Raw genomic sequence first — 53848 nt, 5'->3', positions numbered from 1 at the left:
CGCGGCCGATATTGCCGTGCTGCCTTCCATCTATGATCCTTTCGGCACAGTGGTGATCGAGGCCATGGCCAGCGGCTTGCCCGCTGTGGTAAGCACCGGCTGCGGAGCGCGCGAGCTTGTCGAGCGGTTCGAGCCGACGCTTGTTTGCGACGCGGCCAGCGAAAGCGACCTCGCTGCAGGGCTCGCGCACGCGCTGCAGTTGTCGTCACGATTTGAGACCGCGACCCGGGTGAGAGCGGCGGCCGAGCATTATGATTTCAACCTCATGATAAAGCGAATGATGGCGCTGTATGAAAGCCTTGATCTGAAATGATTTTCGACTTTGTTGGATAGGTTAGTACCCTCAGTGCGCTAACAGGCCGGGAGCCGATGCTGCAGATACATTCGAATGACAGCGGCAGCTTTGATGCCGGAACCTTCTGACCGTGCCGGTGCTCTCGGTCGTTATCATCACCCGCAATGAGGAGGCGTCCATCGCGCGCTGCCTTCGTTCGGTGGATTTTGCCGACGAAATCGTCGTTCTAGACAATGACAGCAGCGACAGAACCAGGGACATTGCCGGTGATCTCGGAGCCAAGGTTTTGATGACCCTTGATTGGCCCGGTTTCGGCGCGCAAAAAAACCGTGCGCTTGCCGCGGCAACGGGGGATTGGATCCTTTCGCTGGATGCCGATGAGTGGGTGGAGGCGCCGCTCGGTGCGGAAATCAGAGCCGCAATCGCCGACCCAAAAGGCTATGACGGCTTCGAAATACCGAGAAGATCGCGCTTTTGCGGGCATATTGTCCGCCATGGCGGCTGGTCACCCGATCTGGTGCTCAGGCTATTTCGTCACCGCTCCGGGCGCTTCAGCGACGATACCGTGCACGAGAAAGTAGTGGTGAACGGGAAGGTCGGGCGATTGTCCCAGCCGATCGAGCACGACTCCATCGCCGACCTGGCGGATGCCCACGACAAGATTGGCCGGTACGCCGAAGCGTCCGCCGCGCGGCTGCTTGCCGAGGGCAAAAAAAGCTCGATAGGCAAGGCGGTTTTGCGCTCTGTCTGGGCTTATATGCGCAGCTATGTTTTCCGGCTGGGATTTCTGGACGGTTCCACTGGGGCGATGGTTGCCGCTTATTCCGCCAGCTACACCTATCAGAAATGGGCGCGTGTGGCATTGGGGAGCGAGGCCAATTCCACCCGAACCAGCAAGACCGAGGCCAGGACAAATCTGTGAGAAACCGGCTTGGGCGACCGCCATTGTTGCCGAGCCATCGCCAACTAGTTAGTGTACGACCGTTAAAATCGAAAGCCAGGGTAGTGAATATGACTGATGCGTTTAGGGTATTTATCGGATGGGACAGCCGTGAGCCGATCGCGTACGACGTCGCGCGCCACTCACTGCTCAAACATGCGTCGGCGCCTGTCTCCGTCATTCCGATCAAGCAGGACGAGATGCGTAGCCGCGGGCTGTACTGGCGGGAAAAAGACCCGCTCGCCTCAACGGAGTTCACCTACACGCGCTTTCTGACGCCCTTTCTCGCCGGCTACACGGGTTGGGCCCTGTTTTGCGATTGCGATTTCCTGTGGCTCGGTGACGTCGCAGGCCTGCTGAAATATACGGACTCGGACAAGGCGGTCTATTGCGTCCAGCATGACTATACGCCGAAGGCCACGACCAAGATGGATGGCGTGGTCCAGACATCCTATCCTCGGAAAAACTGGTCGTCGTTGATGCTGTTCAATTGCGCGCATCCCTCGGTCAAATCGCTCACGCCAGAGGTCGTGAACCAGGAAAGTGGCGCCTATCTTCACCGAATGCAGTGGGTTGCCGACGAAGATCTGGGCTCATTGCCGGTAGAGTGGAATTGGCTCGAAGGCTGGAACGAAAAGCCTGCTGTCGGCACACCTAAGGCGGTCCACTATACGAGCGGCGGCCCGTGGTTTGCCGAGTGGCAGAATGTCGACTATGCCGATTTGTGGATAGCAGAACGCGACGAATTCCTGGCTTCAGATCAAGCACAATCTTCTCAGAGCGCAGTTCGATAAGCGCCATCGTGTTTGGCAGGTGAGCGCTTCCGAAGTGGAATCGATTTCGTGTCGCGAAGAGCGCAGCAACCAGCCGTCAGACGCTGGGCGTCGACAACAATGCGTGGTGCCGCCTTGGGGCGGGACCGGGGGCGGATTGTGCCTAAATCTGGCGGTTCCGGCCGGATAAGATGCCGCACCAGGTAAGGATCAGCTCGCGGCAATATGATCGGTCTGGGGTCCGTCAGCTCTTTCATCGGCCTAGCCGGCACGCGAAAGTCGACCATGCCGTCATTGCGAAGACGCCTCGATCGTTTTTTGGAAAACCGCGGGCCTAAAATACCGCGGCTGCAGCTGAACCATGTCGAGCGCCTGGCGCTGGTCCGTCGCCATGGTGATTTTTCCCTTGCCTATTCGGCCGCCGTGCAGAAGGGGCTTCATTACTTCGGCGATGCCCAGGGCTACATCGCTTACGGCAGCAAAACGCGACATCATTTCGCGCTCGGTGATCCAATGGCTGCCCCGGCCGATCGGCGCGACTATATCAAACGTTTCGTCGAGGTTGCAGGCAGCCCGTGGTTCGTGCAGATCGGCGAACAGACGGCGCGCGTGCTTGCCGGGCTTGGCTATCAGGTCAACCGCCTTGGCGTCGACACCAGGCTTGTCCTGCCCGGCCACGACTTTTCCGGAAGGCGCAATGAGACAGTGCGCTATTCCGAACGTTGGCTCTTGAGGAAGGGGTTTTCCTTTGCGGAGGACAACGGGACCGTCTTCCTCGACGAGATTGCCAGGCTCTCCCAGAACTGGCGGGCAGACCGCATCGTCAAGCGCTGGGAGATGAGGTTTCTCAACAGGCCCTTTGCCGATCACCTTGGCATCGACATGCGCCGCTTCGTCCTGCACGGTCCGGATGGAGAGCTCGTTGCCTTGCTGGATTTCGATCCGCTGTTCAGTGACGGCAAGGTCATCGGCTACACCACCTCGTTCAAGCGCAAGCACATCGATGCCTCGGCGCATGCCGAGATCGGCCTGACCAAATTTGCGGTCGACCGCTTTCGCAACGAAGGTGTTTCCGTCGTTACCCTCGGCCTGTCGCCGCTGGTCGAAATCGGACCCAGCGGGTTTGTCGAAAGCGATTTCTGGCGGCGCGCATTCCAGCGCGCCTATGAATCGCCGTGGGTCAATCGCACCCGCTTCAACCTGCAGGGGCAGGCGGCCTTCAAGCGCCGGTTCCACGGTATCGAAGAGCCGACCTATCTCGCCTTTCGCAAGGGGACCTTTTTCGAGGCGCTTTCTCTGCTCCGGCTGATCAGGGCCGTCTAGTGCCTTGATGGATGGGGCTCGTCGTCTCCCAATATGGTCGACCTCTAACCGGCCAGGCTTGGTTGTTTAGGTGGGAAAGGAAGGCGCGGCGGGATGCAAAAGACCGGCTGCGAAGCGCCGGACCGTTCTTGCGGTCGTCCCCTGTCTCGCCGAGGCAATTTTGGCAGCCTGAGAACGGCTCCACGTCAGCGCCAAGGGGTCGGATTCACGGTTGCTGCAGCGTACCGCCAGGAATAACGAGGGTACCTTGGCCCGGCCTCGAGTATCTGAAGCCTATGAAGAACAAAGCAACGATGATCAAACAAATGACGATGACCGCGACGACGCTGCCAGGACGGTGTCCGGTATCTGGCGGTTGGACCATTGCCTTCCCGCATGGCTATCGCCGTTGACCTTCTTCATTCTCCAGCCGAGCATGACGACTGTCAATGGATGCAGGAGTTGCCCCCGCCGTCTGTTGCGCAAAATGTTTTCCCGTGGGTTAGTGGCGGCGCGTTGAGTTGGCCAAATGATCGATCAACCTCTCCCCGTTCACGGGAGAGGGTATCGTCCTTCGACGAACTCGCGAGGCAGGTGGGCGGCGCGGACTCAACCAATGTTACGGGAAGACCGCCGCGTATTCGCTGCGGAAATCCCCGATGACGTCGTCGACCGTCATGCTGGGGTCGCCCTGGAATGTGTACATCGTATTCCACACCGAGTTCAGCCAGTCGGTGTCGGATATGTTGAAAGGATTCTGGACGCTGAAGCCGGGCTTTTTCAGCGAGTCGAGGACGAGCTGGTTGCAGGCGTCGAGCTTGTCGGTCGGAACGTCCAGGCGCACCGGGCTTGATCCCTTGATGGAAGCGAACTCGGCGTTGATCTTGGGGTCGACGACGATACCGGCGAAGTCGAGCTCTGCCTTGAGCACGTCATCGGGCTGACCGCCGAGGATGCCGAACGCATCGACCGTCACCGATAGCGCCTTGGTGCCGGGAATGTTGATGCAGCCGAAATCCTCGCCGAGCACCTTCTTGTTGGCCTTCCACTGACCCTTCATCCAGTCGCCATGGATCTGCATGAGCGTCTTGCCCGAAATGACCGTGCTGGTCGTCTCGTTCCATTGCCGGTTCACCCAGCCCGCGTCGGCCTGGCTGGTGATCTTGCGGAACATGTCGATCGCGTCGCGCAGGCCTTTCTCGTCGAACACAGTCTTGTCAGGCGTTTCACCATAGAAGCGGTTGTAGATGTCCGGGCCGGCAACGGCAGCGACCAGGGCATGAAAGAGATAGCCGGCCTGAAACGTGTTGCCGCCCACTCCGATGAAGGTGAAGCCGGCCTGCTGGACCTTTTTCATGTCGGCGAACATATCGTCGAGCGAGGCCCATTTGGTCGGGTCGACGCCGGCCTCGGCGGCGACCTTCTTGTTGTAGTAGATCATCCCGTCGATATGGACGCCGGTCGGGATTTTGCGGATCTCGCCGTCGACCTTGATTGACTTCAAAACCGTTTCGGGAAAATTCGGCGTCGCCCCGATCTTGTCGAAATAGGCGTCGAGCGGCTCGCCCAGTCCGCGTTTGGTCAGATCGCGATAAAGGCCAGGCTCGGAGTTGATGAACAAATTGGGTGGTGTGCCGGCGACGATCAGGCTGACCAGCGGGCTGGAGCCGGCCTGCTCGTGCGGCACGGCCATCTCGGTAATCTTATTACCTTTCGCTTCGAACGCCTTGACGATCACGTTGAGCGCGCCGATCTCGCTCTCATTCGACCATGTATGGAACAGTTTGAGCTCGGTGGCGGCGGCGCTGGCGAACGGCGCGGCGCCGATCGCCAGCGCCAGTCCAAATGCGCCCAGCAGTCTCTTGGACGTCAGTCTTCTGGACATCGTTTCCTCCCTATTGATGTTAAATCCGACTCCGAGTTTCGGCGTCGAAAAGATTGAACCGGTCGGCCGGAAAGATCGCTCTGACGCTGGCGCCGTCCCGCAGCGCGCCGATCTGCGAATGGTCTACATGCACAGCCAGCAGCTCGTCGGCGGCCGCCAAGAAGGCGGTACCGTCGCTACCGGTCTTTTCGCTGTAGCGCAGCGGCAGGTCGAAGATGGCAGCCGGCTTGCCGCCATTCGGCCTGCCGATCGAGAAATGCTCCGGCCGCAAGCCGACCAGCACCTTCATGCCCGTGGCCGGCTGCCTGATGAAGGAATAGTCGGACAGGTCCATCTCGACGCCGGTCGACCGGTGGGTCGCGACGACGCGGTTGCCGGTGAGATCGATCGTCGTCTCGAAGACGTTCATCGGCTGCGAGCCGACAAAACGAGCGACGAAGAGGTTGGCCGGCCGCTCGTAGATCTCGTCCGGCGTGCCGATCTGCTGGATGACGCCGCCGTCCATTACAGCGATCCGCGTCGCCATAGTCATCGCTTCGACCTGGTCATGGGTAACGTAGACGACCGTCTTTTTGAGGTCGTGGTGGAGCTTCTTGATCTCCAGACGCATCTCGGTGCGCAGCTTGGCGTCGAGGTTGGACAACGGCTCGTCGAACAGGAACACGTCGACATTCTTCACCAGCGCGCGGCCGATGGCGACGCGCTGGCGCTGGCCGCCGGACAGTTGCGCCGGACGGCGGTCGAGCAGCGGTTCGATACGCAACAGCTGTGCGGCCCAGGCGACACGCCGCTCTATCTCGCCGCGGTCGAGCCGTTGCGCCGAGAGGCCGAACTTCAGGTTGCCGCGCACCGTTTTTGTCGGATAGAGCGCATAGGACTGGAACACCATGGCCAGGCCGCGGTCCTTGGGATCGAGATCGGTGACATCGCGGCCGCCGATGGTGATCGAGCCTGCGGTCACCTCCTGCAGGCCGGCAAGCAGGTTAAGCAATGTGGTCTTGCCGCAGCCGGACGGGCCGAGCAGCACCAGGAACTCGCCGTCATTGACGGTGAGGTCGAGATCCTCGAGCACGGTGACGCGCCCGAACTGCTTGACGATATTTTTGAATTCGACCTTCGGCACGGCTATCCCTTGATGGCTCCGGCGGTGATGCCCTGGACGAAGAATTTGCCGAGCCCGAAATAGACCACCAGCGGCGGGATGGCCGTCAGCAAAGCTGCGGCCATGTCGACATTGTAGTGGACCTCGCCGCGCTCGGTGATGACGGTGTTGGCCAGGATGACGGTCATCGGTTGGGCGCCCATGCCGCCAAAGGTGAGCCCGATCAGGAAGTCGTTCCAGACGCTGGTGATCATCAGGATCAGCACGACGATCATGATGTTGCCGGACATCGGCAGGATGATCTCGGCGAAGATGCGCCAGAAGCTACCGGAATCCATGATCGCCGCGTTGATGATCTCGGGCGGCACGTCCTTGTAGAAATTGCGGAAGATCAACGTCAGCAGCGGCATCGCCAGCACGGCGTGGATGACGGCGATCGCCCAAATGGTGCCGTAGATGCCGAGCGAGGCGGTCAGGGCGACCAACGGGATCATGATGATCTGGAACGGCACAAAGGCGCACATGAACAATACGAACAGAAAGGGGCCAGCCCAGCGGACGTTCCACAGAGCCAGCGCGTAGCCGGTGACCGACGCCAGGGCGATCGACAGGAACAGGCTCGGGAACAGAATGGCGAGCGAGATGAAGAATCCGTGCCTGACACCCTCGCACGTCATGCCCGAGCAGACTTCTGCCCAGGCCTTCCACCAGCCTTCGAATGTCCAGGTGGTCGGCAGCGAAAAGACCTCGCCGAGCGCGATCTGGTCCATTGTCTTGAAAGAGGTGACGATCACCACGTAGAGCGGGATCGAAATGAAGGCCGCGCACATGGCGAGGAACACGAGGACGGCGATCGACGCTCCCTTGATGCGGCGGCGCCTACGGGGGTAGACGCGCCCGCCGATGCGCGCGGCCGCTGATGTCTCGTAAGCGGACACGGCATTCATACGGCGGCGGCCTGGCGACGGCGGACTTGCCAGGCGGTGACCAGCATCAGCGGCAGGAAGACGGCAGCCGTGATCAACAGCATGATGACTGCTGAGGCGGACGCGTAACCGATGTTGGAACGGGTCGAATAGGCGTTGATGACGAAATAGGCCGGCGTCCAGGTTGACGTACCGGGTCCGCCATTGGTCATGGCGAGCACGATGTCGTAGGTCTTGACCACGCCGAGCGACAGCAGGATCGCGCAGGTCAGGAACGTGAACTTCAGCATCGGAATGATGATCTCGACGTAGAGCCGCCAGAAGCTCACGCCGTCGAGCTTGGCGGCGCTCCAGATTTCCGTGTTGATCGACTTCAGGCCGGCCAGCATCAGCGCCATGTAGAAGCCGAGCCCGTGCCAGATCGAGGCGAGAATGATACCGTAGATTGCCGTGGCAGGATCGGCCAGCCAGTTGAAATTGGCGCTTTCCCAGCCCAGCTGGTGCAGGAAGTTCTGGACACCGAGGGCCGGGTTGAACATCCAGCGCCAGACGATGCCGGTGACGATCAGCGACACCGCGAGCGGATAGAGAAAAATCGTCCGGAAGAAGCCTTCGCCGCGCTTTTCCTTCTCGATCATCGCGGCCAGGATGAAACCCAGCACGATGGCGAGCGCGCTGCCGATCGCCAGGACGACGACGTTCCGGAGCGAGGTCATCCAGACGCCGTCGCTGAAAAGCCGGTCATACTGGCGCGCCCAAACTGCGGGGTCGATCGCGTAGTCAGGGAAACGACGCGAACGCGTGAACGACATCCAGATCGTCCATCCGATGGCGCCGGCGAAGGCCACCAGGGTGACCGTGAGCGCAGGAATCAGCGCAAGCTGCGGCGAGACCTTGCTCCACCTGAGCGCCATTCGGGTTCCTCCCTCGAAGGCCTGCCTTAGCCGATCGCGGCTCTGGCAATTTTCATATTAGCGTTAAACCAATCATGACGATATCGCTCTGTCAACAGTGACAAGCAAATCGGGATCAAATGGCACCGGGCATTCGAGAAAACGACGCTGCAGCGCAGCAAACCCGCGCTTTGGCGGGTGAGAATTCATATTGACAAAGCGCGCGGCGGGGAGCAAAGGCGATATTAACGCTCATACGAAATTCGACCTATCGGGAGGAAAACGTCATGAAAGGGATCACCGGCTTCGGCCACGCCGCCATCAAGGTGAAGGACCTGGACGCCAGCCTCGCCTTCTATAGGGACAAGCTCGGCTTTCCCGAGATGCTGCGCCTTCACAATAAGGACGGCAGCACTTGGCTGGTGTATCTCAGGATCACGGAAGAGGTGTTCTTGGAGATATTTCCCGGCGCGGAAAACGATCGCGCTCCCGGCTGGAACGCCAACGGCGTCAATCACATGTGCCTGACGATCGATAATCTTGACAGCTTCTGCCCGGCGATCGAGGCCAACGGCATCAAGCTGACCGCACAGATCAAGGACGGGCTCGACGGCAACCGCCAGGCCTGGATCGAGGATCCTGACGGCAATCGCATCGAGCTGATGGAGATGCACGCCGATTGCCTTCAGTACAAGGGTCTGAAACGGTTGCGCGAAGAGGGATTGCTGCCGGCTTAAGTCCTCTCAGGCAACATGGCCAATGTGACGAGATCTTGCAGAGAACCCGTACCCGACTGAAGGACATCGCGGTGGCCACCGGCTACTCGGCGAACACCGTTTCGCTGGCGCTGCGCGGCAGTCTGCGAATTCCGGAGGAAACGCGCGACCGTATCCAGTCGGCCGCGCAGAGCCTGAACTATTTTCCGAACACCATCGCGCAGGCGCTGGTCAGCCGCGAGACGCGGACGATCGGGCTGGTGCTCACCGACATCATGAACCCGACGCTGACGCTGGTGTCGCGTTTCCTCGAGAGGGAGCTCGCCCAGCGTGGTTATTCCCTGATGCTGGCCGCCAGCGACCACGATTCCGCCAAGGAGTGGAGTGCGCTGAACGTGTTCCGCTCGCGGCAGGTCGACGGCATCCTCATCTATCCGACCAACCACGACCGGCTCGACCACATCCGCGCGGTGCGTCAGGTCGGATATCCCGCACTGGTGCTTGCCGATATTCCGGTTGCCGGCCTCGACGTGGTGGCGATCGACGACCGCAGCGGCGGCTACAAGGCGGTCCGGCACCTGATCGAGCGCGGCCATCGTCGCATCGCCATGCTCGACGCGGCGCAGCTGCTCGGCAACAGCGAAAAGCATGACGGCGCGTTTCGCGCCGTGACCGAGGCAGGGCTTCCCGCCGATGCGCTCGTCGTGGTCAAGCCCGGCGGCCATTCGGCGACCGACGGTTTTCAGGCGATCGGCGAGGCAATGAAGCCGAAGCAGCGGCCGACGGCGCTGTTTGCCACGACCGATTCGCTCGCCATTGGAGCGTTGCGCTGGTGTCGCGAGCAGGGCGTCTCCGTGCCCGGCGAACTGGCGATCGTCGGCTATGACAACACCGAAGCGGCGGACTTCAGCTCGGTGCCGATCACATCGATCAACTATGCCGCCGCCGAGGTCAGCAGCCATGCGGTTGAGCGGATCCTGTCGATGATCGGCAAGCCGTTACCGACGCCGATCGTGACGCTGATCGATCCGGAACTGGTGATCCGCCAATCCACCTGAGGCACGGCGCGTTCGATCGTCAGACACGACCAGCGTGGCAGCGCGATGCGCAGTGGCGGAGCGGACGTTGCTCACCCGTTTCATGCGCCCTACGTGTGCAGCGAAAAGTTTGATGTAGCTGAGGGGCTTTCAGTTGCTGCGGCAAAATCGTAAATTCGGTTACGTTTGGGTGGGCATCCTCGCCAAATTGGTCTGACAGAGACATTAAGAAGATAATGAAATGAATATGTTACGCCACAGACTTGCGGTGGCGCCGATGATGGACTGGACGGACCGGCACTGCCGGTTCTTCCATCACCAATTGACGCGCGAGGCGCTGCTCTACACCGAGATGGTGGTGGCAGATGCGGTCATCCACGGCGCACGCGAGCGGCTGCTCGGCTTCGACGACAGCGAACATCCGGTGGCGCTGCAGCTCGGCGGCGCCGATCCGGGAAAGCTGGCCGAGGCGGCGCGCATCGGCGAAGCCTTCGGCTATGATGAAATCAACCTCAATGTCGGCTGTCCGTCCGACCGCGTCCAGTCGGGCACGTTCGGCGCCTGCCTGATGAAGACGCCGGTGCTCGTCGCGGATTGCGTCGCTGCGATGAAGGCGGCGGTGAAAATACCGGTTACCGTCAAGTGCCGCATCGGCGTCGACGAGCAGGATCCGGAACCGGCACTCGATGCCTTGGCCGACGGTGTTTTCGCGGCCGGCGCCGACGCGCTGTGGGTGCACGCCCGCAAGGCCTGGCTGGAAGGTCTGAGCCCAAAAGAAAATCGCGACGTCCCACCGCTCGACTATGGCCGCGTCTATCGGCTGAAAGCCAGAAAACAAAACAAATTCATCGGCATCAATGGCGGCATTCAATCTCTTGCAGAGGCGCTGAGGCATCTCGACCATGTCGATGGCGCTATGCTCGGCCGCGCCGCCTATCACACGCCCGGGATACTGACCGGCATCGATGCCGCGTTTTACGGCGGCACGGCTGAGCCGTTCGATTTTGCCGCGCTGATCGATGCCATAGCGGATTACGCGGCACGCCATATCGAGCAGGGTGGACGCCTCGGGCATGTCACCCGGCACATGGTCGGGCTGTTTCACGGCCTGCCCGGTGCACGCCGCTATCGGCAGATCCTTTCCACCGAGGCGACAAAGCCGGGTGCCGGACCGCAGGTGCTCAAGGCGGCTTTCGCAGAAGTCGATTTCGGCAGGACCGCAGAGGCGGCCTGAGGAAAGAAGTTAATCCCGCAAAATCATGCGATCGCCACGGACGTCGAAGCCCGATAGCGAGCCGATGAAATTCATGCCGAGCAGGCTCTGGCCGAGCGTGCCGGGTGCGGCGATCATGATGGGCATGTCCTTGCGCACGATGCCGCCGATCGACAGCTCATCGGTTTTTACGGCGGCGGCGCGTGTCATGCCGTTGGCGGTAGAGATCGGTATGGTGAAGCGGAGAGCAGCCGAATTGAACCCGACCGCCAGCGCGTCCTCGGCGGTCAGCACGGTGCTGGTTGCGCCGGTGTCGACAACCGTCAGGATCGGCGTGCCGTTGATCGTGACACGCGCTTCGAAATGGCCGTTGCCGGCCTTGTCCAGGGTGACAGTGGCATGGCCTTCGTCCACGCCCAGTGCCAGCGGACTGCCGGGAACAAGGCCGGCGGTGACGCGGCTGGCGAAATCCTGCAACTCATAGCGGTACTGGTAGCCGGCGATCAGCGCCAGCACGATGGCACCCCAGGCGCCGAGGCTGCGGGCCATGGTGCCCAACGGCCTGCCCGATCTGAGCAGGCCGGCGCCGACGAGCGCCGCTAAAGCGCCAAGCCAGATCAGCTGGCTGAAATCGTAATTCTCAATGCCGAACGTGCTGCCGGCGGAATCGTTGAGCATGAGCAGGAGCACACCCGCCCCGATCGCGACGATCAGAATCCACAACAGTCGGTTCATCTCTGCGGCCGGTTCACGAGAGGGCGTCGCGTTCGCGTGCCATGCGGCTGCGACGGGTTTCCCGGCGGGGGCGTCGCTCGACCGTTTCCAGCCTTGCCGGCAGCTCGGCCATGACGCTGCGGCGGGTTTGCGGGGTCATGTCGATCCAGGCGGCGATTTCCTCGCGCGTGCGCCCGCAACCGAAACAGAAACCGGTTTTCATGTCGATCGAGCAGACCAGGATGCACGGGGATTCAATGGCCGTCATGAGGATTTCCTTGGCTAGCCTCCACATGGTGCAACGACAAAGTCAATGCAAGCCCTCCGGGGTGCGCCGCCAACAAGTGCTTTCGCGTCAATACCGCCAAGTTACGCCGAGGTTGTGCCGGCTGGCCAAGGCGGCTATGCCGCTCACCAATTCACAGGGACGATCGCCATCGACATGACCAGCGCGCTGCCTTTCGACGATTTTCGCGACCTTCTGGTGAGCCTGCCGCCGGCAGATATGGCGGCCAACGCCCGCGTGCGCCAGTTGTTTGCCAAGGCAGACAAGCCCAAAGGCTCGCTCGGCCGCATCGAGGACGTCGCCGCCTGGCTCGCCGGCTGGAGCGGCCGCGCGCCACCGGCGGTGACGCGGCCATTGGTGGCGCTCTTTGCCGGCAATCATGGCGTCACCCGCCACGGCATTTCGCCGCGCCCCGCCGCCGCCACGGCAAATGCGGTCGAGCTCTGCGCCGCCGGCGGTGCAGCGATCAACCAGATCTGCATCGCCAACGATCTCGGCTTGAAGGTGTTCGATCTGGCTCTGCACATTCCAACAGCCGACATCACCGAGGACGCGGCACTGGACGAGCGCGGTTGCGCCGCCACCATGGCCTTCGGCATGGAAGCGATTGCCGGCGGCACCGACCTGCTTTGCCTTGGCGACCTCGGCGTCGGCAATTCGACTGTCGCCGCGGCTCTTTGCGCGGCGCTGTTCGGCGGCACCGGCGCCGACTGGGTCGGCCCTGGATCGGGGGCCAACGCAGCGATGCAGAGGCGCAAGGCGGAGGTGGTCGATGCCGCGATGGCGTTTCACGGCGCGAGCCTCAAGGATCCGCTGGAAGCGCTTCGCCGGGTCGGTGGACGGGAATTCGCAGCGATCTGCGGCGCCATTCTGGCGGCGCGGATGCAGAAGATCCCGGTGCTGCTCGATGGGTTTGCGGTGACCGCGGCCGCTGCCGCCCTATATGCCGCCAACCCCGCCGCGCTCGATCATTGTCTCCTCGCAAGCCTATCGCCGGAGCCGGGCCATGCCAAGGCCGCCGAGCGCCTCGGCCTTCGCGCGCTGCTCGATCTGGGCGTCAGCCAGGGCGAGGGGGTAGGGGCGGCTCTTGCCGCTGGACTGGTCAAGGCGGCCGCGCTGACCAGCTCCGGCATGGCAGCCGCGGTCCGCGGTTAAGCATTCAGCGCCGGCGCGAAGCAACCGCCTTGGTCGGCAGCGCCGGCAGTTCCTCCATCACCCGGCTCAGCGGGAAGATGGCGATCGCCTCGGTGCCTTCGCGTAGCCTGGAATGGAGCTGGAATTCGCCGCCATGCATGGCCAGCAGGCCCTGCACGATCGGCAGGCCAAGCCCGGTGCCCTGTTCGGCGCTCTTGATGGCGATCGAGCCCTGGCCGAAGGCCGAGAGTACGATCGGGATCTCGTCTTCCGGTATGCCCGGCCCATTGTCCTTGACGGAGAGATATTGCCCGCCGCCCGCCGTCCAGCCGACGCGCACGCGGATTTCGCCGCCGGTGGCGGTGAACTTGATGGCATTGGACAAGAGGTTGAGCGCAATCTGCCGCACCGCGCGTTCGTCGGCGAACAGGCGCGGCAAGGCGTTTTCGAAATCCTGGACGATGCGGATGTCCTTGTTGCGCGCCTTCAGCTCCATCATGTGGCAGCAATCCTCGACGACGGAGAGCAGCATCATCGGCTCCTCATTGAGCTGGTAGCGACCCGCTTCGATGCGCGACAAGTCGAGGATTTCGTTGATCAGGTCGAGCAGATGCTGTCCGGAGTCATGCACGTCGCGGGCATAGTCGCGATAGGTCGGGTTGCTCATCGGGCCGAGCACCTCGTTGGCCATCACTTCGGAAAAGCCGAGAATGGCGTTGAGCGGCGTGCGCAGTTCGTGACTCATCGAGGCCAGGAAACGTGATTTCGCCAGATTTGCGTCTTCCGCCCGCCGCCGTGCCTCGTCCGACATCGATTTCGCCGTCTCCAGTTCGGCGATCAGCGCATCCTTTTCGGAGCGGAACGACAGCAGCATCAGCGAGGAACGGTTGAGCTGGCGCGCCACATAGGCGAAGAAAGGCAGCGAAGCGATCAGCAAACCTGCCATGATCACTTCGACGGGCAGCCATAGTTTCGCACTGGCATAGGCATAGATGGCGACCGGGAGGGCGAAGGTCGCCAACAGCGCACCGCGCAGGGACGATGCCAGGATCGCGGTTGCCGACATGGCGAGCAGCAGCACCACCGCCTTGGCGACCTGGAACTGATCGATTTGGCAAGTTTCGCAGCCGAGCCATGCGAACCAGGCCCAGCCAAGCCCGCAAAGAAAATGGCCGATCAGGAAATCCCTATGCGTTTCCAGCGGGTTGAGCTCGGACGCCTGAGTGACGCGTCTCGCCATGAATGCAACGATGGTGTAGCAGATGAATGTGAACAGCGCCCAGACGCCGATCTCCTTGCCGACGCCCGCGAGCAAGCCTGCGGCGGCAGTTGCCAGAACGAGCAGCGGGACGACGATCACGCCGCCGGTCATCGACAGCGCGTGGAGCTTCAACAGCTCGCGGTCGAAGTCGGGATTTCCGGCTTGCTGCGAAAGACGGTCGCGCGTCTTGCGGACCGCGCGCGCGACATCGCTGTTGCGATGGCGTTTCCTGCGGTCCACAATAAACTTGTCCGCCGTGGTCGAGCGTTGCAGGGGCATGAAGTCTTCAATTTACGCGGGCAGCAATTTCAAATCGTTAAGCTACGTTCGAATGATTAACCAACGGTTTGCCATATGAGCCGTTCGTGGTCGCGATGGCCGCGCCAGCGATACTATGCGCCGCGCCCGCGAAGCCGGTGGCGCAGGCTGATGGACTATGGGCTGACGCTCATCGTGCTTGGCCTGCTGATCCTCCTGGCGGCGCGCCTCGACCGGGTGGAGACGCGCAAGACGGAGGGCGCGGCGATTGTCAATGACGGCGATAGCATCACCCTCGGCAGCGAGCGTGTCCGCATGCGTGGCATCGATGCGCCGGAATATTCGCAGATCTGCCGCAAGGATGGTGCCGACTATCCCTGCGGCAAGCTCGCGCGGCAGTCCCTGGTGCGGTTGATTGCCGGCAAAGCGGTTTCCTGCAGCGGCTGGCAGCGCGACCGCTACGGCAGGCTGCTCGGCGATTGCAAGGTCGGCGGCAAGGATCTCAACCGCGCTCAGGTCGAGGCCGGCTGGGCGGTCGCTTTTGGCGACTTCGAGACCGAGGAAACCGCTGCGCGCGCAGGCAAGGCCGGCATCTGGGCCGGAACTTTCGACGAGCCGAAGAACTGGCGCGAGAGCCACGGGCACGAGCTGGTCGAAAGAAAACACGGGACCTTGGCGTCGATCGGCGACGCCCTGCGGGAGATTTTTCGCTTCTGGTGAGCTGCGCCTATAATTCGTCGTACGGACGAGGAGGATAGAGATGAAGCTGTTCGACGGCGGGCGCGCGCCCAATCCACGTCGGGTTCGGATTTTCCTGGCTGAAAAGGGAGTTGAAGTTCCGCTGGTGCCGGTCGACATGGGTGCGCTGGAGCACAAAGAGCAGCCGGTCAGCTCGCGCAATCCGCTGAAGCGTCTGCCGGTGCTCGAACTCGACGATGGCACCATCATCACCGAGTCCGTCGCAATCTGCCGTTACTTCGAGGAACTGCACCCCGAGCCGGCTTTGTTCGGGCGTGGTGCGCTGGGCAAGGCAATCGTCGAGATGTGGCAAAGGCGCGTGGAGTTCAATCTGTTCGGCTGCGTCTCCGCGGCGTTCCGGCATATCCATCCCGCAATGAGGGAATGGGAGATCCCGCAAATCCCCGAATGGGGCGAGGCCAACAAGCCGAAGGCGATCGAATTCCTGAGATTTCTGGACACTGAGCTCGCCGGCAGGGAATTCGTCGCCGGCGATACCTATTCGATCGCCGACATCACCGGGCTGGTCGCCATCGACTTCATGAAGCCGGCTCGCATCAAGGTACCCGAAGAGTGCACCAACGTGCTGCGCTGGTATCGGGCAATCTCAAGCCGGCCGAGTGCCGCCGCCTGACAATGAGTTCCGAATGAGCGAAGAGTTGGAAGCCTTGGCAGCGAGGGTACGCGCCTGCCGCATCTGCGTCGATAAGCCGGCCGGCAGGCCATTGCCGCACCAGCCGCGTCCGGTGCTCAGGCCATCTTCGAGCGCCCGCATCCTGATCGCCAGCCAGGCGCCGGGTACCAAGGTCCACGTGTCAGGCATGCCGTTCACCGACGCCTCCGGCGACCGGCTGCGAAGCTGGCTCGGCGTCGGCAGCGAGGAATTCTATGACACGGACAAGTTTGCCATTGTGCCGATGGGCTTTTGCTTTCCGGGTCAGGACGCCAAGGGCGCCGACCTGCCGCCGCGCCGCGAATGTGCGCCGGCCTGGCGCGTATCGCTGATGGCGCTGATGCCGCAAGTCGATCTGGTGCTGACGATCGGCATCTACGCGCAAAGCTGGCATATGGGCGCGGCGCGCCGTCCCTCGCTGACAGAAACAGTCTTGGACTGGCGCGCCATCTGGGCGGCACCGACTGACCCGAAAGTCCTGCCGCTGCCGCACCCGTCCTGGCGCAACACCGGCTGGCTGAAGCGCAATCCATGGTTTGAAATGGATTTGCTGCCATTTCTAAGATCGGAAATCCGCTATCGCATCGGCTAGGCATTCAGCAAGAAATCACTCGCTTTCGCGCTATTCGACAGAATTTCTTTCTTGTAAAAGGCCATGACAAGAGGGAATATGGTAATCTATTCCTCGAAGCGCGCAGCGCATGAGGGGACGCGCTTTAAATTCTTGTTTTTATGCATATCGTTGTGCCAAAGCCGCTGCGCACTTTGGACGACTTGCATCAGGGGGAGCACCCAATGGACCGCCTCGATAGAAAAATCCTCCGCCTCCTGCAGGAGGATGCGACGCTTGCGGTCGCCGACGTCGCCAAGAAGGTCGGCCTGTCGACGACGCCGTGCTGGCGGCGCATCCAGAAGCTCGAGGAAGAGGGCGTCATCAAGCGGCGCGTCGCCATCCTCGACCATGAAAAGGTCAATGTGCGGGTCACGGTGTTTGTGTCGATCCGCACCAATTCGCACAGCCATGAATGGCTGCGGCGCTTTTCGGAGGTCATCCAGGAATTTCCCGAAGTGGTCGAATTCTACCGCATGAGCGGCGATGTCGACTATCTCTTGCGCGTCGTGGTGCCCGACATCGCCGCCTACGACGCCTTCTACAAGCGGCTGATCGCCAAGATCGAGATCCGCGACGTGTCGTCTTCCTTCGCCATGGAGCAGATCAAATACACCACCGAGATGCCGCTGGATTACATGGTGCTCGACAAGGAGTCCGGCGCCAACGCCGCTTGAGATTCTTCTGCTTAGTTCTTCTTTTTGTTGAGGAAAGTCCAGGGCGAGTTGACCGGCAGCGTGATCGTGTCCGGCACGGTGTCGACGTTGACCACCTCGGCCTTGCGCACAGTGTAGCCCGACTGGATGACACTGACGCCGTCAAGGATGAAAAGCTGGCTCTTCTCCATGCCTGGCTCTAGTGCGCCAGTTATCGAAACCGGCTGGTAGGCCTCGGACATCCGGTAGGGTTGCGCAGGCGTAACGAGGACGATCTGGTTGGGCGGTGGCGTCGGCATATGGCTGCAGGCCCCTGTCCAGGGCACCAGCAGGAATTGATAGACGAGATCACCGTCGCGATCGACCGGCAGTGCGTAGCCCGCGAGCTGCACGGTCTGGTCCTGCAAATCGTGAGAGAGCGTTTCGCCATGATCCGGCATTTTGGCCGCGATCATTGGCAGTCCGACGCTTTCGGCGGCTGCCTGGGTCGCTGGGCGCAGATCCTTCCAGAAAATGTGCATGGTCCCAGCGGAAGCGCTTGCCGCGATGGCGGACGCCAACAAGGCAGTCGCCAAGACCGCGCCTGATTTAAAACGGTTGCTCATCGCTGCTCCGCTGTTGAGCCTTGATCTGCGGACATCAAGTAAAGCTGCCGCTGTCCACTGGTCAACGCTCAAGCCGCATCACATGCCGGCGCGAGCCGGCTATGCCAATCTCGCGAAAGCCACGGGCGACGAACATGCCGCGAAACCCCATGAAGCTGTAGCTCGGCGAAGCATCGTCGACCGGATAGGCCTCGATCATCCTGGCGCCTTTGGCAACGGCGTGATCGATGGCCGCGTCGAGCAATGCGCTTGCCAGCCCGCCACCGCGCAGCGCTCTCGGTACATAGAAGCAGACGATCGACCAGATGCCCATCTCGCTATCGTCCTGCTGCCGCGACAGCCTGCGGTAGGTCTCGCGCGGCGCGACCGAGCACCAGCCGACGGTCCGGCCATCGATCTGGGCGACAATGCCGACCGGCGTGCCAGCCTCGATCAGCGCCATCATCGCGCGTTTCTTCTCGTCGTTCTCGACATGCTCGCGGCGGTCGAGGTTGCGCCAGGCCATGCACCAGCAATATTTCGGCCCGCCGGGTTGCTCGAACAGGTTTTCGAAATCAGCGCGCGTCGATTGCGTCACCTCCGTGAAGCGCACTTTGCTCAGGTCAAGCTTTTCTGGCGGCGAGCCGTTCGAGCGTCTTGGCATCGGAAAGTTCCTTCACGGCGTCCTTGCCGATCCAGCGCGCAGTCCTGTCTGTCGAGGCCGCTAGTTTTTGCGCCAGGGCAAGGGCAGGGCCGTGCAAATTCATCGATCGTTTGCCGATCGAACGAAGCGCCCAGTTCACCGCCTTCTTCACAAAATTGCGGCCGTCGGTCGCATGCGCTTCGATGATCGACAGGAATTCGAGGAAGGTCGCCTCGGGTTCCTTCTTCCGGTGGACCACCGACCAAGCCATCATCGCAAACGCCGTGCGCCGAACGAATTCCCGTTCGTCGACCGCGAATTCGGCGATCAGTTCCCTCCAGCAATCCGTATCGACAAAGAGATCGGAGACCCCGTCGACGATATCCCACGAGTCGAAAGTCGCCGCCCATCGTCTTGCATCCGCGGCGGAGAACCGCTCTGGATCGGCGGTCACGGAGGCGATGAACTGCGCCTCCATGATGCCTGTCTGCCAAAGCTCGAAGGCACGGTCATGGTTGCGCTTGATCTTCTTGGCAATCTGCCGCTGCACGCCATGCGAGATACCGAGCGCACGTTCGATCTTGATGCCGTAGCGCAGCATGCCAAGGCGATTTTCCTCCGAGGCGATCGAGCGCAGATGAGCGACGATTTCGTCGGCGCTGGATTGAGGCGAAAGCTCGGCCACGGTGAAATCCTATTTCTCCAGCCGCGCCAGCAGCGAGGACGTGTCCCAGCGCTTGCCGCCCATCGCCTGCACGTCCTTGTAAAACTGGTCGACAAGTGCCGTCACCGGCAGTTTGGCGCCGTTGCGGTCGGCCTCGGCGAGGCAGATGCCAAGATCCTTGCGCATCCAGTCGACGGCGAAGCCGAAATCATATTTGCCGGCATTCATCGTCTTGTGGCGGTTCTCCATCTGCCAGGAACCGGCCGCGCCCTTGGAAATCACCTCGATCACCTTTTCGATGTCGAGCCCGGCCTGCTTGCCGAAATGGATACCTTCGGCCAGTCCCTGAACGAGGCCGGCGATGCAGATCTGGTTGATCATCTTGGTGAGCTGGCCAGCCCCTGCCGGTCCCATCAACCCGACCATGCGGGCATAAGCATCTATGACCGGCTTGGCCCTGTCGAAGGCGTCTGGCTCGCCGCCGACCATCACGGTCAGCACGCCGTTCTCAGCGCCTGCCTGACCGCCGGAGACCGGAGCGTCGAGGGACGAAAACCCGAGCGCTTGCGCCTGCTGCGCCAGTTCGCGCGCGACCTCGGCCGATGCCGTGGTGTTGTCGACGAAGATGGCGCCCTTCTTCACTGAATTGAAGGCGCCTCCGGCGCCGGTCGTCACCGAGCGCAGATCGTCGTCATTGCCGACGCAGGAAAAAACGAAGTCCTTGCCCTCGGCCGCCTCTGCCGGCGTCACGGCGAAGCTGCCGCCATGCTGGGCAACCCACTGCTCGGCCTTGGCCCTGGTGCGGTTGTAGACAGTGACGTCGTGACCGCCCTTGTTCTTGAGATGCCCGGCCATCGGATAACCCATGACGCCAAGACCGAGAAATGCCACCGAAGCCATGTTTTCGAATCCCTTAGAAACCTGCTTTGCGGCCTTCTTATCGGATCAGGCAAGGGGATGGGAGTCAGCGGTGCAGATGGATGGTGATACGCCGTTCGATCCACTCGACGCCGTGGCGCAATGTTTCGACGATGACCAGATAGATGATCGCCGCCCAGATATACGACTGAAAGTCGAAGGTGCGCGCATAAGTGAGCCGGGTGATGCCCATCAAATCGTAGACCGTGATGATGGCGACGATTGCCGAGCCCTTGATCATCAGGATGATCTCGTTGCCATAAGGGCGCAGCGCCACAATCAGCGCCTGCGGCAGGATGATTTTCCACATCGTCTGCAGTTTGTGCAGGCCGAGCGAGGCGGCACCTTCCCATTGGCCCCTTGGCACGCTCTCGATCGCGCCACGCAAAATCTCGGCCTGGTAGGCGGCCGTATTCAGCGAAAAGGCGAAGATCGCGCAGTTGAACGCTTCGCGGAAGAAGCCCCACAGGCCGACCATCTCGAGCTCCGGTCGGAAGGAGCCGACCCCGTAGTAGACCAGGAAGGTCTGCGCCAACAGCGGCGTGCCGCGAAAGAAATAGACATAGGCATAGGCGAACCCCGAAAGGATCGGATTGTTCGACATACGTGCATAGGCGATCGGCACCGACAGGATCGCACCAAGCACAATCGAGATGGCAACCAGCAGCAGGGTGATGCCAAGGCCGGATATGTAGCCGGGTGCATATTTCTGGAAGAACTCCGGGTTCCACGCAGTGACCAGGTAGACGACCACGCCAATGCCGAGAGCGATCCACAGGCCGACCAGGACATGGCCGAGGATGCGTTGGCGCGACCAGCCGCGTGCGGGCGGCGGCGGCCGGTCAACCTTCAGCGTGTCGGTGGCCAGGCTCATCTCTTGACCTCGCTGCCGCCAACCGCTCGTTCGATCGCATTGATGCCGAAGGAGGAGACGATCGCTAGCAGGAGATAGATCAGGCCGGCAAAACCGTAAAACAGGAAGGCGTGCTTGGTGACGCGAGCGGCAACCCCGCTCTGCCGGAGGATCTCGTTGAGGCCGACGGCCGAGACGAGCGCGGTGTCCTTGAGCAGGATCAGCCAAAGATTGGCAAGTCCGGGCAATGCGATGCGGATTAACTGCGGCAGTACGATCAGCCGCATCGTCTGGCCGCTGGACAGGCCAACCGAATAGCCTCCCTCATATTGCCCTTTTGGAATCGCGCGGAAGGCGGATAAAAACACCTCGCTGGAATAAGAGGAGAAGATGAAGCACAGCGCGATCATCCCGGCGACGAAGCTGTTGACGTCGGCCGATGTCCCGGGGCTCACCAGCCGGACAATGTATTGCAGGATTAATGGGATGCCGAAGAAGATCAGAAACAGCGTGAGCAGCTCGGGTATTCCGCGAAAGATCGTGGTGTAGATGTTCCCGGCCAGTCTCAGCGACGGCTCTTCCGACTGTTTGGCCAGCGCCACGAAAAAGCCGAGCGTCAGCCCGAAGGGCAGCGTGGCCAGCGCAAGACATACTGTGACAAACACACCCGCGGCGATGTCGTCGAGCCAGCCTTCGGGTCCCCAACTGAGAAGCGTCAGTGCGCTCTGCATCCGCCTGCCTGTTCTCCTTAAGGCTCGTTGAGACCCGTACCGCATCACCCCTCGTGCGCGGCATCCTTATAAGAACGGCGGGAATCTCCCGCCGTTCACGTTGTCCTATGTCGGTCGATCAGGACTCGCCGCCGTAAACGTCATATTTGAAGTATTTGTCGTTGATTTCCTTGTACTTTCCGTTTGCGCGGATCGCGTCGATCGCCGCATTGAACTGGTTGACCAGGTCGGTCTCGCCTTTGCGCACGGCAATGCCGGCGCCCGGACCGTGGATTTCGATGACGGGCTTGATTGTGCCGACCAGCTTGCAGCAGGCGCCGTCCGGCGAATCCAGCCATTGCTGCAGCACGACGATGTCGTCATTGGCGGCATCGAGCCGGCCATTGGCCAGATCGAGCTGGTATTCCTGCGCGGTCGGATACGGCTTGACGGTGCTGTCGGTGTAAGTCTTGGTCGAATAGTTGAAATGCGTGGTGGATGCCTGCACGCCGATCGTCTTGCCGGCCAAATCTTCCTTGGTGACACCCTTGATATCAGTGTCCTTAGGCGCGGCGATTGCCGGCGGCGTATTGTAATATTTGTGGGTGAAGTCGACCTTCTCGGCGCGTTCCGGGGTGATCGACATAGACGCGACAATGGCGTCGAACTTGCCTGCCTGAAGGGCTGGAATGATGCCGTCCCAGTCCTGCGCGACAAAAGTGCACTTCACCTTCATCTCGTCGCACAGTGCCTTGGCGATATCGATATCGAAGCCCACGAGCTGGCCGTCGGCGGTGAGGTTGTTGAATGGCGGATACGCTCCTTCGGTGCCGATCCTCAAGGTTTTTTCCTGGGCCTGGGCAACGCCAAGCGTCAGCAGCGCAGCCGATGCGGCGAGCGCGATACGCAGTGCAATACGCATAATGGTCCTCTCTGTTGGTCCCGGCCGTCGTTCCCGAACGGCTCTGTGGGCGGTGCTTTTGACCGCCCGCTGGCGCGATACTCCCATTCTTTCCCAAGAAAAAGCAACTGCAAAACCGCCGCTTGAGGGAAGGTCATGTTCAGAAAACGGTGACGCTGGGTCAAACGCCTAAATGGAGAGAAAGTGGCGGGAAGCTCCCCGCGGCCGCAATCTCAGCGCGTCAGGCCGGTGGCGCGTTCGATGAAGTCGGCTATCGAATTCGTGTCGTCGAGATCGAAGACCGGCAAGCCTTCGCCGACAATGGGAAAGTCGGAGGCGACGGCGATAATGTGTGGATCGCCTGCCGAGAGCGGTGTCCGGTCCTTGGCCTCGAGCCGTCGCGTCTCGATTTTCTTGTGCGCCTCGCGCTTGTAGCCCTCGACCAGCACGATGTCGGAGGGTGCCAGCCGTGACAGGATCGCCTCCAGCGTCGGCTCGTCCTCGCCACGCAATTCGTGCATCAGCGCCCAGCGCCTGCCCGACACGATCGCCACCTCCATCGCTCCCGCCTGGCGGTGGCGAAAGCTATCCGCTCCAGGTTTGTCGATGTCGAAATCATGATGGGCGTGTTTTACAGTCGACACTTTCCAGCTGCGCCGGACGAGTTCGGCTACCAGCTTTTCGGTCAATGTCGTCTTGCCGGAGTTCTTCCAGCCAGTGATACCGAAGATACGTCTGTTCATGGCTCGATGCTCTGCAACAGATGCGCGGCCCGGGCAAGGTCGTCGGGAGTGTTGATGTTGAAGAAGGGATCGATCTCGGCCCCTCTGGATTTCAGGATGGGAAAATCCACTTCGACAAAACCGTGCCGGTCGATGAACGCCGAAACGCGCCGGTTGTCTTCCTCGACGAGAAATTGGCGCAAGGCCTGGTCGAGCCCCAGCGGCCAGAGCGCAAACGTCGGATGCCGTTTGCCGCCGGAACAGGCAACGGCGATCGAGCCCGGGCGTGCATAGGCTGCCGCGAGCAGCCGCTCGACCATATCCTTGGGCAGGAAAGGCGTATCGCCTGCAGCCGTGACCAGCGCCTGGCAAGTGGTGTCGGAAGCCCATTCGAGGCCGGTCAGGATCCCGGCAAGCGGCCCGGCATAACCCTTGACGGTGTCGGCAAGCACGGGAAGCCCCGTCGCGGCAAACCGTGCCGGATCGCCATTGGCGTTGAGCGCCAGCGGGCCGACCTGCGGGCCAAGGCGCGAAACGACACGGTCGAGCAGGGTCCCATCGCCAAGCGCAAGCAGCGTCTTGTCGCCGCCGCCCATCCGGCTCGACCGGCCGCCGGCCAGAATGATCCCTGCGATATCTCGGCCCATCGTTTGCTGCTAGACCCTATGACCAAAATCAAGTTTTCAAATCAGACGGTCGTCAACGGTCGCGCCTATATGCCGTCCGGCGCCATGTCCGGTCCAGCGCTTTCGGCAGCCGTCTTTTGCCGGCCGACGATCCGTTCGCGGTAGAGCGCATAGAGGCCTGAGGCGATGATGATCGTGGCACCGACGATCATCGGCAGATCGGGGACATCGCCGAAGATCGTGAAGCCAAGCAGGATCGACCAGAGCAGGGCGGTGTAGCGGAACGGCGCGATGAAGGAGATATCGCCCACCCGCATGGCCGTGATGATGAACTGGTAGCCGATGAGCACAAGCACCGCCGCCAGCGCTAGGAACGCCGTGCTTTTTCCTGTCATCGGCGTCCAGCCGCCCATCGGCGAAAGCAGCGCCGCGCCCAGAACGGTCATGGCAAGTGCGGTGGCGGTCGACACCAGCAATGTCGGAATTGCCTGCGGTATCCGCTTGGTGGCGAGATCGCGCACCGCACAGCATGCGACGCTGGCCAGCGCCAGCAGAGAAAAGACGCTGAACCCTTCGAAGCCCGGCCGCACGATGATCAGCACGCCGGCAAAACCGACGGCAATGGCCAGCCAGCGCCGCCAGCCGACGCCCTCGTTGAATACAAGCGCGGCGCCCATCGTCACCGCCAGCGGCAGCGCCTGCAGCACGGCGGAGACATTGGCGATCGGAAGATGTGCCAGAGCAACCAGGAACGACACCGTGGCGCCGGCCTCGCTGGCGACGCGCAGCGCAACTGTCGGCTGCAGCATCGAGCCAGGCCGGGCAAGCGCGCCGCGTTGCCACGCAAGCAGGGCAACGAAAAGCGAAGCGAAGGCGCCGCGGATCAGCATGACCTGCGCCATGTTCATCGATTCCGACGAGAATTTGGTGATTGCATCGTTGAGGGTGAAACCAATCATGGCCACCATCATGAACAACGCGCCGCGCAGATTTGGCGAAAGAGGCAAGGCGATTACCGGGTGAGTCCTGCAGCAAGCGTCTAGCAGGCACCCGCAAAACAGCAACGTCAAAGGGCTGGGCCACAGCCTTTCTGTGGCCCGTGACATCTACCTCGCAAGAGCGGCAGGCTTATTTGCGCGTCAGCACCTCGGTGCCGTTGCCTTCCTTGCCGGCAATCGTCCACAGGCCATGCAGCGAGCCGTCTTCCTGCACCTTGTAGACGACAAGGCCAACCGCCTTGCCCATGACATAGCCGGCGGAGAAGGCATCGTCGTTGCGCATGCAGATGCCGTCCGAGGACGAGCCGCCTGTCTCCCAATGGATCGTGCAGGTAGTCTCGCTGGTCAGCGTGATCGTCGCGTCGCCACCATAGGACGATCCATCGAAGTTGGTGCCGGCCACGGCATAGGTGCCGCCGATCGACTGGGCCGCCGCGGGCAGGGCCGCGAAGCTGAGCAATGCAACAGAAAGAATGAGTTTGTGCATATCGTATTCCCCCACTGGGCGAAGAACCGCTCCAGAGCAGAGGCTAGGCCCGAACGGGCTTGCGGTAAATCCGGTAACCGTTTGCGGACAAGACCTTTTCTGGGTGTGATCCCGAAATGTGCCGTTCCAAAGGATGGGTTCGGAGGGCAAATTGATCACACTGCGGCTCGAGGAAAATTTTTCGACGAGATCAAATTTGCTCGGCAAGATTCACCAAATTGGTCATTGTAGGCTTCTGATCTTGTCTGGGGAGGTGGTCCATGATGAATGCACGAGGCAATGCGGACATGCTTGGCACAGGCAGCAGGCGGCACGTTTCGTCGGCTTTCCGGTTCTCTTCTGCACTGGCGGTTATCCTCATGGCGATGGCGCCTGCCTTCGCCGAGAACGGCGCTTCGGCGTCGGCAGTCGAACGGATGTCCACGCCGGGTCACGAAGCGGATGAACTCGCTCGCCGCGTCGGGAAATGGTCCGTCGTCAACACGATCTGGCCAACGCCCGGCGCCCAGCCGATTGTGATGACCGGGCTGGTGGCCGAGCGTACGATGATCGGCCCCTTCATGCAGGAGGTGATGCGACCGGCGCCCGGGTCGAAAATCCCAGACTTCCAGCGGATAGCCTATTTGAGCTATGACCGGGTGGAGGGCCGCTGGAAGTATGTCTCGATGGATACCCGTTTCCCGGCAGGGATCATGCCCGCCTGGAGTTTTGGTGGCGAGGAGGACGGCAAGATTTCGCTGCTTTTCGAGCCGCTTGGTTTCGTCGGCTTCGGGCCCGAGGTCGAAGGGCGGTTCACTGCCTCCGATTTCGTCATTTCCAGGGACGGCGACAATCACGAAGTGGCCGAGCAGCATTTCCTCCAGGCCAATGGCAGCGGCAAGAAATGGCTTGCCGTACGATACGACTACACGCGTCAACCGTGACTCGTTAGCAAAAACAACGGGTTGCGAATATGTTCCGAGGTCGCCGGATGCTCACGGTCCCCTGAGGCTGCCGGCGATCGCTCCGATAAGCGGGTCGTATTTCGATTTCAAGGCTGGCGGATAGTCGATCCAGACCGTACGGATGACACCGTCTTTTCCGAACAGGCGGCGTTCGTAGAAGATGTTCTCGCCTTTGATGCCCGACAGCACCGCCCAGTCCTTGCCGGTCTTGCTGTAGGTAATCTTGTAGCCAGGTTCCTTGCTGCCCCTCTGGGCGGAGACGAAGGCTGTCGGAGTTTCATCATCGATATTGAGGATGCCTGAACAGATCAGGCTGGCGCCATCAGCGGTGAGCCATTGTTGTCCATCGCCATTGTCCGGCTCAGGCTGGCGAAGAGTGAAGATCTCATCCGGAAAGGTGCAGACGGTACCGAAGCGCTCGTTCGTATAGGTGAGTGGCGCGGCAACTGCCATGGTCCCCGCCATCACTCCGAAAAACGTCGGGATTGCAAAAAGCCGCTGCATGAGCCTTGCCTCGAAGCCGATGCCAAGGCGATTATTCTTGCACGAAATCGGTGAAAAATCAGCCGCCGGTGACGCTCATATGCCGCGACACCGATGGGCGGTTGGTGCGGCGATCAATGATGAAGTCGTGGCCTTTCGGCTTGCGGCCGATTGCTTCGTCGATGGCGTCGGCGACCAGCTCGTTGCCTTCGGACGCACGCAGTGGTGCGCGCAGGTCGGCTGCATCTTCCTGGCCGAGGCACATGTAAAGCGTGCCGGTGCAGGTCAGCCGGACCCGGTTGCAGCTTTCGCAGAAATTATGCGTCATCGGCGTGATGAAGCCGAGCCGCCCGCCGGTCTCGGCGACGTGGACATAGCGGGCCGGGCCACCGGTCTTATAGGGAATATCGCTCAGCGTGAACTGGCGCTCGAGTGCTGCGCGCAGCAGCGACAGCGGCAAATACTGGTCGGTGCGGTCGGCGTCGATCTCGCCCATCGGCATTGTTTCGATGACCGTCAGATCCATGCCGCGGCCATGCGCCCAGCGTAGCATTTCCGGCAATTCGGCATCATTGAAGTCCTTCAAGGCCACCGCATTGAGTTTTACCTTCAGCCCCGCCGCCTGCGCCGCGTCGATGCCGTCCATGACCTTATCCAGATTGCCCCAGCGGGTGATCTGGCGGAATTTGTCGGCATCGAGGGTGTCGAGCGAGACGTTGATGCGTTTGACGCCGCAGTCGGCGAGCTCGGCGGCAAAGCGTGAAAGCTGCGATCCGTTGGTGGTCAGCGTCAGCTCTTCCAGCGCACCGCTCTCGAGATGCCGCGAAAGCTGGCGCACCAGATGCATGATGTTCTTGCGCACCAGCGGCTCACCGCCGGTGAGGCGGAGCTTGCGCACGCCCTTTTCGATGAAGACCGTGCAAAGCCGGTCGAGCTCTTCCAGCGACAGCAGGTCCTTCTTGGGCAGGAACGTCATGTCCTCGGCCATGCAATAGGTGCAGCGGAAATCGCAGCGGTCGGTGACCGACACGCGCAGGTAGGTGATCGTGCGACCGAAAGGATCGATCATATCCATGCTTATGCACTTCCCGTGGCCGTGAACGGCTTCGTTATATATGGCTATGTGATGCGAGCCAACTTGCCATTCAAGATAGAAGCTCGCGATCTGCGGTAACATCCCGACGCCGACAGATCATGTCGGAAGTTCTGAAACGGCCTTTTCCCTCAACGCGAAGCGGCGTAGGGAAGGCTGTCTTCCGCAGGATCCACCAGCATGACAGCGCCAAAGGAACTCAGGGTCTCGAAGGACCGCAAGCTGCTTTCCGTCACCTTTCCGGGCCATCAGCCGTTCGAATTGCCAGCCGAGCTGCTGCGTGTTGCCTCGCCGTCGGCCGAGGTGCAGGGCCATTCGCCCGAACAGCGCGTCACCGTTCCCGGCAAGCGCAATGTAGCGATCCTTAAGATCGAGCCGGTCGGCAACTATGCCGTGCGCATCACCTTCGACGATTTCCACGACACCGGCATCTTCACCTGGAATTACCTGCATACGCTGGGTCATGAGAAGGATGCACGCTGGGCCGCCTATCTCGCCGAGCTGGAAGAGAAGGGGCTGAGCCGCGACCGCTGACTGATTTCGCGGGACGCTCCGGTCAACGCAGCATCGCCAGTATCTCGCTGGTGTCGTGATAAAACGGCGTGCCTTCGATCAGCCGGTCATCCTTGAAGCGCAAGACTTCGGCAAACGGCTGCTTGATGGTTGCACCATTGGCCCGCGATGTCAGCGAAAGCGTGCAGCTCATGAACACCATGTCATCGTTTTGGGCGACCTGGAGGTCCTCCACCGCCACGTCGCTCCAGATTTCCCGCATCTTGCGGAAAAGGGCGCCAACGCCGTCGAGGCCGTTCCAGTCACCGGCATAGGGCAGGGAGCGAGGCTCATGCACGACAATCTCGACATGAAATGCGCTGGCAAGCATATCGAGGCTCTCCGAGCCTGATTGCAGGAAACGCATTTCAACATTGAACATGTTTTCAATAAGTTCCATGGCGGTGCGTCGCCGGCCGAGCGGTTTCTCCATTTTTGACCTCCGTTTCTGTCAGCACGAAAGCGGTTTGCGCTTGTTCGCGGTCCCTCGACACCCGTTTCCTGATGACGGACAAACGGGCATCGTGTCGTGAAAATGTCATGCGTCTGGAGTAGCGCCGGCAAAGGTTGGAGACGAAAACATGTCCATGATCACCAGCGTCGAACAACTCGAAGCGCTCTATGGCCTGCCCGGCGAGGCGTCGGTGGTCAAGGAACTCGACCAGCTGATTCCTGAATACGCTGCTTTCATCGAAGCTTCGCCGTTTGCTGCGCTCGCAACCTGCGGGCCTGAAGGGCTGGACTGCTCGCCGCGCGGCGATCTCGCCGGCTTCGTCCGCATCCACGATCCGAAAACGCTGATGATGCCGGACCGGCGCGGTAACAACCGTGCCGATTCGCTAAGGAACATCCTTCGCGATCCGCGCGTCGCGCTTCTGTTCCTGGTGCCGGGTTCCGGCACGACGCTGCGCGTCAATGGACGCGCCCACATCACCACCGATCCCGCGCTCTGCGCCTCGTTCGCAGTCGAGGGCAAGCCGGTGCGCTCGGTGACGGTCGTCGAGGTCGATGCGGTCTATTTCCAGTGCGCCCGCGCCATCCACCGGTCGGATCTGTGGAATCCGGCAAGGCATGTCGACCCAAGATCGCTGCCGACCCCCGGACAGATCCTGGAGATCACCAGCCGCAAGAACATCGACGGCGAGGTCTACGACAGGGAATGGCCGGAGCGCGCGAAAAAATCCATGTGGTGAAGAAATTTGGTGGTGAGGGAATTTGGTGGTGAGGCACTGGGCCGTCAGGCGGTCTTCAACACCTCGGCAACCTTGCGCATCTGTTCGCCGATCATGTCGCATTGTTCCGGCGTCGACTGGCTCATCGCCTTTTCGATCAGCGTCATGTGGACCTTCAGCGCCTGCATAAGCAGTGCCTCGCCTGCCTCAGTCAACATCAGCCGCAGCACGCGCTTGTCCTTCTCGTCGCCCTCGCGGCGCAGTAGGCCGCGGGTCTCCAACTGCGGCAAAAGCATGGTGATGTTGGAGCGGCCGACCAGCAGGCGGCGAGCGAGGTCGTGCTGCGACATGCCGGGATGGCGGTAGAGGTTCATCAGCACGTCGAGCTGCGCCGGCTTCAGGTCGAGCGGCGCCAGCTTCACCGCCAAGGTGCGTTCCACCACGTGGCAGGCGCGCGCCACCGCAACCCAGTTGCGAAAACGCGGGTTGTCCCAGGGCAGGTCTTGCTTAATGTTCATGTTTGAACTATTATGTTCATGCTTGAACCAATGGATGGATCGCCACTATGGCATCATTTGGACTGAAGGTCATCCGCGGCACGTTCGGCGTGGCCGAGCATGTGGCGCCGCGACTCACCGGGCGCGCTGCATTCGAGCTGTTCTGCCGCACGCCGCACGAAAAGAGCTTGAGCCATGGTGAGCGCCGCGCAATCGATCGCGCCGCCGATTTCATGACCGAAGCGCGCCATCACCGGCTAAAGACCAGAACCGGCTGCGTCATGGTGCATGAATTCCGGCCCGAGCCGGGCAGGGCGGCTGCAGGCACCGTGCTCGTCATCCATGGCTGGCGTTCGCGTACCGAATACATGCGCACATTGATCGAAGCCTATCGCGATGCCGGCTACAAGGTGGTCTCGCTCGATTTGCCGGGCCACGGCCAGTCGCAGGGCCGCCGGCTGACCCTTGTCAGTGCGGTCGATGCAGCACGGGTTGCCGGCGAATGGTTCGGCCCATTTGCCGCCATCGCCGGCCATTCCTTTGGTGGTGCCGTCGCCGCCAATGCCGTCGCCGGTTCAATCAGAAATATCCCGCCGTTGACGGCCGGGCGGCTGGTGCTAATCGCTGCGCCGAGCTCGCTTCCTGCGATCTTTGCCGATTTCAGCCGCATGCTGAATGTCGGCTCGCGCTCGCAGGTCGCCATGGCCGACCGGGTCGAGCGCATCGCCGGCCGGCCGCTGCACGAATTCACCGGTGACCGCCAACTGGCAAGCACGCCGCTGCCGACGCTGGTGATCCACGCGCCGGACGACCGCGAAGTGTCCGCCGATCATGCAAGGCTCTACGCGCGTGCCGGCGACCATGTGCGGCTGTACTGGGCCGACGGGCTCGGCCACCGCCGCATTCTCGCGGACAAGGGTGTGGTGGAGCGTGCCGTTGGTTTCGTTGCCGGCAGGCTGGAGCCGTCTCTGCAGTGACCTGAATGTCTGTTCTTGTCTGCCGGGTTCGACCGTCACGCCGCCCCGGTGCTGGCCATCGCTATCCAAGCCGCCATTGCTCCGGCCACCGTCTCCAGAAGAGCCGAGCGCGACGCGCCGTCGCGCGCCTGGATCGACATGCCGTGCTGTACGGTCGCATAGAAGGTCGCGGCCGTACCGCAGTCGAAATCGGCCGGCAACTCCCCCTCGGCCACGCCACGCTCGAGGCGTCTCAGCAAGGCTTCGCGGTTTTCGGCACGGCGACGGCGCAGATCATCGCAGATGGCGCCGCGGCTCGAGTCCTGGTGCAATGCGCCGAGCGCGATAAGGCAGCCTTGCGGACGGCCGGTCTGCGAATAGGCCCTGGCCGTCTGGCGCAGGAATCGCTCGACCGCCTGGCGTGCGGTCGGCGCCTTTTCCAGCGCAGACCAGATCTCGGTGCCTTCCACCTGCGTGTAAAGCTCGGTCGCCTCGAGAAACAGCGCTTCCTTGCTGCCGAAGGCTGCGTAGAGGCTGGGTGAGTTGATGCCCATTGCAGCCGTCAGGTCGCTTATCGACGCGCCCGCATAACCCTTGGCCCAAAACACCTCCATTGCCCGCCGCAAGGCGGCGGTTCGATCGAAGGTGCGGGGGCGGCCTCGTTCCGGCATGGTGCGCTTTCTGTGTTGATCGATACATAATTCAGTTGACGCGGTTCAGCAAGGCTGGCAGATGTTTATGTATCAATCACTACAAAATGGAGAAGCAAATGTCATCCAGGAGCTTGCACGGCAAGGCCGCCCTCGTCACCGGCGGCAGCCGCGGCATCGGTGCGGCGATCGCACGAAGGCTCGCGGCCGACGGCGCGGGCGTGGCGATCACCTATGTGAATGGCGAGGAACGGGCGCGTTCGGTGGTCGGGGCAATCGAGGCGGCCGGCGGTCGGGCCTTCGCCATCAAGGCCGACAATCGCGATGCTGCCGCGATCGAGGCGGCAGTCGATGAGGCGGTAAAAGCCTTCGGACGGCTCGACATCCTCGTCAACAGTGCCGGCATCTGGCGCGCTGCGCCGATCCATGCCCTGTCGCTTGCCGACTTCGATGAGACAATGGAGGTCAACCTCAGAGCCCCGTTCGTCGCGGCCAAGGCGGCAGCAGCGCATATGGGCGAGGGTGGCCGGATCATCTCGATCGGCAGCAACCTGGCCGAGCGTGCCACCGATGCCGGCCTGAGCGCCTATTCGGCCAGCAAGGCTGCCTTGGTTGGCCTGACCAAGGCCTTTGCACGCGATCTCGGTCCGCGCGGCATCACCGCCAATGTCGTCCATCCGGGGTCGACGGATACCGACATGAATCCAGCAGGCGGCCCGCACGCCGAGCATCAGCGCCAGAAGATGGCGACGCCTCGCTTCGGCACGGCCGACGAGATCGCCGGCATGGTCGCCTGGCTTGCCGGCCCCGAAGGGCGCTTCGTGACAGGCGCGGCATTGACCATCGACGGCGGCGCCAACGCTTGAGGCTTGGCTCGCGGGCACTACCATTGGTCGGGGGCGAAGGCGGATTGGCTTGACCCGTCACGATGTTGTGAAACCGTTCTGCAACAGACGTTCCGAAATTTATCGAAGCTTAACGAAATCAGTATGAATCAGTATAGTCACGCCTTACATCCGCCATGCGGTGGGCGAGACCGTGAAAGCGGTGCGGAACGGGATCCGGGTTCAACCGGAGCGGGTGATCCATGAAACTCCTTGGAAACAAAGCCACCGTGCTGCCGTTTGCGGTGGCCGCGGCAATGCTGGCCTTCGGCGCGCCGCAGGCCGATGCGCAAGGGTTTTTCGACATGCTTTTCGGCGGCGGCGTCAAGCACGCACCGCCGAAAGGTAACTTTCCGCCGCCACCGTCAAAATACAAGCCGAGGCCCAAGGCGCCGGCCGCTTCCGGTGGTGGTGGCGGTGGTGGTGCGCAAATCAGCAGCCCGTCCTATTACACCTACAAGAGCGATCCGCTGGTGCGCGTCGATTTTTCGACACTGTCGGCAGCGCCTGAACCGGCAACGCCTCAGGATGCCGCGTTCGAGCCGGCGGCCACCGGGGCTGCATTCCGCGAAGCCATTGCCGGGCTCGACGGCTATGACCTCTATGCCGAAAAGGACATCGCCAAGGCGTTGATCGCCTACTACTCAGCCAATCCGGATTTCATCTGGGTGACGGGAACCAGTCCCAGCAGCCGTGCGCAGGATGCGGTGCGGGTGCTGGGCGAAGCCGCGAGCTACGGCCTGACGCCCGCCGACTACACCGTCGAAATTCCGGCAGCAGGCACATCGGCGGGCGATGCCGATGAACGCCTGAAAGAGCTGGTGCGCTTCGAGATGGCGCTGTCGGCACGCGTCCTGCGCTACGCCCGTGACGCACAAAGCGGCCGCGTCGATCCCAACCGCATGACCGGCTACTACGATTTTCCGCCGAAGCCGCTCGACATGGAAGGGGTGCTGAAGACGCTGGCCCATACCCAGCAAGCTCGCACCTACCTCGAATCGCGGCATCCACAGAATGCCGAGTATCAGGCGCTGCGCGTCGAACTGGAAGCGCTCCAGGCCAGCGCCGAAGACGAAATCACCATCGATCCCAATCTGCTGTTGAAGCCGGGGCAGACCAGCCCCGAGCTGCCGAAGCTTTTGACAAAGATCGCGCGCAATCTCGATGACGAGATGGGTGGCGCCTATGGCGAGGTCCTGGCGAGGCTCGCCACCAGCGAGGTCTACGATCCGGAGCTGGTGCCGGTGATCAAGGCGGTGCAGAAACGGGCCGGCATGAAAGGCGACGGCGTCATCGGCCCACGTACCGTTGCGTCGTTGGCCGGAACGTCCAAGGCCGATAAGGTTCAGAAGGTTCGGGTTGCGCTCGAAGAGTTGCGCTGGCTGCCTTCCGACCTCGGCAGCCCGCGCGTCTTCATCAACCAGCCGGCTTTCACCGCGAGTTATATCGACGATGGCGAGGAGAAGCTGAAGACCCGCGCCGTCGTCGGCAGGCCCACCAACCAGACTGCTTTCTTCTATGACCAGATCGAGCAGGTCGACTTCCACCCTTATTGGGGCGTGCCGCAGTCGATCCTGGTCAATGAGATGCTGCCGCGGCTGCGCCGGGATCCGGGCTATCTCGACCGCGCCGGCTATGAGGTGGTCAATGCGCGCGGCAAGCGCATTCCCTCCTCCTCGGTCAATTGGGGCGCCTATGGCGCGAAGATACCCTACGGCGTGCGCCAGCTGCCGAGCGAGGCCAATGCGCTGGGCGAGTTGAAGATATTGTTCCCCAACAAGCACGCCATCTACATGCACGACACGCCGCAGAAGTCGTTTTTCCAGCGCGACATGCGCGCGCTCAGCCATGGCTGCGTGCGCTTGCAGGATCCGCGCGGCATGGCGGCTGCTGTGCTCGGCACCTCGGTCGACTATATCGAGGACAGACTGAAGCACGGACATTCGACCGAAGACGTGACACGCAAGATCCCGGTCTATGTCGCCTATTTCACCGCATGGCCGGACCTGTCCGGCAAGGTCGAATATTTCAACGACGTCTACGGCCGCGACACAAGGCTGCAGCAGGCGCTCGACAGCACGGAAGCGGTGCGTTCGCCGGCAAGCTGAGGAATGCGGGTCTAGCGCTGAAAGAGCGGACGCCGGAAGCCGGCCTCGCGCCCGGCGATCAGCCAATAAACCAGGCCGGCGACAACGCCTGCCGCTGCAATAATACCGACATCGGCCCAGCGCTCCGGGTTCGTATCGTCTGGTACACTGGGCCAGATCAGGGCGAAGCCGCCAACCGCAGCCGCGGCGCCGAAGATCATATGCAGCCAAAAACTGCGCAGCGAGAAAAACTCGGCAATCAGTGCGAAGATCAGCGTCTGCAGGGCAGTCAGCACGATCGTCAGAAAATAGATGAACATGCCGAGCGGCGGCAACAGCAGCACCGCAACAGGGCTGACACCCATGACGTCGAAATAATTCGGCGCATTTGGCAGCGAGCTCAGCCCGCCATAGATCGCCGCCACCGCGATCAGCCCAACCAGTACCGCTATGAAATAACCCGCGAGCATCATCAGAAAGCGTTTCAATACGTGCTTTACCGTCGCCATGCCCACCCCCGCGCGCAATGATAGCACCCAGTCAGCCATCAAAGTCATATCTGCGCAAGGGTGTGCCGAAGGCCCGGGACCTTCGAGGCGCGCCATTTTTTAGAATCTGGACCGTTGGCGGACAGCTTCATTTCGGCGCGGCTGTCACCGGATCATAGGTGATTTCGACTTTGGCCTTGTCGTTCGTGTAATAAATGACGGTGTAGGCGCCGCTGTCCCAATCGATTTCCTTGATGTAGCGGAAGTCGTCGCGCTGCTCGACTTTGGCAATGATTTCCGACAGCTTCTTGGCATTCTGCGCCGGCACCGGATTTTCGTCAGCCGCAAAGGCCGATCCGCCGACAAGCAGCACGGCGGCCGCCAAAACAAGTCTGGACATGGCTTTCCCTCACATCTCGATCAGCAGAAACTCGTTTCCATACAGGTTTGTTCCGGGATCGCGGAGCGTTGCGCTACAACGAGGCGCCGTCCGTACCTGATCTATGGCCGCCGAAAGAACAAGGCGACTGCTTAAAATCATGATGCGTCGCCTCAACATCGCGGCCATAACAGTGCCGACGGTCACTCGGGGGTCTACATGCAAATGCGTCATGCCATCATATTTGTACTTTCCATACTTTCCATACTTTCCATCCCGTCCGTTTCGATGCCTGTGCAGAAAGCCGAGGCGCTGGAACCTGAACGCTATACGGTCTATTGCGCCGACGACCGTATCGAAGTTTCGTTCTGGGATATCGAGCAGATGAAGGTGCGGGCCGGCTCCAACGTTTGCCAGTTCCAGAGCTACACGAGCTACAGCAGCGCCTTGAATTTCGCCCAAAAGAATTTTGGCGGCGAGGGGGCGACCTGCAGCTGCTAGCCGTTCTGGCTTGAAGGTGTTGCGTTAGCACGAAGCCTTCTGCGCTCACTTCACATCCCCACCCAGATCCGCAAGCGTAGGTTTCTCAGGGCTAGAGCTTCCCAGACAGGCGCAAGCATAGAGAGACCTCGCCTTTCCAGCCGTACATCGACATTGGTGAGAAGGTCAGTCCGTATCTTCCTGCCTGCGAAACCTGTGTGACCTGCCACTTCTGGTCGTACTCGGTGAAGTCGTGCTTTTCATCGTCTGGTAGATCAGCCACGCGCCAGAAGACAGGCTCCCGGTATTCCCAATTCTTGCTGTCTTCTTCGGTGCTTGCGTTGGTGGCGCCGCGCATTGCCAGAAACACGAAGGTTCCGGGCTTTGCGATCTTGATTCTGAACTCGTGATCTTTCGAAATCGATGTCCAGCACCCGGTTTCCTTGTCGACCGTGATGGAGATCGGCGATTTCGCCTGCGCCGCAACACTGGCGACAAGAACCCCGAGCAACACGCCTTTCGACAGTAGCCTCTTCATCAAACGCCCCGTTTTGGTCCGCGCGCCGGCCGCTATATTCTGCTTTGAAATATGAGAAGTCGCCCATAGAGGCTGGAAAGGAGACGACGGCTAAGCAATGCAAATGGTGGGCGATGCAGGGATTGAACCTGCGACCCCACCCGTGTGAAGGGTGTGCTCTCCCGCTGAGCTAATCGCCCGCTCATTGCCCGAAGGCCAAGCGCGCTGCGATATAAGGGAGGCCGGCCCGCGAAGTCAACCACTTGTCGGTCGGCATCTGGCGGTCTGGACTATGGCCGGCTTCAGCCCTCTGCCGCGGCCATCAGCCCTTGTACCAGATCGAGCGTCAGCGAATCGAAATGCGAGATCACCGCCGACGGTTCGAACTCTCGCACATGACGGTCGGTGTAGCCGAAATCGACTGCCACCACCGGAATGCCGGCGGCCTTTGCCGTGTCGATGTCGGTCTGCGAATCACCGACCATCAGTGCACGGTGCGGGTCGCCGCCAGCACGCGCGATGGTCTGCGTGAGATGGCGCGGATCTGGCTTGCGGAACGGAAAACTGTCCTGGCCGCAGATCGCCGCGAAATGCCTGGTCATGCCGAGCGCTTCGATCAGTGCCACCGAATTGGCCTCGTATTTGTTGGTGCAGATGGCCAGCAGGTAGCCGGCCGCCTCGAACCGCGCGATCGCCTCCGGGACGCCCGGGTAAGGGCGCGATTTGCCGGGAATGTTAACGGTGTAATGGTCCAGAAACAGCTTTAGCAGGCGGTCGTGCTCCTCCACTGCCAGCGACCTGTGCTGCGCTGCATGGGCGCGCTCTATCATCACCCGGCCGCCATGGCCGACGAAGCGCTTGAAGCCGGCTTCGTCGACGGCCGTGAGCTGGCTGGCGGCAAGGCTGTGGTTGAGGCTGTCGAGCAGATCCGGCGCCGTGTCGATCAGCGTCCCGTCGAGGTCGAACACGATGATCGGTCGGGTCATGGCCTGTCCTGTGACGATTTGATTGCCGGCAGGCGATAACCGCTGCGGCCCGTTCAGGCAAGCCGGCTTATGCACCGCAGGCAAGGTCCTTTGACCAGCCCGGCAAAAATGCTACCAGCGCCGAAACAAATCTTAGGACCCGGCATGGATGCGAGGCAATTGAAGGTTGAGGCCGCTCGGGCAGCGCTTGCCCACGTCACGGACGGCATGCGACTCGGCATCGGCACCGGCACGACAGCGGATGAGTTCGTGCGGCTGCTCGCCGACAAGGTCGCCACCGGCCTGACTGTCATCGGCGTGCCGACCTCGGAGCGCACCGCCGTCCTTTGCACCGAGCTTGGTGTGCCGCTGTCGACCCTCGAGGAAACGCCCGAGCTCGACCTCACCATCGACGGCGCCGACGAGATCGATCCGGCGCTGACACTGGTCAAGGGCGGCGGCGGCGCGCTGCTGCGCGAAAAGATCGTCGCGGCGGCCTCCGCCCGCATGATCGTCATCGCCGACAGCTCCAAGATGGTCGAGATGATCGGCCGTTTTCCGCTGCCCATCGAAGTCAACCGGTTTGGCCTGCGCGCCACCGAAATTGCGGTTGGCGCAGTGGCTGCAAACCTTGGCCTTTCCGGCCCTGTTACACTGAGGATGACGGGGAGCCAGCCATTTGTTACAGACGGCGGCCATTTTATCCTCGATGCATCTTTTGGCCGCATTCCGGATACAAGAGCGCTTTCGAATGCTCTCCACGCCATTCCGGGCGTGGTCGAGCATGGTCTTTTCATCGGGCTGGCATCAACGGCCATCATAGCCGGCGGCGACGGCATCCAAACCGTCCATGCCGCCCGAAAACCAGGGAGTTTTACCGATCATGATGTTGCATAACCGGGTTGGCCGCTTTTTTGCCATTCTGGCGGCCTCGGCCGTTTTCGCGTTTTCGTCGCCGGCGTTTTCGCAGGATGTCACCGATGCGCATTTGAAGGCGGCGCGCGCCGCGGTCGCGGCGATCCATGCGACGGATACGTTCGACAACATCCTGCCGCAAGCTGCCGCGGCGCTCGAGCAGCAGCTGATCCAGAAGAACCCGGACATGCAGGAACTGATCGCCAAGACGATCAACGAGAAGGCGATGGCCCTGGCATCGCGCCGCGCCGACCTGGAAAGGGAAGCAGCGCTTGCCTATGCAAAAGTGTTCTCGGAAAAGGAACTCACTGAAATCGCCGCCTTCTACAATTCCGATACCGGCAAGAAGCTGCTCGACAACGGCTCGATCGTGACGCGCGAGCTGGTGAAGGCTGCCGACATCTGGCAGAACGGCCTGGCTCGCGATCTCGCCCAGCAGGTAGGCGAGACCCTGGGTGCAGCGGCGAATGCCAAGGCGCCGGCCGCACCTGCCGACGGTGCCGCACCTGCCGACGGTGCCGCCCCGGCCGATGGCGCTGCTCCCGCGGACGCCACACCGAATTGATCGCGGACTTCCGAGCGGCCTGACCGCCACTGGACCAGAAAGCCCGGCAAGTCCGGGCTTTTCTTTTGGTGGTCGGCAGCCTACCTGTCTCGGTGTTTGAGGGGCAAGGAGTTCAGCCATGGCCGATTACGACTACGACCTTTTCGTCATCGGCGGTGGCTCCGGCGGGGTGAGGGCGGCGCGCGTCGCGGCAGCACTCGGCAAGCGGGTCGGCATCGCCGAGGAATACCGCTATGGCGGCACCTGCGTGATCCGCGGCTGTGTGCCGAAAAAGCTCTATGTCTATGCCTCGCAGTTCCCCGAACATTTCGCCGACGCCGCCGGCTATGGCTGGACGGTGCCTGAGGCGCGTTTCGACTGGCAGACGCTGGTCGCCAACAAGGATCGCGAAATCAGCCGGCTGGAGGCCATCTACCAGAACAACGTGCAGGGCGCCGGCGGCGAAGTCTTTCACTCACGCGCCGTGCTGGTCGATCCGCATGTGGTGCATCTTCTCGGTGAGGATCGCACCGTTACCGCCGACCAGATCCTGATCGCTACCGGCGGGCGTCCGGCACCGCACCCGGCATTGCCCGGCCATGAGCACTGCATCTTCTCCAACGAGGCCTTCGACCTCAAGGAGCTGCCGAAGGCAATCATGATCGAGGGCGGCGGCTATATCGCCGTCGAATTCGCCAACATCTTTCACGGGCTTGGCGTCGACACGACGCTTGTCTACCGCGGCAAGGAAATCCTCAGCCGTTTCGACATGGACCTCAGACGCATGCTGCACGAGACGATGGAAAAGAAGGGGATAAGAATCCTCTGCCACGCCGTGTCAGAGTGGGTCAGGAAGCGGCCTGACGGCCGGCTCGACGCGCTTGTCACCGGCGGCACGGTGCTGACGGTCGATCAGGTCATGCTCGCCATCGGCCGCATTCCCAATACCGAGAACATGGGCCTGGAAGGCGTCGGCATCGAGATGACCAAGACCGGGGCAATCCAGGTCGACGGATACTCCCGCACCAATATCGACAACATCTGGGCGATCGGTGACGTCACCCACCGCGTGCAATTGACGCCGGTGGCGATCCACGAGGCGATGTGCTTCGTCGAGACCGCCTTCAAGGACAAGCCGACGGCGCCCGACCACGACACGATCGCGACCGCGGTCTTTTCCCAGCCCGAGATCGGCACGGTCGGCCTGTCGGAGGATGAGGCGGCAAAACGCTTTTCGGATCTCGAAATCTACCGCGCCACCTTCCGGCCAATGCGGCACACGCTTTCCGGCCGCGATGAAAAGATGCTGATGAAGCTGGTCGTCGACGGCGCCTCGAAAAGAGTCCTCGGCGCCCACATCCTCGGGCCGGATGCCGGCGAAATGGCGCAGCTTCTCGGCATACCGCTGAAGGCCGGGCTGACCAAGGATGATTTCGATCGTACCATGGCGGTGCATCCGACCGCGGCGGAAGAACTCGTCACCATGTACAAGCCGACTTACCGGGTGAGAGATGGTGAGCGCGTCTGACGCGACAAGAACCCATCGCGGCAACGGGATTGCCGCGATGGAAGTGCGTGAGTTTTTTTACAGCAGCGTTCCGCGCAGGATCACCAGCGCCACAGAAAAATAAATCACCAACCCGGTGACGTCGACCAGCGTGGCGACGAACGGAGCCGATGCGCTGGCCGGATCGAAGCCGATGCGCTTCAGGGCGAACGGCAGCATCGATCCAGACAGCGAGCCGAAGGTGACGATGCCAACCAGCGTGGCGCCGATCGTCATTGCGATCAGCGGCCAGTGGGGGCCGTAGTCGTAGAAGCCGAGATACTGCCAGAGCGCGATGCGGCAAACGCCGACTACGCCAAGGATCGAGCCAAGCACCAGGCCGGTCGGCAGCTCGCGCAGGGCCACCCGCCACCAGTCGCCAAGGCCGATCTCGCGCAGCGCCAGCGCCCGGATGACGAGCGAGGTCGCCTGCGAGCCGGAATTGCCGCCGGAGCTCATGATCAGTGGAATGAACAGGGTCAGCACGATCGCCTTTTCCAGCTCGCCCTCGTAGCTCTGCATCGCGTTGGCGGTCAGCATCTCGCTGACGAACAGCGCGCATAGCCAACCGGCGCGCTTCTGGATCATCGCCAGAAAGCTCATCTTCATATAGGGCTCGTCCAGAGCCTCCATGCCGCCGAAGCGATGCACGTCCTCGGTCGTTTCCTCGATCATCGTGTCGATGATGTCGTCGATGGTGACGATGCCGAGGAGTTTGCCGTTGTCCACGACCGGGACGGCGAGCAGATCATATTTCGAGATCAGCTGTGCGACCTTCTCGCTATCGGTCAGCGGCGACACGGTAATAGGCGCGCGATCCGGCGCAACCGCCATGATCAGCTCATCCGGCTCACCGGCAATCAGCCGGCGCAAGCTGGTCGAGCGCAACAGGACATGCGTTTTGGGATCGACGATGTAGATCGCATAGACGGTTTCGCGTGTCCGACCCACCTTACGGATGTAATCCAGCGTGCGGGCCACGCTCCAGTCCGGCGGCACGCTGACATATTCGGTCGTCATGAGCGAGGCGGCGCTGCCCTCGGGGTAGCCTAGAATGGCAAGCAGCGTCACGCGCAGCGGCGGCGCCAGGCCGCCGAGCAGTTCGGAACGAGCCGGTTCGTTCAGATCGCGCAGTATGTCGGCGGCGCGGTCGACCGACATGGCCGCAAGCAGCCTGCCTGCCCTGCTGCGGTGCAGCGCCTCGACCAGTTCGGACGCGCCGTCGAGTTCAGGCTGGTCGAAGATCTCGACCAGCCGCTCGAACGGCACTTCGCAGAGCAGATCCGATGCTGTCTCGCGGGGCTCCTGATTCAAGGCCTCGACGATATCGGCGATGTGTTCGTTGGCAAGCACGCGGGCGATGGCGATAGCATCGCCGCCCGCGACAGGGGAAAACTCGTTCATGGCTCACTCCTTGCCGTCCGGCAGGACGTGAGCCGGTCAGGTCACGTCAAGCGGACGGCGGTTGCGTTCGACTGTGACTGTCGCCAGGCATGGCGCGGTGACCTTTCTGCTCGCGGGTTCGGGTTGGGATCTCTGCGAGCCGGCGCAACATAGGAGCGCGCCTTGCCGAGTCAATCGCGAGAGCGGGTCAAAACGGCGGCAAACCGACTGGATCGCGAGACTGTGATCGGGCTGCGTGGCAGGCTGGCTGGATGCCGGCAGTGGTGCCGCGGCTATCTCTGCTTCAGCCGGCGGGGAAAGCGCAGCCATTTGTCCTCGGCCGGCCGCGTCGGCTGCGTGAGGATGGTGGTGAGCTCGACCGGCAAGCTCGGAACCAGCGGCTTCTTGGTCGCGACGCCGTCGGCGATCGCAACCACGCTGTGGTAGAATTCGGTTCCCGCGACCGATCTCGGCGGCGTCGCCTCATGCATGATCGAGATCACCGTTGCGTCGGGGCAATTGTCCTTGATCGCCTGATGGAAGGCAATTCGTCCTTCAGGATCGAGCGCGCCGGTGGCTTCATCGAGGAACAGCAGTCCGGGCTGCTGCAGCACGATGCGGGCGACGACCAGCTTCTGTTTCTGCCCACCCGAAAGAACCTGATCCCAGATCTTTCCTTCACGGCTCTCATCGGCCAGATGCTCGATGAAGTCGCCGAGGCCGGCCTTGTGCAGGGCGGATGCGACCTGCCGGTCGGCGTAATCATGCTCGGAACCGGGCAGGCAGACAAGCTGCTTCAGCGAGACCTGCTGCAGCTTCACCTCCTGGGCGGCGTAGAAACTCCTGACCCCTTCAGGGAAGACAATGGTGCCGCGGCCATAAGGCCACAGGCCGTTGATCGCCTTGATCAGCGAGGTTTTGCCGCATCCGGATTCGCCCTTCAGGAACGTCCACTCGCCACGCCGGAAGCGCAAGTTTGCAGCGCTCAGGAACGGGGTGGCGTCCTCGCCCTGATGCGCCAATTCGAGCTTCTGGATGGTCAGGCCGAACACCGGGTTCTGGCGGTCGTAACGAAAATCGGAGCGGCCGGTCAGCCCGTAGAATTCCTGCGGGTGCTGGACGTTTTCGATCGCATTTGCGAGTTCGGTGACTCGCTGGCTGTTGGCCCGCACCGCGGCGATGGCAGGCATGACGTGGATGAACCATGAACACTGGCTGATCAGTGAATTGACCATTTCAGAGCCAGTTATGTAACCCTTGAGATCGAACCCGTTGTGGATGAACGGCACTAGCCCAGGCCCGTAGGCCACAATGCGGGCGCCGATGAAATTGTAGATCAGCTCGAACGAATTGTAGCCTGTGTTGACGATGTTCAGCCGCGCCCAGGTGCGGTCGATGTCGACATAGCGCTGGCTGTGCACCGTCTTCTGCACGTTCTCGCCTTGCGATGCGGCGACATGAAAACTGCGGCGTAGGAACGTGATCAGCTCGCCGCGATAGCTGCCTTCGGCCTGCTGCATTCTGACATTGAGCCGTTCCAGCAGCCTGCCCAGCTTGACCGCGATCCAGGTGTTCAACGGCACGTAGGTGGCGACTGCCAGAAACGCGAGGACGGCGCTGCCATAGCTGCCGAGGAACTCCAACCCTTTGACCTCCGCCGAGTGTGCAAGCAGTTGCTGGCCGACGAAATACAATGAAGTAGCAACGGCCAGGACCCCCATGGCGAGGCCGATGGCTCCGCCCGTCATATCCTTGATCGATTCCTGGATGCGCTGGTCGATATTGTCGGGAGCGGCGGCGCCTGACGAACCATGCTGAGCGTGGAAATGCGTGTGATTGGAATCAAGCAGGGCTTCGTTGAACTGGCTGTCGAGCCAGCCTCGCCATTTGCGATGCAACGTTGCGGATACCAGGCTGCGGATACCGGTAAAACCCGCATCTTTGAGCACGACCAGGAGGACAAGTATCCCGGCATTGGTCAGCAATGTCTGAAGCGGCGTGGTGTTTGCGGCATCGTGGAAAAAGGCGATCGAGTTGACCAGCTCTCCGGATGCTACGGCAAACCATACGCCTGCCTTGCTGGAGAGCGCGGTGAGCAGGGCGATCACCAGTGTCAGCGTCCAAGCTTCCACCCAACGGTCTGAGAACCAGTAGGCCCGCATCAGTCCCCAGAAGCTGCGCATCGACGATACGGGCGTCAGGGGCGACTGCCTTGCGGCACCGCGGAGCCATTTTTCCGATATTGAATGTCGCGTTGGTCTATCGACCCGAATCACTAATCCCGCCCAAACGGTTTTTCTTTTGTTACGGACAGTAACACCAATTGATCATTTTCCATTAGCTTTTCTCCAACCGCAGGTGGATTGGCTGGCCGGCCGTTGCAGTGGAGCAACAGAATGAATGCTCACGGCGCTAAGCTGTCACGTTTCGAGGGGCGGAATATCAACGCAATTTCAAACAGTTACTTGCCCGCCCCAGAGCAGGTAGACACCTTCCCCTAGGGAAGGTCTTCACACAGCTTTGTGAACATAGAAGCGCCGTCCAGCAGTCGATTTTCACAAGCTGAACCGATCTTCAGCCCGCCTTTACGGTCAGGTCCGACCTCGTCGGTGGCCAGAACGTGACCGTATGATTCGTGGTTGAAGCCGCCTTGTCACGAACCCGTAATCAGCCAAGCAATGACTTCTCCGGCACAGTCTAGGATGCGGACCAACATCCATTAGACCATGCTTTTTTAGAGCGCGAACAAAACTGCGTTTGACAATAATGCGCTACGGATCGAACCTGCCGGGGCGCATCCACGTTTGAACCGGGGGGAGTTCTTCATGCTTGCACGGACTTTTTTTGCCGCGATGCTCGCAACATTTGCCTGGCTGCCGCAAACATATGCCGGCAGCCAGACCGTTCCTGCAAACGCCGAGGGGCAGGTCGAGTTCAACACTCCGTCCGGCAATATCGGCTGCATCTATACGCCGAAGGGCGGCACCAGCACCTACGAGCCGCAGGATGGCGGACCGGAGCTGAGCTGTTCGCGTGTCGAGCCCAGCTACGTCACCATCATCCTCGGGCCGAAAGGCCCAGCGACGCTGATCAAGTATCCGGGCGAGCAAGGCTGCTGCGGCGACGTCACCAAGCTGGCCTACGGCAATAGCTGGAGCAAGGGGCCGTTTTCCTGCCAGTCATCCACCAAGGGATTGACCTGCACCGGCAAGCATGGCCATGGCTTTTTCGTCAGCAAGGCCAAGGTGACGGTGAAATAGTCCGGCTCAGTTGGCCGTTTCCAGCTCGCCGCGCGCCTTGGCCGCTGCAACCTGGCGGATCGCATCGGCAAGCGTATCGGCGTCCTGGGCTCCCATTACGGCATATTTGCCCTCAAGCAGAAAGCACGGCACGCCCGATATGCCCATGCGCGAAGCGGTGGCGATTTCGGTGCGCACCGCCTCGACATCAGCGTCGGTCGGCAGCAGCGTTTCGACCACGGAGGCATCCATGCCGGCCTCGCGGGCGGCTTCGATCAGCACGGCATGATCGCCGAGATTGGCGCCTTCCTCGAAATTCAGCTGGAACAGCCGGCGCACCAGCCGGTTCTGAACGGCCTCGCCGGCAGTCCCGGCCCAGCGAATGAGCCGGTGCGCATCCAGCGTATTGGGCGCGACCTTGATGGCGTCGAAGGCGAAGGAAATCCCTTCAGCCTCGCCCAACGGCTCGATCCGGGCATGGATTTCGCGGATGCGTTGCTCGCTGCCGAATTTCGCCACCATGTAGTCGCGGCGGTTCTTGCCTTCGGGCGGAATCGTCGGGTCGAGCTGGAAGGGCCGCCAGCGTATGTGAACGTCGATATCGACGGCGGCAATCGCCTTGTCGAGCCGTTTCTGGCCGATAAAGCACCAGGGGCAGACGACGTCGGAGACCACATCGACGGTAATCGAGTTCTCGTCGTTCATCTTGATCTCCTGTTCTGAAGAGGTCACTTCGGTTTGCGCCACCAGGTCGGCAACTGATAACCGTATATGGGCGTCTTTTGCGGATGTTCCAGATAGTTCCAATAAGCGAGCCATTGCCGGTTGTTGTGCTGCGTCGGCACCATGTAGTTACCGGAGATCAACAGCCGGTCGAGGACGCGGACGGCGGCGACATAGTCCTCCTTCGAGCGAGCTCTCAACATCGCCTCGATCGCCGCGTCCACCGCCGGATCGGCGACGCCGGCGAGGTTGAACGAGCCTTCGGCCTTGGCGGCAGCGGATCCCCAGCGCCCGGTTTGCTCGATACCGGGCGACAGCGAGTTGTTGAAACCGGTCGAGCCGACCAGCACCTCGAAATCGAAACGCTGCTTGCGCGACTGGATCTGATCACCGTCGAGGCTGCGGATACCGACATCGATGCCGAGCTTCTCAAGCGTGCGCTGATAGATAGCGGCAAGTCGCTCTTCGTCCTGCGAGGCGGTCAGGATCTCGAAACCGAACGGCTTTCCCTCGGGATCGAGCATCGCGCCGTCCTGCACCGTATAGCCTGCGCTCTTCAGCAGCTCGAATGCGGCCTTCAGCACCTTGCGGTCCTGGCCAGAGCCGTCGGTGACAGACGGCCTGTAGGTGCCGTCCATGACATCTGCAGGCACGCGGCCGGGGTAGGGGGCCAGCAGGGCCTTTTCCTTTTCGCTGGCCGGGTGGCCGAGCGCGGAGAGTTCGGAATTCTGCCAAAAGCTCATCGTTCGCGTGTATTTGCCGCCGAATAGATTCTTGTTGGCCCATTCGAAATCGTAGAGCATGCCGAGCGCACGCCGCACGACCGGATTGGAAAATTTCGGCAGCCGCGTGTTGAACAGAAAACCGTTGACCACCGGCGGAATGCCGGTGTCGAAAGTTTCGGCGATGACCTCGCCCCGGTGGAAGGCCGGAAAGTCGAGATCGCGCTCGCGTTTGACCGGGTCGCTGTCGTCGTCGATGGCGCAGATGCCTTTCTTGAACGCTTCCTGCTTGGCGTTGGCGTTGAGGAAATATTCGATGGTGATCTGGTCGTAATTGTCGAAGCCGCGCTTGGACGAAACGTCCTTGCCCCAATAGTCCGGATTGCGCTTGAACACGATGCGCTGGCCGGGCACGACTTGCGCCACCGTGTAAGGGCCGCTGCCGACCACCGGCTTCAGCGTGGTCCTGTCGAATGTGTCCTTGTTGAAAGCGTGTTTCGGGATGATCGGCGTCAGCGCAATGATCAGCGGAAATTCGCGGTCGGCCTTGTCGTTGAAGGTGAAGCGCACGCTGCGGTCGCCGGTCTTTTCGAGCTTGGCAATCGCTTTCATCCGCTGGCTGTAAGGTGGCCGGCCCTTCTCGGTGAAGACGTCATAGGTGAACAACACGTCTTCCGGCGTCACCGGTTCGCCGTCCGACCATTTGGCCCTGGGATCGAGGTGGAATTCGATGCCCTTGCGCTCGGGATCCATGTCGGCGGTATCGGCTAGCAGGCCGTAGAGAGTGAAGGCCTCGTCGTAGTTGCGCTGCATCAACGGCTCGAAGACGAGATTGCCAAAGGCTTGATCCATCATGCCGCGCGCCGTCGTGCGCAGGCTTTTCAGGATGAATGGATTCAGTTTGTGGAAGCTGCCGACGACGCATTAGGTAATGCTGCCGCCCTTCGGCGCGTCGGGGTTGACGTAGTTGAAATGCTTGTAGTCGGCCGGCAGCGCCGGCTCGCCCTGCATGGCAAGCGCGTGCTTCGGTTCCGACAGGGTCGGTTGCAGGGAAAGGCCGACAAACAACATTGTGGCGATCAGCCAAATGACAACGCGGCCCATGACCGTCTCCTTCCCGATTCGATGCGCAGCATACATGAGCCGGTCGTGCACCGGCCAACCCCCTGAGCCAATCCTTCGGCCAAGATTCGCGAGGCTCGGGCTGGATTCGGCATCGCTTGCAGTGTAACACGCCGTCCGAAGTCATTCTGTTGCCTCATTTCGGCAACAGGTAGCTGGACCACACGGCGCGAAAAAGCCGGTTCCGGGATCATTTGAGAGGAATGCACGACATGACCAGCCTGAACAGCAACGCGTACCGCCTGTCGGTCATGGCCGCTGGCGTGGTCGGCATTCTCGGCGCCGGGATTCCCGCTGCTTCCGCGCAGCAGCAACAGCAGATTCCGCAAGGCTGGTTCAAGGCCTGCACCAAGCAGGAAGACGTCGACATCTGCAATGTCCAGAACATCACCACCGCCGGCAACGGCCAGCTCATCACCGGCGTCAGCCTGATCGAATTGAAGGGCAAGGTGAACCGCAAGGTGTTCCAGGTGACGGTTCCGACCGGCCGGCTGGTTCCTCCCGGCATCGGCCTCCAGATCGACGGCGGCAAGGCGCAGAAGCTCGACTATGTGATCTGCTTCCCGGACCGCTGCGTGGCGGAAGTGCCGCTGACCGATCAGCTCGTCGCATCCTTCAAGAAGGGATCGGCGCTGACACTGACCTCGATCAATTTCCAGAACCAGCCGAATCCGATCAAGATTGCGCTGACCGGCTTCAGCGGCGCCTTCGACGGCCCGCCGCTGCAGCAGTCGGACATCGAGGACCGGCAGAAGAAGCTCCAGGAGTTCGTCGCCAAGAACAACCAGGATTTTGCCAAGAAGCTCAAGGAAGAGCAGGAAAAGGCGAAGGCCGCCAACTGATCGACTGCCGCCAACTGATCGACGGGTTTTCGAACAAACAAAAAGCGGGGTTCATGCCCCGCTTTTTTTGCTGAACCGGCTGATTGTCGGGTCCAGCCATGTCTCAAGCCGGCCAAGTCCTAGCTAAGTCATCAATGTCTCGATTGGTGCTTCGGTTCGTAGCGCCCGTCAGGCCTCTTCTCGAACATCTCACCTATCTGTGGATGCCGGACCGGTTCGCCCGACCGGTCCTCGAGCAAATTCTGCTCGGACACGTAGGCGATGTATTCCGTTTCCGAATTCTCGGCGAGCAGATGATAAAAGGGCTGGTCCTTGCGCGGCCGCACGTCAGCGGGGATCGCCTCGTACCATTCGTCGGTGTTGGCGAATTGCGGGTCGACATCGAAAATGACGCCGCGGAACGGAAACAGCCGGTGGCGAACCACCTGTCCGATCGAGAATTTGGCTGTCTTCATCGCACTCACCACTTGAGCTTCTTGGACGCCACGCATCCTGGAACACGCAAGGAACGCTCCAAGACTTTAGACTCTAACGCATCGGTCCGGCAAAGATTGGTCCAGACCTTGCCGTCGACATGTTCGTTATTTGGCGCAGACTCTGCGTCAATTCAATCCCGAAGCGCGTGACGCCGGGTTGAGTTCGCAAGATGCGGAGCAAGGGCGGTACCCAAGATCGCTAGCGCTCAGCCGGTTTTCGCAATCCACCAAAAAATGCCGCAAAACCGCTGCCGGGTCGCAGACCCTCGCGCATAAAAAACGCCCGCAACGGCGCAAACCCTTCAAGCACGCCAAGACCAGCGCTGCGCGCCAACTGGGCCGGCAGCATGTCGGAAAGCAACGACATGTTGAGCAGGTTGACCGCGCTGCTGCGCGCCAGGATGTCCGGCCGCCGCTTGAAATCATAGGTCGCAAGCGCCTTGGCGGCGCCCGGGTCCGAGCGATTTCTGCTTGCGGTACCAATCAGGTCGTCGATGTCCCTGATGCCGAGATTAAGGCCTTGCGCGCCGATTGGGGGAAACACATGGGCGGCTTCGCCGACAAGCGCCACGCGGTGCTGCGCAAACCGCCACGGGCTCACCGCTGAAAGGGGGTAGACCTGTCGGCCGGGCTCAACCGACACGCGGCCCAGCATCGATTGCATCCGCTGTTCGACCCGCGTCGAAAGCTCGGCGTCGTCAAGTGCTGCAAGGTCCCTGGCGGTATCGGGCTCGAGCACCCAGACAAGGCTGGACCGGTTGCCGGGCAGGGGAACCTGTGTGAACGGACCGGTCTCGGTGTGGAATTCGGTCGAAGTAAAGGCATGGTCGCTGCGGTGACCGAAATTGAGCACCAGCGCCGCCTGCGGATAGGATCGGACCGATGTCCGGATGCCGGCTGCCTCGCGGGCCGGCGACTGACGGCCATCGGCGGCAACCGCCAACGACGCCTCAATCTCGCTGCCGTCGGCGAGAACGGCATGGGCATGGTCGGCATCGAGGCGCCATGCCTCCACCATCGACTTTCGCCACTCGATGCCCGCATGCGCGCCGACAGCCTCGGCTAGCGCGCGGTTGAGAACGCTGTTGGGCACGTTCAGTCCGAATTGCTCTTCGTCGATCTCGCTGGCGCGAAAGGTCACTGTCGGGCCGCGGATCAGCCGGCTTGTTGCATCGACGATGCGCATCACCTTGAGCGGCGCTGCGTGCGGCCTGATTCTATCCAGGATCCCGAGCCGCTCTAACATCTTCAGGGCAGGGTTCATCAAGGCTGTCGTCCGGGCATCGGGGCCGGCTGCCTCGGGTCCGACGAGCGTCACGGGAAAGCCGGTCTCGGCAAAGCCAAGCGCCGCGATCAGCCCTGCGGGGCCGCTGCCGGCAACGAGTATCCGTGCTGTTTCCCGATGATCCAAATTCGGCTTCCCGATTGCGAGGTGAGGCCTATCCGACCTGCCGGTCCATATAGGTCAGGTGATGTCGCTTGATCAACGCGGCGATTCGGCCCATTCGGTTGCCATGACCGGCCAACAAGACGATTTCAGCCACCTGGACGGTATCGGCCGTGCGATGGCGAGCGTTGCGCGCAGCCCTCGACTGACGGTGAGCGTTGTTGCTGGCATGGGCATCGCCCTTGCATGGCTCCTTCTCGGCGCAATTGCAGTTCGTGGTGCCGTAAGCCGGCTCCCGGGCACCGATGCACCCGGTGACACTATGCTGAGATATCTGCCGCAACTGCCGCTGCCGGATTTCCTTGCGCGTTTCTTCGCCCTCTGCCTTGCGCCGGCGCCGCTTCACGCAAGCCTAGGCGCGCAAGGCGGGGCACTCACCGCGATGTGGCTGTTGATGGCCATCGCGACCATGCTGCCCTCCGCGGCGCCGATGATCCGGACCTATTGCGAGATCGCAGATACCGCCAGGATCAAGAGGGAGCCGGTCGCCCATCCGTTGGTCCTCGTCGCTGGATATTTAAGCGTCTGGCTTGCCGCCTCGGCAATGTTCGCAGCCCTGACGCTAGCAGTCGATGCATTCGCGTCACCCGGGCAGATGCTCGATCCGGCGGTTGGAATTGCCGGAGCAGCCGCGCTGTCGATCGCTGGTCTCTATCAGTTCAGCTGGCTGAAGGAAGCCTGTCTGGAGAAGTGCAGAAATCCGTTCTCGGTCCTGTTCGCCAACTGGAGCGCCAGGCCCATTCGCATTTTCCGGCTCGGCATGGAGCAGGGCCTGTGGTGCCTTGGATGCTGCTGGGCGCTGATGCTGGTAATGTTTGCCGTCGGCGTGATGAACGTGTTCTGGATGGCGCTCATCGGCCTGTTTAGCCTGGTCGAAAAACAGACGGCAGGCAATCTGCCGACGCGGCTGGCCGGCGCGATACTGCTTGTCTGGGCAGCCACGCTGCTAGTAGTCTCGACATGAGGGGGAGAATTCGATGACAGACCAAAACTGGGCAATGAAGGGAGAGCTCGTCCTCTCCTGCAATTGCACGGTTTTTTGCCCTTGCGTGCTGTCGCTCGGCAATCATCCGCCGACAGAAGGCTATTGCCAGACCTGGGCCGGATTCCGCATCGATGCCGGCCATTTCGGCGAGGTCGACCTGTCTGGTCTCAATCTTGGGCTGGTCATGGAAATCCCCGGCTATATGAGCCGCGGCAATTGGACTGCCGGCCTGTTCATCGACAAGCGCGCCTCGGTCTACGCTGTGAAGGCACTGACGAAGATATTCACCGGCAAGGCCGGCGGAACCACATCGCTGCTCTCGATCCTGGTCGGACAGTTCCTCGGCGCCGAGCAGGTGCCGATCACCTACGAGACGCGTGAGAAAACGCGCATCTTTCAGATACCGAAGATCATCGATGGCGCGGTGACGCCGATCACCGGCAAGGATCGCGACAAGGATACGGTCATCACCAATTCGGAATACTGGATCGCGCCGGAGATCATCGTCGCCAAATCCGACAGGAGCAAAATGCGGGCCTTTGGCCGCAACTGGAACTTTGCCGGCCGCTCGGCCGAAATCTGCAAGCTGGACTGGCGGGGACCGTGAGCAAGAAGACGACGGCCAGGAAAATCGCCGACCGGATTCCGCGGCCGAAGAAGAAAGTCACATGGCCGCAGGCGCGGGCGTTCTCGGTCCATCTCTTGACCGCGTCGGGCTCATTCCTGGCGTTTCTGTCGCTGGTCGCAGCAAGCGAGCAGCGCTGGACGGCGATGTTCTGGTGGCTAGGGCTGGCGCTGTTCGTCGACGGCATCGACGGGCCGATCGCCAGGAAGCTCGACGTCAAGGAAATCCTGCCGACATGGTCGGGCGAACTCCTCGACAACATCATCGACTACGTGACCTACGTGCTGATTCCAGCCTTCGCGCTCTATCAGCGCGGCTTCATGGGCGAGCGCCTGTCGTTCCTGTCGGCGGCGATCATCGTGGTGTCGAGCGCAATCTACTATGCCGATACCGGCATGAAGACGAAGGAGAATTTCTTCAAGGGCTTTCCAGTCGTCTGGAACATGGTGGTGTTCACGCTGTTCGTCATCGAACCCGGACAATGGGTTTCGTTCGCCGTGGTCGTGGTGGCCGGCATTCTCACCTTCGTGCCGATCAATTTCATCCATCCGGTGCGGGTGAAACGGCTGCGGCCCATCAATCTCGGCATGACGCTGCTTTGGTGTGCTTTCGGCGCGCTGGCGCTGGCGCAGGCCGCGCTTGCCTCCTTCTATGACAAGATCGGCGTGCTGGGCGAGCAGGTCAGCGATTTCATCAAGATCGGAATTACGGTCACCGGGCTTTACCTAGCTTGCATCGGCGCTATCATGCAGTTCTTTCCAAATCTCGGCGCCAAGCCGGACAAGAAAGCCTGATCCCAAGAGAGCTGGAAAATGTCCAAAGCGATCCGCATCCACGCCAATGGCGGTCCGGAGGTCCTGACGTATGAGGATACCGATCCCGGGCAGCCGGGCTCGGGGCAGATTCTGGTCAGGCACACCGCGATCGGTCTCAATTTCATCGACGTCTATTATCGCTCGGGCCTTTATCCGCCGCAGGGCGGATTTCCGCTGATCCCCGGCGGTGAGGCGGCCGGCGTGGTTTTGGAGGTCGGCACAGATGTCGACTGGCTGATGCCCGGGGATCGCGTCGCCTATGCGGTGACCACCGGCGCCTATGCCGGGCAGCGCGTGATCGCCGCCGACCGCGTGGTGAAGGTGCCCGGCGGCATCAGCGACGAACAGGCCGCGGCTATGATGCTGAAGGGCATGACCGCCGAGTACCTGTTGCGCCGTACCTTCAAAGTGAAGGCCGGCGACACGATTCTGTTTCATGCGGCGGCAGGCGGTGTTGGCCTGATCCTCGGCCAATGGGCCAAGCATCTCGGCGCGACGGTGATCGGCACCGCGAGTTCCACCGACAAGATCGAGCTCGCCAAGGCGCACGGCTTCGACCACGTGATCAACTATCGCGAGCAGGATTTCGTCGCCGGTGTTGCCGCCATCACCGGTGGCAAGAAATGCGACGTGGTCTACGATTCCGTCGGCAACGATACATTCCCGGCCTCGCTCGATTGCCTGCGGCCGCTCGGCACGTTCGTCAGCTTCGGTCAATCATCTGGGCCGATCCCGCCCTTCAGCATCTCATTGCTGGCGCAGAAGGGCTCGTTGTTCGCAACGCGGCCGACGCTGTTCG

At 61.5% G+C, this 53848-nt stretch carries 59 protein-coding genes, 1 tRNA gene and 2 pseudogenes (2 of these 62 cut by a window edge); 28 read left to right on the top strand and 34 right to left on the bottom strand.

Annotation, left to right across the window (positions count from 1 at the left end):
- From NKG95_RS10095 to NKG95_RS10080, 4 genes are all read left to right on the top strand, one after another.
- Window positions 1-313: the end of a glycosyltransferase family 4 protein gene (locus tag NKG95_RS10095; protein ID WP_352587202.1), read on the top strand. Its footprint begins 857 nt before the window's first position; the window shows 313 of its 1170 coding nt (coding positions 858-1170); its start codon lies beyond the left edge, outside the window; its stop codon occupies window positions 311-313.
- A 112-nt stretch (window positions 314-425) separates the two neighbouring features.
- Complete coding sequence (locus NKG95_RS10090) at window positions 426-1217, top strand: glycosyltransferase family 2 protein (protein WP_352482628.1); 792 nt, start codon at window positions 426-428, stop codon at window positions 1215-1217.
- An 89-nt stretch (window positions 1218-1306) separates the two neighbouring features.
- Complete coding sequence (locus NKG95_RS10085) at window positions 1307-2029, top strand: glycosyltransferase (protein WP_352494621.1); 723 nt, start codon at window positions 1307-1309, stop codon at window positions 2027-2029.
- 264 nt (window positions 2030-2293) lie between these two features.
- Window positions 2294-3331, top strand: a complete 1038-nt coding sequence (locus NKG95_RS10080; RefSeq protein WP_353040563.1) for a phosphatidylglycerol lysyltransferase domain-containing protein — start codon at window positions 2294-2296, stop codon at window positions 3329-3331.
- A 598-nt stretch (window positions 3332-3929) separates the two neighbouring features.
- Here the strand turns inward: NKG95_RS10080 and NKG95_RS10075 are convergent.
- From NKG95_RS10075 to NKG95_RS10060, 4 genes are read right to left on the bottom strand one after another with little or no spacing between them, the layout of a single operon-like run.
- Window positions 3930-5195 (bottom strand): ABC transporter substrate-binding protein, encoded by a 1266-nt coding sequence (locus NKG95_RS10075; RefSeq protein WP_353040562.1) that lies wholly within the window; start codon window positions 5193-5195, stop codon window positions 3930-3932.
- Between the two features lie 19 nt (window positions 5196-5214).
- Window positions 5215-6318: an ABC transporter ATP-binding protein gene (locus tag NKG95_RS10070; RefSeq protein WP_352482627.1), complete on the bottom strand. Its 1104-nt coding sequence runs from the start codon at window positions 6316-6318 to the stop codon at window positions 5215-5217.
- A gap of 2 nt (window positions 6319-6320) precedes the next feature.
- On the bottom strand, window positions 6321-7244 hold the full coding sequence (locus NKG95_RS10065) for a carbohydrate ABC transporter permease (protein ID WP_023717676.1): 924 nt from the start codon (window positions 7242-7244) through the stop codon (window positions 6321-6323).
- Window positions 7241-8137 (bottom strand): carbohydrate ABC transporter permease, encoded by an 897-nt coding sequence (locus NKG95_RS10060; protein WP_352482625.1) that lies wholly within the window; start codon window positions 8135-8137, stop codon window positions 7241-7243. Before NKG95_RS10060 ends, NKG95_RS10065 begins: the two co-directional genes overlap by 4 nt.
- Window positions 8138-8403: 266 nt before the next feature.
- On the opposite strand from NKG95_RS10060, the gene NKG95_RS10055 reads away from it, so the two are divergent.
- From NKG95_RS10055 to dusA, 3 genes are all read left to right on the top strand, one after another.
- Window positions 8404-8853, top strand: a complete 450-nt coding sequence (locus NKG95_RS10055) for a VOC family protein (protein ID WP_023717674.1) — start codon at window positions 8404-8406, stop codon at window positions 8851-8853.
- A gap of 35 nt (window positions 8854-8888) precedes the next feature.
- The gene (locus NKG95_RS10050) at window positions 8889-9890 is read left to right on the top strand and encodes a LacI family DNA-binding transcriptional regulator (protein WP_031193584.1); all 1002 of its coding nucleotides are present in this window, start codon (window positions 8889-8891) and stop codon (window positions 9888-9890) included.
- Between the two features lie 226 nt (window positions 9891-10116).
- Complete coding sequence (gene dusA / locus NKG95_RS10045; RefSeq protein ID WP_353040561.1) at window positions 10117-11103, top strand: tRNA dihydrouridine(20/20a) synthase DusA; 987 nt, start codon at window positions 10117-10119, stop codon at window positions 11101-11103.
- 9 nt (window positions 11104-11112) lie between these two features.
- Here dusA and NKG95_RS10040 read toward each other — a convergent pair whose 3' ends face one another.
- On the bottom strand, window positions 11113-11817 hold the full coding sequence (locus NKG95_RS10040) for a TIGR02281 family clan AA aspartic protease (RefSeq protein ID WP_352640859.1): 705 nt from the start codon (window positions 11815-11817) through the stop codon (window positions 11113-11115).
- Between the two features lie 13 nt (window positions 11818-11830).
- Window positions 11831-12064 carry a DUF1289 domain-containing protein gene (locus NKG95_RS10035; RefSeq protein ID WP_031193575.1) on the bottom strand — a complete coding sequence of 78 codons (234 nt, stop codon included), beginning with the start codon at window positions 12062-12064 and terminating at the stop codon, window positions 11831-11833.
- A gap of 174 nt (window positions 12065-12238) precedes the next feature.
- Here NKG95_RS10035 and NKG95_RS10030 point away from each other — a divergent pair, with 174 nt between their 5' ends.
- Window positions 12239-13237, top strand: a complete 999-nt coding sequence (locus tag NKG95_RS10030; RefSeq protein ID WP_352482679.1) for a nicotinate-nucleotide--dimethylbenzimidazole phosphoribosyltransferase — start codon at window positions 12239-12241, stop codon at window positions 13235-13237.
- Between the two features lie 4 nt (window positions 13238-13241).
- On the opposite strand, the gene NKG95_RS10025 is transcribed toward NKG95_RS10030, so the two are convergent.
- Window positions 13242-14756, bottom strand: coding sequence for a sensor histidine kinase (locus NKG95_RS10025; RefSeq protein ID WP_023717647.1), 1515 nt, complete (start codon window positions 14754-14756; stop codon window positions 13242-13244).
- 75 nt (window positions 14757-14831) lie between these two features.
- On the opposite strand from NKG95_RS10025, the gene NKG95_RS10020 reads away from it, so the two are divergent.
- The 4 genes and pseudogenes from NKG95_RS10020 to NKG95_RS10005 all read left to right on the top strand — a co-directional run bounded on the left by NKG95_RS10020 (window position 14832) and on the right by NKG95_RS10005 (window position 17433).
- Window positions 14832-15455: a thermonuclease family protein gene (locus NKG95_RS10020; protein WP_353040560.1), complete on the top strand. Its 624-nt coding sequence runs from the start codon at window positions 14832-14834 to the stop codon at window positions 15453-15455.
- A gap of 40 nt (window positions 15456-15495) precedes the next feature.
- Window positions 15496-16107 (top strand): glutathione S-transferase, encoded by a 612-nt coding sequence (locus NKG95_RS10015; RefSeq protein WP_023717645.1) that lies wholly within the window; start codon window positions 15496-15498, stop codon window positions 16105-16107.
- Window positions 16047-16738 (top strand): annotated as a pseudogene (locus tag NKG95_RS10010) (uracil-DNA glycosylase family protein). Before NKG95_RS10015 ends, NKG95_RS10010 begins: the two are co-directional and overlap by 61 nt.
- A gap of 203 nt (window positions 16739-16941) precedes the next feature.
- On the top strand, window positions 16942-17433 hold the full coding sequence (locus NKG95_RS10005; RefSeq protein WP_006333679.1) for an Lrp/AsnC family transcriptional regulator: 492 nt from the start codon (window positions 16942-16944) through the stop codon (window positions 17431-17433).
- Window positions 17434-17444: 11 nt separating this feature from the next.
- Here NKG95_RS10005 and NKG95_RS10000 read toward each other — a convergent pair whose 3' ends face one another.
- The 11 genes from NKG95_RS10000 to NKG95_RS09950 all read right to left on the bottom strand — a co-directional run bounded on the left by NKG95_RS10000 (window position 17445) and on the right by NKG95_RS09950 (window position 25518).
- Complete coding sequence (locus NKG95_RS10000) at window positions 17445-18017, bottom strand: DUF3299 domain-containing protein (protein WP_023717643.1); 573 nt, start codon at window positions 18015-18017, stop codon at window positions 17445-17447.
- Between the two features lie 61 nt (window positions 18018-18078).
- Window positions 18079-18660, bottom strand: a complete 582-nt coding sequence (locus tag NKG95_RS09995) for a GNAT family N-acetyltransferase (protein WP_352482601.1) — start codon at window positions 18658-18660, stop codon at window positions 18079-18081.
- Entirely contained in the window at window positions 18620-19324 is a 705-nt protein-coding gene (locus NKG95_RS09990) for a DNA alkylation repair protein (protein WP_023717641.1), read from the bottom strand. The genes NKG95_RS09995 and NKG95_RS09990 overlap by 41 nt, the downstream gene beginning before the upstream one ends.
- A gap of 9 nt (window positions 19325-19333) precedes the next feature.
- Window positions 19334-20203 carry an NAD(P)-dependent oxidoreductase gene (locus NKG95_RS09985; RefSeq protein ID WP_023717640.1) on the bottom strand — a complete coding sequence of 290 codons (870 nt, stop codon included), beginning with the start codon at window positions 20201-20203 and terminating at the stop codon, window positions 19334-19336.
- A 64-nt stretch (window positions 20204-20267) separates the two neighbouring features.
- Window positions 20268-21095: an ABC transporter permease gene (locus tag NKG95_RS09980; RefSeq protein WP_023717639.1), complete on the bottom strand. Its 828-nt coding sequence runs from the start codon at window positions 21093-21095 to the stop codon at window positions 20268-20270.
- Window positions 21092-21805, bottom strand: a complete 714-nt coding sequence (locus NKG95_RS09975; RefSeq protein WP_023675013.1) for an ABC transporter permease — start codon at window positions 21803-21805, stop codon at window positions 21092-21094. The genes NKG95_RS09980 and NKG95_RS09975 overlap by 4 nt, the downstream gene beginning before the upstream one ends.
- Before the next feature lie 118 nt (window positions 21806-21923).
- Window positions 21924-22706 carry an ABC transporter substrate-binding protein gene (locus tag NKG95_RS09970; RefSeq protein ID WP_023717637.1) on the bottom strand — a complete coding sequence of 261 codons (783 nt, stop codon included), beginning with the start codon at window positions 22704-22706 and terminating at the stop codon, window positions 21924-21926.
- Window positions 22707-22918: 212 nt separating this feature from the next.
- Window positions 22919-23428: a molybdopterin-guanine dinucleotide biosynthesis protein B gene (gene mobB / locus NKG95_RS09965; protein WP_353040559.1), complete on the bottom strand. Its 510-nt coding sequence runs from the start codon at window positions 23426-23428 to the stop codon at window positions 22919-22921.
- Window positions 23425-24054 carry a molybdenum cofactor guanylyltransferase MobA gene (gene mobA, locus NKG95_RS09960; protein WP_352482600.1) on the bottom strand — a complete coding sequence of 210 codons (630 nt, stop codon included), beginning with the start codon at window positions 24052-24054 and terminating at the stop codon, window positions 23425-23427. Before mobA ends, mobB begins: the two co-directional genes overlap by 4 nt.
- A 65-nt stretch (window positions 24055-24119) precedes the next feature.
- Complete coding sequence (locus NKG95_RS09955) at window positions 24120-25040, bottom strand: DMT family transporter (RefSeq protein ID WP_353040558.1); 921 nt, start codon at window positions 25038-25040, stop codon at window positions 24120-24122.
- 121 nt (window positions 25041-25161) lie between these two features.
- Window positions 25162-25518, bottom strand: a complete 357-nt coding sequence (locus NKG95_RS09950; protein ID WP_023717633.1) for a hypothetical protein — start codon at window positions 25516-25518, stop codon at window positions 25162-25164.
- Between the two features lie 260 nt (window positions 25519-25778).
- Between NKG95_RS09950 and NKG95_RS09945 the strand changes: the two genes are divergently transcribed.
- Window positions 25779-26441 (top strand): DUF1579 family protein, encoded by a 663-nt coding sequence (locus NKG95_RS09945; RefSeq protein WP_353040557.1) that lies wholly within the window; start codon window positions 25779-25781, stop codon window positions 26439-26441.
- 51 nt (window positions 26442-26492) lie between these two features.
- On the opposite strand, the gene NKG95_RS09940 is transcribed toward NKG95_RS09945, so the two are convergent.
- Together NKG95_RS09940 and moaA are read right to left on the bottom strand one after the other, a co-directional pair.
- Window positions 26493-26915 (bottom strand): hypothetical protein, encoded by a 423-nt coding sequence (locus NKG95_RS09940; protein ID WP_352547224.1) that lies wholly within the window; start codon window positions 26913-26915, stop codon window positions 26493-26495.
- A gap of 109 nt (window positions 26916-27024) precedes the next feature.
- Window positions 27025-28020 (bottom strand): GTP 3',8-cyclase MoaA, encoded by a 996-nt coding sequence (gene moaA / locus NKG95_RS09935; RefSeq protein ID WP_352482597.1) that lies wholly within the window; start codon window positions 28018-28020, stop codon window positions 27025-27027.
- A 198-nt stretch (window positions 28021-28218) separates the two neighbouring features.
- Between moaA and NKG95_RS09930 the strand changes: the two genes are divergently transcribed.
- Window positions 28219-28572: a gamma-butyrobetaine hydroxylase family protein gene (locus NKG95_RS09930; protein ID WP_023717628.1), complete on the top strand. Its 354-nt coding sequence runs from the start codon at window positions 28219-28221 to the stop codon at window positions 28570-28572.
- Window positions 28573-28594: 22 nt separating this feature from the next.
- On the opposite strand, the gene NKG95_RS09925 is transcribed toward NKG95_RS09930, so the two are convergent.
- Window positions 28595-29023, bottom strand: a complete 429-nt coding sequence (locus NKG95_RS09925; protein ID WP_352494640.1) for a nuclear transport factor 2 family protein — start codon at window positions 29021-29023, stop codon at window positions 28595-28597.
- 148 nt (window positions 29024-29171) lie between these two features.
- On the opposite strand from NKG95_RS09925, the gene NKG95_RS09920 reads away from it, so the two are divergent.
- Window positions 29172-29783, top strand: a complete 612-nt coding sequence (locus NKG95_RS09920) for a pyridoxamine 5'-phosphate oxidase family protein (protein WP_353040556.1) — start codon at window positions 29172-29174, stop codon at window positions 29781-29783.
- A 44-nt stretch (window positions 29784-29827) separates the two neighbouring features.
- On the opposite strand, the gene NKG95_RS09915 is transcribed toward NKG95_RS09920, so the two are convergent.
- On the bottom strand, window positions 29828-30280 hold the full coding sequence (locus tag NKG95_RS09915) for a MarR family winged helix-turn-helix transcriptional regulator (RefSeq protein ID WP_353040555.1): 453 nt from the start codon (window positions 30278-30280) through the stop codon (window positions 29828-29830).
- A gap of 47 nt (window positions 30281-30327) precedes the next feature.
- On the opposite strand from NKG95_RS09915, the gene NKG95_RS09910 reads away from it, so the two are divergent.
- Window positions 30328-31236, top strand: coding sequence for an alpha/beta hydrolase (locus NKG95_RS09910; RefSeq protein WP_352494643.1), 909 nt, complete (start codon window positions 30328-30330; stop codon window positions 31234-31236).
- A 35-nt stretch (window positions 31237-31271) separates the two neighbouring features.
- On the opposite strand, the gene NKG95_RS09905 is transcribed toward NKG95_RS09910, so the two are convergent.
- On the bottom strand, window positions 31272-31886 hold the full coding sequence (locus NKG95_RS09905; RefSeq protein ID WP_352640837.1) for a TetR/AcrR family transcriptional regulator: 615 nt from the start codon (window positions 31884-31886) through the stop codon (window positions 31272-31274).
- A 98-nt stretch (window positions 31887-31984) separates the two neighbouring features.
- Here NKG95_RS09905 and NKG95_RS09900 point away from each other — a divergent pair, with 98 nt between their 5' ends.
- Together NKG95_RS09900 and NKG95_RS09895 are read left to right on the top strand one after the other, a co-directional pair.
- On the top strand, window positions 31985-32731 hold the full coding sequence (locus NKG95_RS09900; RefSeq protein WP_352640836.1) for a 3-oxoacyl-ACP reductase family protein: 747 nt from the start codon (window positions 31985-31987) through the stop codon (window positions 32729-32731).
- A 221-nt stretch (window positions 32732-32952) separates the two neighbouring features.
- On the top strand, window positions 32953-34857 hold the full coding sequence (locus NKG95_RS09895; protein WP_353040554.1) for a L,D-transpeptidase family protein: 1905 nt from the start codon (window positions 32953-32955) through the stop codon (window positions 34855-34857).
- A gap of 11 nt (window positions 34858-34868) precedes the next feature.
- On the opposite strand, the gene NKG95_RS09890 is transcribed toward NKG95_RS09895, so the two are convergent.
- Both NKG95_RS09890 and NKG95_RS09885 read right to left on the bottom strand, forming a co-directional pair.
- Window positions 34869-35345 carry a hypothetical protein gene (locus tag NKG95_RS09890; protein ID WP_023717620.1) on the bottom strand — a complete coding sequence of 159 codons (477 nt, stop codon included), beginning with the start codon at window positions 35343-35345 and terminating at the stop codon, window positions 34869-34871.
- Window positions 35346-35472: 127 nt separating this feature from the next.
- Entirely contained in the window at window positions 35473-35724 is a 252-nt protein-coding gene (locus NKG95_RS09885; protein WP_023717619.1) for a PepSY domain-containing protein, read from the bottom strand.
- A 198-nt stretch (window positions 35725-35922) separates the two neighbouring features.
- Between NKG95_RS09885 and NKG95_RS09880 the strand changes: the two genes are divergently transcribed.
- The gene (locus NKG95_RS09880; RefSeq protein WP_352494648.1) at window positions 35923-36204 is read left to right on the top strand and encodes a hypothetical protein; all 282 of its coding nucleotides are present in this window, start codon (window positions 35923-35925) and stop codon (window positions 36202-36204) included.
- 91 nt (window positions 36205-36295) lie between these two features.
- Here the strand turns inward: NKG95_RS09880 and NKG95_RS09875 are convergent, their stop codons facing one another.
- From NKG95_RS09875 to NKG95_RS09865, 3 genes are all read right to left on the bottom strand, one after another.
- Window positions 36296-36721, bottom strand: a complete 426-nt coding sequence (locus tag NKG95_RS09875) for a hypothetical protein (RefSeq protein WP_353040553.1) — start codon at window positions 36719-36721, stop codon at window positions 36296-36298.
- Between the two features lie 104 nt (window positions 36722-36825).
- Window positions 36826-36900 (bottom strand) — tRNA-Val (locus NKG95_RS09870).
- Window positions 36901-37002: 102 nt separating this feature from the next.
- Window positions 37003-37686 (bottom strand): phosphoglycolate phosphatase, encoded by a 684-nt coding sequence (locus tag NKG95_RS09865; protein WP_352847916.1) that lies wholly within the window; start codon window positions 37684-37686, stop codon window positions 37003-37005.
- A 144-nt stretch (window positions 37687-37830) separates the two neighbouring features.
- Here NKG95_RS09865 and rpiA point away from each other — a divergent pair, with 144 nt between their 5' ends.
- The 3 genes from rpiA to gor all read left to right on the top strand — a co-directional run bounded on the left by rpiA (window position 37831) and on the right by gor (window position 40652).
- Complete coding sequence (rpiA, locus tag NKG95_RS09860) at window positions 37831-38562, top strand: ribose-5-phosphate isomerase RpiA (protein WP_023717615.1); 732 nt, start codon at window positions 37831-37833, stop codon at window positions 38560-38562.
- Window positions 38549-39145 carry a DUF2059 domain-containing protein gene (locus NKG95_RS09855; protein WP_353040552.1) on the top strand — a complete coding sequence of 199 codons (597 nt, stop codon included), beginning with the start codon at window positions 38549-38551 and terminating at the stop codon, window positions 39143-39145. Before rpiA ends, NKG95_RS09855 begins: the two co-directional genes overlap by 14 nt.
- Before the next feature lie 118 nt (window positions 39146-39263).
- Complete coding sequence (gor, locus tag NKG95_RS09850) at window positions 39264-40652, top strand: glutathione-disulfide reductase (protein WP_352847918.1); 1389 nt, start codon at window positions 39264-39266, stop codon at window positions 40650-40652.
- A gap of 57 nt (window positions 40653-40709) precedes the next feature.
- Here the strand turns inward: gor and mgtE are convergent, their stop codons facing one another.
- Together mgtE and NKG95_RS09840 are read right to left on the bottom strand one after the other, a co-directional pair.
- A complete protein-coding gene (gene mgtE / locus NKG95_RS09845; RefSeq protein WP_353040551.1) occupies window positions 40710-42074 on the bottom strand; it encodes a magnesium transporter in 1365 nt (454 codons plus the stop codon).
- Window positions 42075-42346: 272 nt separating this feature from the next.
- A complete protein-coding gene (locus NKG95_RS09840; protein ID WP_023717611.1) occupies window positions 42347-44236 on the bottom strand; it encodes an ABC transporter ATP-binding protein/permease in 1890 nt (629 codons plus the stop codon).
- A gap of 642 nt (window positions 44237-44878) precedes the next feature.
- Between NKG95_RS09840 and NKG95_RS09835 the strand changes: the two genes are divergently transcribed.
- Entirely contained in the window at window positions 44879-45313 is a 435-nt protein-coding gene (locus tag NKG95_RS09835) for a hypothetical protein (protein ID WP_352858509.1), read from the top strand.
- Window positions 45314-45319: 6 nt separating this feature from the next.
- Here the strand turns inward: NKG95_RS09835 and NKG95_RS09830 are convergent, their stop codons facing one another.
- Both NKG95_RS09830 and NKG95_RS09825 read right to left on the bottom strand, forming a co-directional pair.
- Window positions 45320-45997 carry a DsbA family oxidoreductase gene (locus NKG95_RS09830; RefSeq protein ID WP_023717609.1) on the bottom strand — a complete coding sequence of 226 codons (678 nt, stop codon included), beginning with the start codon at window positions 45995-45997 and terminating at the stop codon, window positions 45320-45322.
- 23 nt (window positions 45998-46020) lie between these two features.
- A pseudogene (locus NKG95_RS09825) lies at window positions 46021-47841 on the bottom strand (extracellular solute-binding protein).
- Window positions 47842-48071: 230 nt separating this feature from the next.
- Here NKG95_RS09825 and NKG95_RS09820 point away from each other — a divergent pair.
- A complete protein-coding gene (locus NKG95_RS09820; RefSeq protein WP_023717607.1) occupies window positions 48072-48701 on the top strand; it encodes an invasion associated locus B family protein in 630 nt (209 codons plus the stop codon).
- Between the two features lie 131 nt (window positions 48702-48832).
- Here the strand turns inward: NKG95_RS09820 and hspQ are convergent, their stop codons facing one another.
- Window positions 48833-49156 (bottom strand): heat shock protein HspQ, encoded by a 324-nt coding sequence (gene hspQ / locus NKG95_RS09815; protein WP_352482577.1) that lies wholly within the window; start codon window positions 49154-49156, stop codon window positions 48833-48835.
- Between the two features lie 220 nt (window positions 49157-49376).
- On the bottom strand, window positions 49377-50588 hold the full coding sequence (locus NKG95_RS09810) for a UbiH/UbiF family hydroxylase (protein ID WP_352716667.1): 1212 nt from the start codon (window positions 50586-50588) through the stop codon (window positions 49377-49379).
- Between the two features lie 61 nt (window positions 50589-50649).
- On the opposite strand from NKG95_RS09810, the gene NKG95_RS09805 reads away from it, so the two are divergent.
- The 4 genes in view from NKG95_RS09805 to NKG95_RS09790 are tightly spaced (at most 35 nt apart) and all read left to right on the top strand, a layout consistent with a single transcriptional unit that may run on beyond the window.
- Complete coding sequence (locus NKG95_RS09805) at window positions 50650-51588, top strand: DUF2182 domain-containing protein (RefSeq protein ID WP_352962809.1); 939 nt, start codon at window positions 50650-50652, stop codon at window positions 51586-51588.
- Between the two features lie 13 nt (window positions 51589-51601).
- Window positions 51602-52216: a DUF1326 domain-containing protein gene (locus tag NKG95_RS09800; protein ID WP_352962812.1), complete on the top strand. Its 615-nt coding sequence runs from the start codon at window positions 51602-51604 to the stop codon at window positions 52214-52216.
- A 35-nt stretch (window positions 52217-52251) separates the two neighbouring features.
- The gene (gene pcsA, locus NKG95_RS09795) at window positions 52252-53028 is read left to right on the top strand and encodes a phosphatidylcholine synthase (protein ID WP_502898973.1); all 777 of its coding nucleotides are present in this window, start codon (window positions 52252-52254) and stop codon (window positions 53026-53028) included.
- 18 nt (window positions 53029-53046) lie between these two features.
- Window positions 53047-53848: the 5' portion of a quinone oxidoreductase family protein gene (locus NKG95_RS09790; RefSeq protein ID WP_353040550.1), read on the top strand. It continues 176 nt past the right edge of the window; the window shows 802 of its 978 coding nt (coding positions 1-802); its start codon is at window positions 53047-53049; its stop codon lies beyond the right edge, outside the window.

This window comes from Mesorhizobium sp. M1423 (assembly GCF_040317575.1).
In the GTDB taxonomy this organism is placed as follows: Bacteria; Pseudomonadota; Alphaproteobacteria; order Rhizobiales; family Rhizobiaceae; genus Mesorhizobium.
Note: the sequence above shows the minus strand (reverse complement) of the source record. Positions and strands in the feature narration are given on the sequence as shown.

Bases quoted from the DNA above. Each gene is read 5' to 3' on its own strand.
- NKG95_RS10085 (WP_352494621.1), top strand. From the start codon at position 1,307: ATGACTGATGCGTTTAGGGTATTTATCGGATGGGACAGCCGTGAGCCG.
- NKG95_RS09885 (WP_023717619.1), bottom strand. From the start codon at position 35,724: ATGTCCAGACTTGTTTTGGCGGCCGCCGTGCTGCTTGTCGGCGGATCG.
- hspQ (WP_352482577.1), bottom strand. From the start codon at position 49,156: ATGAAGACAGCCAAATTCTCGATCGGACAGGTGGTTCGCCACCGGCTG.
- NKG95_RS10065 (WP_023717676.1), bottom strand. From the start codon at position 7,244: ATGAATGCCGTGTCCGCTTACGAGACATCAGCGGCCGCGCGCATCGGC.
- mobB (WP_353040559.1), bottom strand. From the start codon at position 23,428: ATGAACAGACGTATCTTCGGTATCACTGGCTGGAAGAACTCCGGCAAG.
- NKG95_RS09820 (WP_023717607.1), top strand. From the start codon at position 48,072: ATGACCAGCCTGAACAGCAACGCGTACCGCCTGTCGGTCATGGCCGCT.
- mgtE (WP_353040551.1), bottom strand. From the start codon at position 42,074: ATGAACGAGTTTTCCCCTGTCGCGGGCGGCGATGCTATCGCCATCGCC.
- NKG95_RS09900 (WP_352640836.1), top strand. From the start codon at position 31,985: ATGTCATCCAGGAGCTTGCACGGCAAGGCCGCCCTCGTCACCGGCGGC.
- NKG95_RS10015 (WP_023717645.1), top strand. From the start codon at position 15,496: ATGAAGCTGTTCGACGGCGGGCGCGCGCCCAATCCACGTCGGGTTCGG.
- NKG95_RS09830 (WP_023717609.1), bottom strand. From the start codon at position 45,997: ATGAACGACGAGAACTCGATTACCGTCGATGTGGTCTCCGACGTCGTC.
- NKG95_RS09930 (WP_023717628.1), top strand. From the start codon at position 28,219: ATGACAGCGCCAAAGGAACTCAGGGTCTCGAAGGACCGCAAGCTGCTT.
- NKG95_RS10060 (WP_352482625.1), bottom strand. From the start codon at position 8,137: ATGGCGCTCAGGTGGAGCAAGGTCTCGCCGCAGCTTGCGCTGATTCCT.
- dusA (WP_353040561.1), top strand. From the start codon at position 10,117: ATGTTACGCCACAGACTTGCGGTGGCGCCGATGATGGACTGGACGGAC.
- NKG95_RS09945 (WP_353040557.1), top strand. From the start codon at position 25,779: ATGATGAATGCACGAGGCAATGCGGACATGCTTGGCACAGGCAGCAGG.
- NKG95_RS09835 (WP_352858509.1), top strand. From the start codon at position 44,879: ATGCTTGCACGGACTTTTTTTGCCGCGATGCTCGCAACATTTGCCTGG.
- NKG95_RS09880 (WP_352494648.1), top strand. From the start codon at position 35,923: ATGCAAATGCGTCATGCCATCATATTTGTACTTTCCATACTTTCCATA.
- NKG95_RS09805 (WP_352962809.1), top strand. From the start codon at position 50,650: ATGTCGCTTGATCAACGCGGCGATTCGGCCCATTCGGTTGCCATGACC.
- NKG95_RS09940 (WP_352547224.1), bottom strand. From the start codon at position 26,915: ATGGCAGTTGCCGCGCCACTCACCTATACGAACGAGCGCTTCGGTACC.
- NKG95_RS09985 (WP_023717640.1), bottom strand. From the start codon at position 20,203: ATGGCTTCGGTGGCATTTCTCGGTCTTGGCGTCATGGGTTATCCGATG.
- NKG95_RS09800 (WP_352962812.1), top strand. From the start codon at position 51,602: ATGACAGACCAAAACTGGGCAATGAAGGGAGAGCTCGTCCTCTCCTGC.
- NKG95_RS09920 (WP_353040556.1), top strand. From the start codon at position 29,172: ATGTCCATGATCACCAGCGTCGAACAACTCGAAGCGCTCTATGGCCTG.
- NKG95_RS10075 (WP_353040562.1), bottom strand. From the start codon at position 5,195: ATGTCCAGAAGACTGACGTCCAAGAGACTGCTGGGCGCATTTGGACTG.
- NKG95_RS09910 (WP_352494643.1), top strand. From the start codon at position 30,328: ATGGCATCATTTGGACTGAAGGTCATCCGCGGCACGTTCGGCGTGGCC.
- rpiA (WP_023717615.1), top strand. From the start codon at position 37,831: ATGGATGCGAGGCAATTGAAGGTTGAGGCCGCTCGGGCAGCGCTTGCC.
- NKG95_RS10040 (WP_352640859.1), bottom strand. From the start codon at position 11,817: ATGAACCGACTGTTGTGGATTCTGATCGTCGCGATCGGGGCGGGTGTG.
- mobA (WP_352482600.1), bottom strand. From the start codon at position 24,054: ATGGGCCGAGATATCGCAGGGATCATTCTGGCCGGCGGCCGGTCGAGC.
- NKG95_RS10025 (WP_023717647.1), bottom strand. From the start codon at position 14,756: ATGCCCCTGCAACGCTCGACCACGGCGGACAAGTTTATTGTGGACCGC.
- gor (WP_352847918.1), top strand. From the start codon at position 39,264: ATGGCCGATTACGACTACGACCTTTTCGTCATCGGCGGTGGCTCCGGC.
- NKG95_RS09905 (WP_352640837.1), bottom strand. From the start codon at position 31,886: ATGCCGGAACGAGGCCGCCCCCGCACCTTCGATCGAACCGCCGCCTTG.
- moaA (WP_352482597.1), bottom strand. From the start codon at position 28,020: ATGGATATGATCGATCCTTTCGGTCGCACGATCACCTACCTGCGCGTG.
- NKG95_RS10055 (WP_023717674.1), top strand. From the start codon at position 8,404: ATGAAAGGGATCACCGGCTTCGGCCACGCCGCCATCAAGGTGAAGGAC.
- NKG95_RS10000 (WP_023717643.1), bottom strand. From the start codon at position 18,017: ATGAGCAACCGTTTTAAATCAGGCGCGGTCTTGGCGACTGCCTTGTTG.
- NKG95_RS10080 (WP_353040563.1), top strand. From the start codon at position 2,294: ATGCCGTCATTGCGAAGACGCCTCGATCGTTTTTTGGAAAACCGCGGG.
- NKG95_RS09975 (WP_023675013.1), bottom strand. From the start codon at position 21,805: ATGCAGAGCGCACTGACGCTTCTCAGTTGGGGACCCGAAGGCTGGCTC.
- NKG95_RS09890 (WP_023717620.1), bottom strand. From the start codon at position 35,345: ATGGCGACGGTAAAGCACGTATTGAAACGCTTTCTGATGATGCTCGCG.
- NKG95_RS09950 (WP_023717633.1), bottom strand. From the start codon at position 25,518: ATGCACAAACTCATTCTTTCTGTTGCATTGCTCAGCTTCGCGGCCCTG.
- NKG95_RS10020 (WP_353040560.1), top strand. From the start codon at position 14,832: ATGAGCCGTTCGTGGTCGCGATGGCCGCGCCAGCGATACTATGCGCCG.
- NKG95_RS09875 (WP_353040553.1), bottom strand. From the start codon at position 36,721: ATGAAGAGGCTACTGTCGAAAGGCGTGTTGCTCGGGGTTCTTGTCGCC.
- NKG95_RS09855 (WP_353040552.1), top strand. From the start codon at position 38,549: ATGATGTTGCATAACCGGGTTGGCCGCTTTTTTGCCATTCTGGCGGCC.
- NKG95_RS10005 (WP_006333679.1), top strand. From the start codon at position 16,942: ATGGACCGCCTCGATAGAAAAATCCTCCGCCTCCTGCAGGAGGATGCG.
- NKG95_RS09895 (WP_353040554.1), top strand. From the start codon at position 32,953: ATGAAACTCCTTGGAAACAAAGCCACCGTGCTGCCGTTTGCGGTGGCC.
- NKG95_RS10035 (WP_031193575.1), bottom strand. From the start codon at position 12,064: ATGACGGCCATTGAATCCCCGTGCATCCTGGTCTGCTCGATCGACATG.
- NKG95_RS09995 (WP_352482601.1), bottom strand. From the start codon at position 18,660: ATGCCAAGACGCTCGAACGGCTCGCCGCCAGAAAAGCTTGACCTGAGC.
- NKG95_RS09915 (WP_353040555.1), bottom strand. From the start codon at position 30,280: ATGAACATTAAGCAAGACCTGCCCTGGGACAACCCGCGTTTTCGCAAC.
- NKG95_RS09970 (WP_023717637.1), bottom strand. From the start codon at position 22,706: ATGCGTATTGCACTGCGTATCGCGCTCGCCGCATCGGCTGCGCTGCTG.
- NKG95_RS09840 (WP_023717611.1), bottom strand. From the start codon at position 44,236: ATGCGCAGCTTCTGGGGACTGATGCGGGCCTACTGGTTCTCAGACCGT.
- NKG95_RS09865 (WP_352847916.1), bottom strand. From the start codon at position 37,686: ATGACCCGACCGATCATCGTGTTCGACCTCGACGGGACGCTGATCGAC.
- NKG95_RS10030 (WP_352482679.1), top strand. From the start codon at position 12,239: ATGACCAGCGCGCTGCCTTTCGACGATTTTCGCGACCTTCTGGTGAGC.
- NKG95_RS09925 (WP_352494640.1), bottom strand. From the start codon at position 29,023: ATGGAGAAACCGCTCGGCCGGCGACGCACCGCCATGGAACTTATTGAA.
- NKG95_RS09980 (WP_023717639.1), bottom strand. From the start codon at position 21,095: ATGAGCCTGGCCACCGACACGCTGAAGGTTGACCGGCCGCCGCCGCCC.